Here is a 56,995-nt window from a genome sequence, read left to right as displayed (position 1 = left end):
AAGCAGGAGATCTTCCTCGACCCGCAGACCTACGAGTACCGGGGAGAGATCAGCCGTGTTGCCCCCCTAGGTGACTACCGCCCTGAGGGCCTCAATCCACGGATGCAGCACAAGGTGGCTAACAGCAACTTGATCAGCGAGGCCCGTGTCGCCTCGGGCGTTGTGAACAAGCCGGGCGAACGCCCCTGACGGGAAACGACACTTCGGGCGACCTGGCATCTGCCCGCAGTGTCGACTTCTGGCTGACCTTGACCAACGGCATGGTGGGCAGACCTGCAATGTCACTGCGGGGCCCCGGTGCGGCCGCCTGCCGTCCGGCACGGGTGCTTCGTTCAGTTTCCGGCGACAGGCGTCGCGGTGACCGGCGGAACGGTTACAGAGGCGCCAACTCCACCCTGCCTGTGAACCGGCCACCCACTTGATTGGCGAGCCAATGGACGCGGGCGGTCTGGTCGCCGTACCGGACGTGGACGTGGACGGTGTGATCCTGCGACGGCTCGTCCTGGTAGAGGTCCCGGGAATTCACCGTCAGCGTGAGATACGCGTACTTCTGCGAGATCTCCTCCAGTCCCGCTTCAGGAACCGCAGGCCAGGCGTCCAGATCCCACCGAACAGCCGCGAGATCCGGCCCCAGAGCGACGATGAAGGGCTCGGCGCGGTCCAGCGGACGGCTCCAGTCGAATACTCGGATCGGCAGACAGTTCGTAGGGTCGTCGCCGGTCTTCGACGAGCCGTGCTCCTCGCCGGCCAACGCCCTCCATTCGAGGTCGGGCACTACATGACGTACTTGCGCCAGGACATCCGACGACCTGATGACGGCTTCGAAGTCGACCTCGCCCTGACTGACGTCTGCGATGCCCAACAAAGTACGCACCGCACGTATCGCTTCGGCCAGGTCCGCGGTCGTGAGGACGGCAGCAGCAGTGGAGTTACTCATCTCGGAACCATAGGACGGCAGGGGCGACGATTACCCGGGAGGTAATTGAGGCGGCCGTGTGCCGGTCATTACCGTCCCCGTATGGGCCTTCCGCCGCGGTCGCGCGGGTGAAGGCCCCGGCACCCTCTTCTCCGATCTCCTCTCCGGTCCGCCGAGCGGCATCGCGCTCGAATCGTTCCTGCCGACGAACACCGGGACCCGGGTCCTGCCCGGTTCGCCCACCCCGGTGTTCCCCGATGCCGGGGCACCTCCGGCCCCACCCGGCACACACCTGCGGATCAGCAACACGACAACGAAAGGAAGACCTCATGATGTCGTCCCAGAACGTGGGTACGGTCCCGTCGACGGGTGCCGCCCGTTCCGATGGCCTTCTCCGCCTGGCCCTCGTGGCGGACGTGGTCCTCACCGGTGCGAACGGCATCGGCTACCTCGCGCTGGCCACGGTCCTGGACTCGTTCCTCGGCGTGCCTCCGTCCGTGCAGTACGCGGTGGGCGTGTTCCTCACCGCGTACGCCCTGTGGGTGCTGGTCGTCTCCCGTCAGGAGCGCATCAGCCGCGGCGCGGTCGCCGTCGTCATCGGCCTGAACGTGGCCTGGGCCGTGGCAAGTGTCGTGACCGTGCTCGTGGACGCCCTGACGGCGACGGGCGCCGGCAACGGGTGGATCGTGTTCCAGGGCCTGACGGTGGCGGCCATGGGTGCGCTCCAGTACGTGGGCCTGCGGCGCTTGTGAGAGCACGCCGAACGACCGTGGCGGCCGGACACGGCTTCCGTGCATGCCGACGGCCCGTACGGATACAGCTTCCGTACGGGCCGTCGGCGCGGAAGAGCGGCGGAACCAGCGGCGATCAGTGGTTACGCGGGAAGCCCAGGTCCACGCCCGCCGGGGCGTCCGCCGGGTCCGGCCAGCGGGTGGTGACGACCTTGCCACGGGTGTAGAAGTGCACGCCGTCGTTGCCGTAGATGTGGTGGTCGCCGAAGAGGGAGTCCTTCCAGCCACCGAAGGAGTGGTAGCCCACCGGCACCGGGATCGGCACGTTGACGCCGACCATGCCGGCCTCGATCTCCAGCTGGAAGCGGCGGGCGGCGCCGCCGTCGCGGGTGAAGATCGCGGTGCCGTTACCGAACGGCGAGGCGTTCATGAGGGCGACGCCCTCCTCGTACGTCTCGGTGCGCAGGACGCACAGGACCGGGCCGAAGATCTCGTCCTTGTACGCGTCCGAGTCGGTGGACACGTGGTCGAGGAGGGAGAGACCGATCCAGTGGCCGCCCTCGAAGCCGTCGACGGTGTGGCCGGTGCCGTCGAGGACGACCTCGGCGCCCTGGGCCGCCGCGCCGGTGACGTACGAGGCGACCTTGTCGCGGTGGGCCGCGGTGATCAGCGGACCCATCTCGGACGTCGGGTCGTTGCCGGGGCCGATCTTGATCTTCTCAGCCCGCTCCTTGATCTTGGCGACGAGCTCGTCACCGATGGCACCCACCGCGACGACCGCGGAGATCGCCATGCAGCGCTCACCGGCGGAGCCGTACGCGGCGGAGACCGCGGCGTCGGCGGCGGCGTCGAGGTCCGCGTCCGGCAGGACCAGCATGTGGTTCTTCGCACCGCCGAGCGCCTGGACGCGCTTGCCGTTGGCGGAGGCGGTGGTGTGGATGTAGCGGGCGATCGGGGTCGAGCCGACGAAGGAGACCGCGGCCACGTCCGGGTGGTTCAGCAGCCCGTCGACCGCGACCTTGTCGCCGTGCAGGACGTTCAGCACGCCGTCCGGCAGACCGGCCTCGGCGGCCAGCTCGGCCAGCAGGTTGGCGGCCGACGGGTCCTTCTCGCTGGGCTTGAGGATGAACGTGTTGCCGCACGCGATGGCCAGCGGGAACATCCACATCGGCACCATGGCCGGGAAGTTGAACGGCGTGATGCCCGCGACGACACCGAGCGACTGACGGATCGAGGAGACGTCGACCCGGCTGGAGACCTGGGTGGACAGCTCGCCCTTGAGCTGGGTCGTGATGCCACAGGCCAGCTCGACGATCTCCAGACCGCGGGCGACCTCGCCGAGCGCGTCGGAGTGCACCTTGCCGTGCTCGGCGGTGATCAGCGCGGCGATGTCGTCGCGGTGGGCGTCGAGCAGCGCGCGGTAGCGGAAGAGGACGGCGGTGCGGGCGGCCAGCGAGGACGTGCCCCACGTGGCGTACGCGTCCTTCGCTGCGGCTACCGCGGCGTCGACCTCTTCGAGGGAGGCGAGCGCGACCTGGGTGGTGACGGCGCCGGTGGCCGGGTCGGTGACCGGGCCGTAGTTGCCCGACGTGCCCTCGACGGTCTTGCCACCGATCCAGTGGTTGACGGTCTTCATGACGAAACTCCTTCAGGGCTTCAGAGGTGACGGCGTCGGGCTGCGACGTGCCGGTCGTAGTCTTCCCGGGCTTTGACCGCCGGCGGGCGGGTGGCCGTCTCTGCTACAGGAACATCCCACCACGCCTGCGCCGGAGGGGGGCCCGACACTGTGTCTGCCGTTTCGGTCTCGACGTAGACACAAGTGGGGCGGTCCGCGCTCCGCGCCTCGGTGAGGGCTTCGCGCAGGTCATGGACGGTCTTCGCGCGCAGCACCCGCATTCCGAGGGAGGCCGCGTTGGCGGCGAGATCGACGGGCAGCGGGGGGCCGGTGAAACTCCCGTCGGCGCTCCGGTGCCGGTAGGCCGTGCCGAAACGTTCGCCGCCGACCGTCTCGGAGAGCCCGCCGATGGAGGCGTAGCCGTGGTTCTGCAGGACGACGACCTTGATCGGAAGGTTCTCCTGCACGGCGGTGACGATCTCGGTGGGGTTCATCAGGTACGTGCCGTCGCCGACGAGCGCCCAGACGGGACGGCCGGGGGCGGCCAGCTGTACGCCGATCGCGGCCGGGATCTCGTATCCCATGCAGGAGTAGCCGTACTCCACGTGGTATTGGCGTCGGGAGCGGGTCCGCCACAGCTTGTGCAGGTCGCCGGGGAGTGAACCCGCGGCGTTGATCAGGATGTCCTCGTCGGTGACCAGGGTGTCGAGCAGGCCGAGGACCTGGGCCTGGGTGGGCCGGGCGTGGGGGTCGTCGGCGGCGAACGCGGCGTCGACGCGCTGCTCCCAGCGCTCCTTCGCCTCGGTGCACTCGGTCTCGTACGCCGGGTCGACGCGGTAGTTGCGCTCGTTCAGGTCCCCGGTCAGCGCTTCGAGGGCGGTGCGGGCGTCGGCGACGAGCGGGAGGGCGGCGAGCTTGTGCGCGTCGAAGCCGGTGATGTTGAGGTTGAGGAAGCGGACCGCCGGGTTGGAGAAGAGCGTGGCGGAGGCGGTGGTGAAGTCGGAGTAGCGGGTGCCGATGCCGATGACCAGGTCGGCGCTGCGGGCCAGCTCGTCGGCGGCCGCGGTGCCGGTCGGGCCGATGCCACCGACATCGGCGGGGTGGTCGTGGCGCAGCGAGCCCTTGCCCGCCTGAGTGGAGGCGACCGGGATCCGGGTGGCGGCGGCGAACGCGGCGAGGGTCTCCTCGGCGGCGCTGTGATGGACGCCGCCGCCTGCGACGATCAGCGGCCGGCGGGCGGTGCGCACGGCCCGTACCGCCTGCTCCAGCTCATGGGCGTCGGGCGCGGGCCGGCGTACGTACCAGATGCGCTCGGCGAAGAACTCCTCCGGCCAGTCGTACGCCTCCGCCTGTACGTCCTGCGGCAGCGCGAGTGTGACGGCACCGGTTTCCGCCGGGTCGGCGAGGGTCCGCATGGCCTGGAGGGCGGCCGGGACGAGCGCCTCGGGGCGGGTGATCCGGTCGAAGTAGCGGGAGACGGGGCGCAGACAGTCGTTGACGGAGACATCGCCGGCGGACGGGACTTCGAGCTGTTGCAGGACGGGGTCGGCGGGGCGGGTCGCGAAGGTGTCGCCGGGGAGGAGCAGGACGGGGAGGTGATTGATCGTGGCGAGGGCGGCGCCGGTGACGAGGTTGGTGGCGCCGGGGCCGATGGATGTGGTGACGGCGTGTGCGGAGAGCCGGCCGGACTGGCGGGCGTACCCGACGGCGGCGTGCACCATGGACTGCTCGTTGCGGCCCTGGAGGTAGGGCATGGAGGGCCCGGTCTCCAGCAGCGCCTGGCCGATTCCGGCGACGTTGCCGTGGCCGAAGATGCCCCAGGTGGCGCTGATCAGACGCTGCCGACGGCCGTCGCGCTCGGTGTACTGGCGGGCGAGGAAGGAGACCAGGGCCTGGGCGGTGGTGAGCCTGCGGGTGCTCATCGCGATGCCTCCTGACCGGAGAGTCCGGAGGGGCCGGAGAGTCCGTGGAGCGGGAGCCGGGGGTCGACCGGCTGCGTCGGCCAGGTGTCGCGGATCCAGCCGTGATCGGGGTGGTCGCTGATCAGCCACTCCCGCTGCTCCCCCGGGCCGGCCATCACATTGAGGTAGTACATGGTGTGGCCGGGGGCGGCGATGGACGGGCCGTGCCAGCCGTCGGGGATCAGGACCGCGTCGCCGCTGCGGACCTCGGCGAGGACATCCGTGCCGCCGGGCCTGGACGGGGAGACACGGTGATAGCCGAACCCGGCCGTGCCGCCCCGCTCCTCGATCTCGAAGTAGTAGATCTCTTCGAGGACCGACTCGGCTCCGGGGCGGTGCTCGTCATGTTTGTGCGGCGGATACGAGGACCAGTTGCCGCCGGGGGTGAGGACCTCGACGGCGATCAGCCGGTCGCACTCGAATGTGTCGTCGGCGGCGAAGTTGTTGACCTGGCGCGAGCAGGTCCCGGAGCCGCGCAGCTCCACGGGTACCTCCGGCGCGGGGCCGTAGCGAGCGGGGAGTCGTCGCTCGCACTTCGCTCCTGCCAGGGCGAAGCGGCCTCCTGCGCCGGAGGCGATCTGCGCATGGGCGTCACGTGGTACGTAGGCGAAGTCGGACACCCCGCTGAACACGCTTTCCCGGCCCAGCAGTTCAAAGATCTCACCTGAGGTGTGCACCCTACAGCCACCGGTCAACGGCAGGACGATCCACTCACTCTCCCCGGTGACAAGTGTGTGAACACCACCGGGCCGCAGCTCCACCATACGCAGGCTCGACCGGTCCCAGCCGGCCCGCTTCGGATCGATGTCCAGGGCGTACGGTCCCTCCGCCGCGCTGCCCGCGGGCAGATGCCACCGGTGCCGCGGCCGTTCCCGTACGCGTTCCTCATGGTCCGTCGTCATGCCTTCTCCCTACCCCTCCCTGTCCACTCGCTACAGCAGTGCCACGGCCGTGTCGACGGCACCGGCCACATCCCCGTCGACCGGATAGAGCAGCGATCTCCCCACCACCAGCCCCTGAACGGTGGGAAGTCGCAGCGCGCCACGCCATTTCTCGTACGCGCCCTCCTGGTCGCCGCCCACCTCTCCGCCCAGCAGCACGGCAGGCAGCGTCGATGTCTCCATCACGCGCGCCATGTGGTCGGGGTTCTCGGTGACGGGGACCTTGAGCCAGGTGTACGCGGAGGTGCCCGCGAGCCCCGAGGCGATGGCGATCGACGTGGTCACCGCGGCCGCGCCGAGGTCGTTGCGGACCTTGCCGTCGACCCGGCGGCAGAGGAACGGCTCGACGAAGACCGGCAGCCGGTGCGCGGCCATGGCGTCGATGGTGCGGGCGGTGGCGTGCATGGTGTCGAGGGAGCCGGGGTCGTCGTAGTCGATGCGGAGCAGCAGCTTGCCCGCGTCGAAGCCGAGCCGGGCGAGGTCGTCGGGGCGGTGGCCGGTGAAGCGGTCGTCGAGTTCGAAGGAGGCGCCCGCGAGTCCGCCGCGGTTCATCGAGCCGATGACGACCTTGTCCTCCAACGCGCCGAGGAGCAGCAGGTCGTCGAGGATGTCGGCGGTGCCGAGGACACCGTCGACGCCGGGGCGGGACAGGGCGAGGCAGAGCCGTTCCAGGAGCTCGAACCGGTTGGCCATGGCCAGTTCGTGCCCGCCGACGGCGAAGGAGCCGCGGGCCGGATGGTCCGCCGCGATGATCATCAGGCGCCCGCTGTCACCGACGAGGGGCCGTCTGCGGCGGCGGGCGGCGGCCTCGGCGACGGCTTCGGGGTGGCGCACGCGCAGCCGTACGAGGTCGGCGACGGAGGAGGCCGCGGGTGTCATGAGGCCGCCCCGGGCCCGGGTTCGGGTTCGGGTTCGGGTTCGGGTTCGGGTTCGCCGGTGGTGACGGCGCCGCGGACGAGTGCCTCTTCCACCTCGTGGGGGAAGGGCATGGCGGGCGAACAGGCGAGCCGGGAGGCGACGATGGCGCCGGCCGCGTTGGCGTACCGCATGATGCGCTCGGTCTCCCAGCCGGCGAGCAGCCCGTGGCAGAGCGCCCCGCCGAAGGCGTCTCCGGCGCCGAGACCGTTGACGACGTCCACGGGCAGGGGCGGGACGTCGGCGACGGTGCCGTCCCGGTGGACGGCGAGGACACCCTTGGGGCCCTGCTTGACGACGGCGAGCTCGACCCCGGCGGCGAGCAGGGCGCGGGCGGCCGCATACGGCTCGCGTTCGCCGGTGGCGATCCGGCACTCGTCGAGATTGCCGACGGCGACGGTGGCATGGGCGAGGGCCTCGCGGTAGCGCGCGGTGGCCGTGGGGGCGACGAGGTGGTCCGCGCCGGGGTGATCGGGCTCGTCGGTCCAGAACATCGGGCGCCAGTCCAGGTCGAAGACCGTGCAGCGACCCGGCGCAAGGCCTCGCTCGCTGCCGGACTCCGCCCGCGTCTCGCTCCTGGCGCGCAACGCCGCCAGCGTCGCCGTGCGGCTGGGTTCCGCGCACAGTCCGGTGCCGGTCATCCAGAAGACCCGGGCCGCCCGGATCGCGTCCAGGTCGAGTTCCGCTTCGTGGATCTCCAGGTCGGGCGCCTTGGGCAGGCGGTAGAAGTAGAGCGGGAAGTCGTCCGGCGGAAAGATCTCGCAGAAGGTCACCGGCGTCGGATACGCGTCGACAGACGTCACCCATCGGTCGTCCACCCCGAACTCCCGCAACTGCTGGTGGAGATAGTCCCCGAACGCGTCCCGGCCGGTGCGTGTCACCACCGCCGTCCGCCGGCCGAGCCGGGCGGCCGCAACAGCCACATTGGCCGGTGAGCCGCCGAGGAACTTCCCGAACGTGTCGACCTGAGCCAGCGGCCGCCCGGTCTCCAGGGGGTAGAGGTCCACCCCGATCCGCCCCATGGTGATCACGTCGTACATCTCAGGCATACGCATCCCTTCGACCGGCGACCGGAGCGGCTGCCCCCAGGTCTAGCCCTCTCTCCGGAACCTTGTCAACATTTTGTCCGGACATACGGACGTAGTCTTGACACTGGTCTTCCGGCGCCGAATTCTTGGCCGCATGACCTCCTCCGCTTCCGCTCCGGCCCGCATCCGTATCGGCTCGGCACCCGACTCCTGGGGGGTCTGGTTCCCCGACGATCCCCGCCAAGTGCCGTGGCAGCGCTTCCTCGACGAGGTGTCCGAGGCGGGTTACGAGTGGATCGAGCTGGGTCCGTACGGCTATCTCCCGACCGACCCGGCCCGCCTCGCCGAGGAGACCGGTCGCCGCGGACTCACCGTCTCCGCGGGCACCGTTTTCACCGGATTGCACCACGGCCCGGACGTCTGGGAACGGACCTGGGCGCATGTCGCCGACATCGCGGCACTCACCCGGGCGATGGGCGCCGGGCATCTGGTGGTCATTCCGTCGTTCTGGCGCGACGACAAGACCGGCGAGATCCTTGAGGACCGCACCCTCACCGCGGAACAGTGGCGCCACCTCACCACGCAGACGGAGCGGCTGGGCCGCGAGGTGCGGGACCGCTTCGGACTGCGGATCGTCGTCCACCCGCATGCCGACACCCATATCGACAGCGAGGAGAACGTCAACCGATTCCTCGACGCCACCGATCCCGGCCTGGTCTCGCTCTGTCTCGACACCGGCCACTACGCCTACTGCGGCGGGGACAGCGTCAAGCTGATCGAGACCTACGGCGATCGGATCGGCTATCTGCACCTCAAGCAGGTCGACCCGGACGTCCTGGCCGAAGTCGTGGCGGACGAGGTGCCGTTCGGGCCGGCCGTGGCACGGGGCGTCATGTGCGAACCGCCGAACGGCGTGCCCGCCCTGGGTCCCGTGCTGGATGCGGCCCGCCGGCTGGACGTCGATCTGTTCGCGATCGTCGAGCAGGACATGTATCCGTGCCCGCCCGACAAGCCCCTGCCGATCGCCCGCCGTACCCGCGCCTTCCTCCGCTCCTGCGGCACACCGGCGCAGACACCCGCGCCCGAGCGGGACACACCGAACCGGGCACGGATGTGACGTCCTGACGGTGTGCGGTGTTGTGCTCGGAGAGAAGCGGGTGCGGTCCCTTCCGCACCCCGTGACCGCACGAGGAGCAACTCACCGTGATCCGAAAGACATCTCTCTCCGTGAGGACGGCAGGGGCCTCGGTCCTGGCCGCACTCGCCCTGGCCGCCGCCCTCACCACCGCCCCCGGCGCCTCTGCCGCCGGGCACGACCCGGAGCAGCCGCTCCCCTCGCCCGGCGCGGCCTGCGTGTTCTACGACGGCAATCAGCTGACCTTCTTCGGCGAGCAGGGCGAACGGGTCTCCGAGGTGCAGTGCCTTCTGGCCAACCGCCGCTATCTGCCGTGGAGTGCCGTCGACGGCACCTTCGGGACGACAACCCTCGCCGCTGTTCAGCGCTTCCAGGCGGACCACCCGCCACTCGTCCCGGACGGCCTGGTCGGTCCGCAGACCTGGTTCGCGCTCTGGCACGCGTAGCCGGCTCCGGCCCGAATGCACGCCTTCTGTCACAGATATCACCCCCGCGTCACACATGTCTGCGTGACGCGGGTCTTCCGTCACAGGCGTTCGACAGCCCCTCCCCGTTCATCACTCCGCGTCGTTCACCGGACACAGGCTGAGTGATCGTCAGCGTCCGTGCCGCAGCTCCCGCGACAGCCCCCCGGCTGCCGCTGCGGCGCAGAGAGGTGTCACTTATGACGGACAGAAGGCTCTGGTCCTACAAGGACATTGCCGCGCACATCAAGGTGCAGCCGGAGACCGTTCGCTCGTACCGCAAGCACGGTCTCCTTCCCGCACCCGACCATGTGGAGAGCGGTAAGCCCTACTGGTACGCGGACACTGTCCGCGCCTGGGTGGCTGCCCGCCCGAGCAACCGGGGCCGCGAGGGCTGACGCCCCCTCCCCCCTCCTCCGTCCGCTCCAGGCCCCGTACGGCGACCGGCTCCGACCGGGCGCCACACGGGGCCTCCGTCTGCGCCTGGCTCCCGTTGCGCTGGTTCCCGTTGCGCCTGGTCCTCGTCGTGCCCGCCCCGGCCGACCGGGCTACTTCGTGGGGTCGATGATCGTCACTCCTGCTCCTGGCGCCTCCCTGGAGCCACTGGTCGGCGGCCGAGCCTTCCGGGCCCCCTCGGCCCCCTCGGCCGCCCCGGCCGCCCCGGCCACTGCACCGCCGAATGGCCGATAGTGCGCGAACCGACACCGGCCCCATCTCGCATTTATACCCCCTAGGGGTATAGAGTTACTGCGTGTTGGGGCGCACCGGCCTTCCCGGGGTTCCCTGGCGCCACACTGAAGCTGTACGCGTCGAAGAGGAGAACACCATGACCGCCGAGACCCAGCTCCCCCAGGCCACCGGCTCCTGCTGCTCGCCCGGCGGCTCCTGCCACGACAGTGCGGGCACCGAAGCGACGGCGGGTGCAGTCACCACCGTCTACCGGGTGACGGGCATGACCTGCGGGCACTGCGAAGGCGCCGTCTCCGAGGAGATCTCCGGCATCGAGGGCGTCACCTCGGTGAAAGCCGTGGCCTCCACCGGAGAGGTGACCGTCGTCTCCGAGGCGCCGCTGTCCGAGGACGCCGTCCGCGCCGCGGTCGACGAGGCGGGTTACGAGCTCGCCGGCCAGGCCTGAACGCCGTCCGGGCCCACCCGGACACCCCACAGATCCGCACCACCAGCATCATCTGCACCACCCCTTGCGCCGCCGGGCCGGACCGACCAGCAGATACTGGTGGGGCACGGCCCGGTCGGCATTTCAGGAGTTCGGACATGCACAGCGCAACAGAGGCCGAAGCCCCGGCAGTCGCGAGTTCGGAAGCGGAACTCACGATCGGCGGGATGACCTGCGCCTCGTGCGCGGCCCGCGTCGAGAAGAAGCTCAACCGGATGGACGGCGTCACCGCGTCCGTGAACTACGCGACAGAGAAGGCGCGCGTCGCGTTCGGTGCCGGGACCCGGCTGGCTGACCTGATCGCCACGGTCGAGAAGACCGGCTACACCGCACAGCCGGTACAACGGCCCGAGCCGACGCCGCCCCCGCTGCCCGCCGAAACGCTCTCGCCGCCCGGGGCCACCGGCCCCGCCGAGGTCGAGCGGACCGAAGAGACCCGACAGACCCGGGAAACCGGGGATGCGGCGGACACCGGCACCGTGCCGGAGGAGACCGAAGCCGAGCGCAGCGCGGCCGACGCCCTCGCCGCCCTGCGGCAGCGGCTGATCGTCTCGGCCGTCCTCGCCGCCCCCGTCGTGCTCCTGGCCATGGTCCCGTCCCTCCAGTTCGACAACTGGCAGTGGCTCTCCCTCACCCTCGCCGCCCCCGTGGTCGTCTGGGGCGGACTGCCCTTCCACCGCGCCACCTGGACCAACCTCCGGCACGGCGCGGCCACCATGGACACCCTCGTCTCCGTCGGCACGCTCGCCGCGTTCGGCTGGTCACTCTGGGCGCTGTTCTTCGGGGACGCGGGCATGACCGGGATGCGGCACGGCTTCGACTTCTCGGTCTCACGCGCAGTGGGGTCTCCCCTGCTCGAGCGGAGCCGAGAGCTCGGGGAAGGCTCCTCCACCATCTATCTGGAAGTGGCCGCCGGGGTCATCACCTTCATCCTGCTGGGCCGCTATCTGGAGGCGAGGTCCAAGCGGAAGGCCGGTTCCGCGCTGCGTGCGCTGATGCACCTGGGCGCGAAGGACGTCTCCGTCCTCACGGACGGCACCGAAGTACGCGTCCCCGTCGCCCGGCTCACCGTCGGCGACCACTTCGTGGTCCGTCCCGGCGAGAAGATCGCCACCGACGGCACCGTCACCGAGGGCACCTCCGCCGTGGACCAGTCGATGCTCACCGGCGAGTCCGTTCCGGTCGATGTGAACGTCGGCGACTCCGTCACCGGCGCCACCGTCAATGTCTCGGGCCGCCTCGTCGTGCGCGCCACCCGGGTCGGCGCCGACACCCAGCTGTCCCGGATGGCCAGGCTCGTCGAGGACGCCCAGAACGGAAAGGCCGAGGTGCAGCGCCTCGCCGACCGGATCTCCGCGGTCTTCGTCCCGGTCGTCCTGCTGCTCGCGCTGATCACCCTGGTCGTCTGGCTGCTGTTCACGGACGACGTGACCGCCTCGTTCACCGCCGCCGTCGCCGTACTGATCATCGCCTGCCCCTGCGCGCTCGGCCTCGCCACTCCCACCGCGCTCATGGTGGGGACCGGGCGCGGCGCGCAGCTCGGCATCCTGATCAAGGGCCCGGAGGTCCTGGAGACCACCCGGCGTATCGACACGATCGTCCTGGACAAGACCGGCACGGTCACCACCGGCCGGATGACTCTCCAGGACGTCCACCCGACGCCCGGCACCGACGCGACGCAGCTGCTGCGGCTGGCCGGCGCCCTGGAGCACGCCTCCGAGCACCCGATCGCACAGGCCGTCGCCACCGGCGCCGCCGAACGCACCGGGGCCACGCTCCCCGCCGTCCAGTCCTTCGTCAACGTCCCGGGGCTCGGGGTACGCGGCACCGTCGACGGGCACCAGGTGCTCGTCGGACGCCCGCAGCTGCTCACCGACGCCGGGATCGCCGTCCCCGAGGCGCTGTCCGGCTCTCTCACGGACGCGGCGGCCCAGGGACGTACGTCCATCACGGTCGCCTGGGACGGCGAGGCGCGTGGCGTTCTCGGGGTCGCCGACGCGATCAAGGACTCCAGTGCGACAGCCGTCGCCGAGCTGCGCGCCCTCGGCCTCAGGCCGGTGCTGCTGACCGGCGACAACCGGGCCGTGGCGGACGCCGTCGCCCGTGCCGTCGGCATCGACGAGGTCTACGCCGAGGTGCTCCCCGAGGAGAAGGTGCACGTCATCGAGCGGCTCCGGGCGGAGGGACGTTCGGTCGCGATGGTCGGGGACGGTGTCAACGACGCGGCGGCCCTCGCCACCGCCGACCTCGGGCTGGCCATGGGCACCGGCACGGACGCCGCGATCGAGGCGAGCGATCTCACCCTCGTTCGTGGAGATCTCAAGGTGGCCGCCGATGCCATCCGGCTCTCCCGGCGCACCCTGACCACCATCAAGGGCAACCTTTTCTGGGCATTTGGCTACAACGTTGCCGCCCTACCCCTTGCGGCATTTGGCCTGCTCAACCCTATGATTGCCGGAGCGGCGATGGCCTTCTCATCGGTCTTCGTCGTGACGAACAGCCTGCGGTTGCGCGCCTTCACGTGATTTCCACAAAGAGATATAGATCACATCGGTTTGAGGGTAACCATCCGATGGGTTCGCGAGTCTAAGAGTGCGATGCCAAGGATGTCTTGGGGGACGTCCGACGAAGCGTCTTGGGGGATGCTTCAGGCAAGCGTTGGCCGGGGCACGTGCACCGGGGAGCTTTGAGCGGCCCTCCCGAAGGTACGTACCCCGGCAGACCGCGAGACGTGCAACCGCAGTGACGTAGTGCAGCAGCACCGAGGAATACCCAGGAGCTTCGGCTCCCGCAGACGCCCGGCCGGATCCCGTGGGGGGAATCCGCTCCGGGATATGGGAAGCGCCTCGCTGTCGGCCCGTGGGGGGATCGATGGCGGGGCGCTTCTCGCTGCGTGCGGGGGCGGGCCGGGTACGCGAATCGCCCCGGACACCGCGCTCTGTGCGAAAGCGCGGTACGCGGGGCGAAGGCAGCCCGGCCGCAGCGGCCGGGGTGGTGCAGGGGGTGCTACGGGATTCAGCGGCCCTCGACCGGGACGAAGTCGCGCAGGACCTCGCCGGTGTAGATCTGGCGCGGGCGGCCGATGCGGGATCCCGGCTCCTTGATCATCTCGTGCCACTGGGCGATCCAGCCGGGGAGCCGGCCGAGCGCGAAGAGCACGGTGAACATCTCGCTCGGGAAGCCCATGGCCCGGTAGATCAGACCCGTGTAGAAGTCCACGTTGGGGTAGAGGTTGCGCGAGACGAAGTACTCGTCGGAGAGCGCGTGCTCCTCCAGCTTCAGCGCGATGTCGAGCAGCTCGTCGGACTTGCCGAGCGCCGACAGCACGTCGTGGGCCGCAGCCTTGATGATCTTGGCGCGCGGGTCGAAGGACTTGTAGACCCGGTGGCCGAAGCCCATCAGCCGGACGCCGTCCTCCTTGTTCTTCACCTTGCGGATGAAGGAGTCGACATCGCCGCCGTTGGCCTGGATGCCCTCGAGCATCTCCAGCACCGACTGGTTGGCGCCACCGTGCAGCGGGCCCCACAGCGCCGAGATACCGGCGGAGATCGAGGCGAACATGTTCGCCTGCGAGGAACCGACCAGACGCACGGTGGAGGTCGAACAGTTCTGCTCGTGGTCCGCGTGCAGGATGAACAGCTTGTCGAGCGCGGAGACGACGACCGGGTCCAGCTCGTACTCCTGGGCCGGGACCGAGAAGGTCATGCGCAGGAAGTTCTCGACGTACCCGAGGTCGTTACGCGGGTAGACGAAGGGGTGACCGATCGACTTCTTGTACGCGTACGCGGCGATCGTCGGCAGCTTGGCCAGCAGGCGGATCGTCGAGAGGTGGCGCTGCTCCTCGTCGAACGGGTTGTGGCTGTCCTGGTAGAACGTGGACAGCGCGCTGACGACCGAGGACAGCATGGCCATCGGGTGGGCGTCGCGCGGGAAGCCGTCGAAGAACCGCTTGACGTCCTCGTGCAGCAGCGTGTGCTGGGTGATCTCGTTCTTGAAGGTCGACAGCTCGTCGACCTTGGGAAGCTCACCGTTGATGAGCGTGTACGCGACTTCCAGGAACGTCGAGCGCTCGGCGAGCTGCTCGATGGGAAAGCCGCGGTACCGCAGGATGCCCTTCTCGCCGTCGAGGTAGGTGATGGCGGATTTATATGCGGCGGTGTTGCCGTATCCGCTGTCCAGCGTCACCAGGCCGGTATTTGCCCGGAGCTTCCCGATGTCGAAGCCCTTGTCGCCGACGGTGCTGTCGATCACCGGGTAGGTGTACTCGTCATCGCCGTACCGCAGTACTACAGAGTTGTCGCTCACGTCATCCCTCACCGACGTAGTGCCTCTTCTTCGAGGTTCCCTGACTGTCTCCACCCTCCCCCATTTGGCTCAGGAGAGTGCACTCGGGGTCGTCCATTGGACCTACTGGCGGCACTCAGTGCCGCCAAGTTACTCATCCTGCCCCCTTGACTCCGGTTCCGGAAGGGCTCCGTGATGTTTGCCACCGATTTGATCGATCATTTTTTCCGCTGATCCTCCGCCCGACCCTCCGCGCAACCGGTAATCCAGCGCCGTACAGCGTCTGCCTGCGGAAACCGTGCGGACCGCCTGGCCGATCGCCTGCCGGGAGCCGACCAGCACGACGAGCTTCTTGGCCCTCGTCACGGCCGTGTACAGCAGGTTCCGCTGGAGCATCATCCAGGCGCTCTTGGTGACGGGGATGACGACGGCCGGGTACTCGCTGCCCTGGGAGCGGTGGATCGTCATGGCGTACGCGTGGGCCAGCTCGTCCAGCTCGTCGAAGTCGTACGGGATCTCCTCGTCCTCGTCGGTGAGGACCGTCAGCTGCTGTTCATCGAGGTCGAGCGAGGTGACGACGCCGACCGTGCCGTTGAAGACGCCGTTCTCCCCCTTGTCGTAGTTGTTTCGGATCTGGGTGACCTTGTCACCGACCCGGAAGACCCGGCCGCCCATCCGTTTCTCGGGCAGGTCGGGACGGGCCGGGGTGATGGCCTGCTGAAGGAGTCCGTTGAGCGTGCCCGCGCCGGCCGGACCGCGGTGCATGGGGGCGAGGACCTGGACGTCACGCCTCGGGTCGAGGCCGAATTTGGCCGGAATACGACGGGCGGCGACGTCCACCGCGAGGACGCCCGCATCCTCCGTCTCGTCCTCGACGAAGAGGAAGAAGTCGCTCAGGCCCTGGGTGAGCGGCGGCGTCCCGGAGTTGATCCGGTGGGCGTTGGTGACGACACCGGACTGCTGGGCCTGGCGGAAGATCGTCGTCAGCCGGACCGCGGGGACGGGTCCGCCCTCGGCGAGCAGATCGCGCAGCACCTCCCCCGCGCCGACCGAGGGCAGCTGGTCGACATCCCCGACAAGCAGCAGATGGGCACCGGGTGCCACGGCTTTGAGCAGCTTGTTGGCGAGCAGCAGATCGAGCATCGACGCCTCGTCGACGACGACGAGATCGGCGTCCAGCGGACGGTCCCGGTCGTAGGCCGCGTCCCCGCCCGGCCTCAGCTCCAGCAGCCGGTGCACGGTGGACGCCTCGGCGCCGGTCAGCTCGGACAGCCGTTTGGCGGCCCGCCCGGTGGGTGCGGCCAGAACGACCTTTGCGCGCTTGGCACGGGCCAGCTCGACGATGGAGCGGACCGTGAACGACTTGCCGCAGCCGGGTCCGCCGGTCAGCACGGCGACCTTCCGGCTGAGCGCGAGCCGCACGGCCGCCTCCTGCTCGGGGGCGAGCGTCGCCCCGGTACGACCGGCGAGCCACGTCAACGCCTTGTCCCAGTCCACGTCCTGGAAGGCCGGCAGCCGGTCCTCGGGTGTCCGCAGCAGCCTCTGCACCTGCGCGGCGAGAGCGACCTCGGCGCGGTGGAACGGTACGAGGTAGATCGCGGTGATCGGCTCGCCTCCCTCGGGCGACGGCACCTTCTCCCGTACGACGCCCTCCGGATCCTCGGCCAGTTCGGCGAGGCACTCAATGACCAGCCCCGTATCGACCTGGAGCAGCTTGACCGCATCGGCGATCAGCCGCTCCTCCGGGAGGAAGCAGTGCCCCTGGTCGGTGGATTGCGACAGCGCGTACTGCAGTCCGGCCTTCACCCGCTCCGGGCTGTCGTGCGGTATGCCGACGGCCTGGGCGATCTTGTCGGCGGTGAGGAACCCGATGCCCCAGACGTCGACGGCCAGCCGGTAGGGCTGGTTCTTCACGACGGAGATCGACGCGTCCTCGTACTTCTTGTAGATACGGACGGCGATGGAGGTGGAGACACCCACACCCTGGAGGAAGACCATCACCTCCTTGATCGCCTTCTGCTCCTCCCAGGCGGCGGCGATCATCTTCGTCCGCTTCGGCCCGAGCCCGGGGACCTCGACGAGCCGCTTCGGCTGCTGCTCGATGATGTCGAGCGTGTCGACGCCGAAGTGGGTGGTGATCCGGTCGGCCATCACCGGGCCGATGCCCTTGATCAGTCCGGAGCCGAGATAGCGGCGAATGCCCTGGATGGTGGCGGGCAGCACAGTCGTGTAGTTCTCCACCGTGAACTGCTTGCCGTACTGGGAGTGCGAGCTCCAGCGCCCCTCCATCCGCAGCGACTCGCCGACCTGCGCCCCGAGCAGCGAGCCGACCACGGTGAGCAGATCACCCGCGCCCCGACCGGTGTCGACGCGGGCGACGGTGTACCCGTTCTCCTCGTTGGCGTAGGTGATGCGCTCCAGCACACCTTCGAGGACGGCCATGTTGGACATGCCTCGACGGTACCCGGCAGGTACGACATCCCTCGCCTGACCCACGACACCCCGTAACACTCGGTGTTACCGTAATGGCATGGCAACCGAGCGCTTTTCGATCAGCATGCCGGCCGAAGTTCGGGACCGGATCAGAGAACACGCCGCAGACGCCGGACTCGACGTCTCCACGTTTCTCACGATCGCCGCACAAGCGCAGATGGACCAGCAGGACCGCGTCAAGAAGATCTTCAAGTCGTTCGAGGAGGCCCGCGCGGAGGCCGAGGAACAGGCGGGCACCGGCACCTGGGCAGGCGACGAGATCGAACTGACCAGAGAGGAACGGGCGGAGGTCGACGCGATCCTCGGCCGCCCCTCGCACGATGAGGCCGCCGCGTGAATGTCGTCGTCTACGACACAGGAATGCTGATGGCACTGGTGAGCCAGGACCGTCGGGCACACATCCTGCACAAGGGCTTCGTCGCGGCCGGCGGACACCAGCCGGTCGTCCCTGGTCCGGCCCTCTCGCAGGCCTGGCGAACGAGCCCGAAAACCGCCTACGCCTGGAAGCGCCTTCTCGCCGACGTCGTCGTATATCCAGCAGTCAGGGCCCGCTGCCCCGCGGACCTGATGCCCCGCTGCCTCCCCTGTGCGGGGGGAATGGCCATCGCAGGCTGGAAAACGATCGGCGACATGATCGGCGCGGCCGCACTGCCCCCCAAGAAACGACCCGACCCGGTGGATGCCCTGGCCGTCCTCATCGCGGCCGTCCACGGAGGAGGCAGCGTGCTCACCTCCGACACCGACGACATCGAGGCGTACGCCGCCACACTGCCCGAAGCCGATGTCTCGGCCGTAGCCGTCTGACTCGCGGGTCCGGGCAGGGACACTGACTCGTGCGCGGCCTGGAAATGGCCATCCGTAAGCTCCCGTACTGTCACATGTTCTCTGAGCTGCGTGAACAGGTTTGGCGACAGTCCGGGAGCTCGCCAAGCGGCTTACCGACTCACGGGTTGTTGATGTCCGGTTCTCGGTGTCCCGGCATGTCGTTGTCCGGAACGTGCCCACTCGCGTTCAGTCGCGCCCCTCGGCTCTCCGCGACCCGCTTGACCTCCTGCAGCGACTCGCTCAGCCGGCTGGCGAGGAAGTGGAGCTCCACCTCTGTGACCCGTCGGTCCGCCAGCAGGTCGGCGGCGTGGCCGAGCAGGTCGCCCGCCATGCCGAGTTGGACGCTCTCGACGCCGTCCGCCATCCGTGACACATAGCCGGCGCCGTCCCCCAGGAGGTAACACGGCTTGCCCTCCGACTCCGTCCAGGGCAGCAACCTGAACGTGTGGTGTTCGCACGGCTCCCCGTTCACGCGGCGGCCTCGGCTCCGCGGAGGGGCCGGGGCCCGACGTCCACACCGTGCACGGCGAGCCACAGCGTGCGCCGCCGACGCCGCGCCTCGGTCATCTGCCGCTCGTGCGCTACGAGATACGGACGGACCAGCGGGCTGTCCTCCCCACGCGGCGGACGCTCACCGGTACGGCGGGCGGTGGGGCCGGCCACGTACACGCAGGAGTACGGATGGACGGTGTCGGGGACCGGGCGCACCAGCCGCACCAGCGACTCGGTGAACCGGCGGACGAGATCCTTCATGTCGGCGTGCTCTCCCTCTGATTACCCACGAACGGATGCGTTCTGTAGCGAACTCATCACAGAGTGAGGCCGGGCGTGGCTACGCTCCAGGGGTTCGGGCTTGACAGCCCGCCGGTCAGAAAGGGGAGTTGGGGCCGCATGGCGATGAACCGCAAGCCGCGTACGCCGAGAGAGAAGTACGGGGAGGAGCTGAGGCTACGGCGGACAGCGGCGGGGCTGACTCAGGAGGCCCTGGGTGATCAGGTGGTGTGCTCGCCGACGCTGATCAGTCATTACGAGGCGGGGCGGCGACTGCCGAAGCCGGATGACGCGCACCGCCTCGACATCGCGTTGAAGACTGACGGCTTCTTCGTCCGCTGGTTGGGAGACTTGGATTCGAAGTTCGCCCGGTACTTCGCGGTGGCCGCCGAGTTGGAGCGCGAGGCTACGGAGATCCGCCAGTACGCCGCGTCTCTCATCCCTGGCCTACTCCAGACGGAGGGATATGCCCGTGCCGTGTTCCAGGCATATCTCCCCAACTACCGTGCGGAAGAACTTGACGAGTTCGTTGTCAACCGCATGGAGCGCGGTCGGCTACTCAGTAAGTCGTCGACTCCAATTGCCTGGACACTGCTCGACGAGTCGGCACTCAGGCGCTGCGTCGGCGGGCCGCGCGTCATGGCGGAACAGCTGCGCAAAGTGGCGGACATGGCCGAGTCCGGTCGTCTGCGTCTGCACGTGCTGACTTTCGCATCGGGAGCACACGCACTCCTGGAGAGCATGGTCTACCTGCTGAACTTCGCGGATGCCGCTCCGGTCGCGTACGTCGAGGGTCTTCAAACTGGACATCTGATGGATGATCCGGCGCTGGTTGACGCCTGCCAGACGGCCTACACTCTCGCCTTGGGCGACGCGGCCCCGCATCAGGAGTCAGTGACCCTCGTTAGAGCCATCGCGGAGGAGCACGAACATGCACAGCACCGAGCCCACCATCACTGACGCCAGGGCGCTGACCGGGTGGCGCAAGTCCAGCTACAGCGGCGGCGGCAACGGAGAGTGCCTTGAGGTCGCCGACGGCTACGCCGCCATCCCCGTTCGCGACAGCAAGACCCCGAACGGCCCCGCGCTCGTCTTCTCCGCCGACGGCTGGTCGTCGTTCGTCGCGGCGGTCAAGGGCGACCGCATCGCGGTCTGACGCGTTTCGTGCCTCGCAACCGATCGACCACGGCGAACGGATGCGGGGCATTGTCACGCACCTCCGAGAAACTCCTCACGCAGGGCCGGATCGCGTAGCAGCCCCAGCACGTCATCCTCGCCGTCGAAAAGACTCTCGGCGACCGGGAGGGCGGACTGGTGGAACATCGCGGCCAGTACCCGTTCTCCTCGTTCGCGTACGTGATCCGCTCCGGGCCCCCTTCCGATGAAGGCGACCCGGGCGACGGCCTTGGTGCCCAGGAAGCTTCTTGAGACGTGGGCGCCGCTCCTCTCAGATACGACTGCCGGAGGCGGTGTCCGACGACAGCCGTTGGGCGAGATAGATCGGTATGACGGAGAGCAGGACCAGGACGGCGGCGACGACGTTGACGACGGGTGCCTGTTGGGGCCGGGCCATGTTGGAGAAGATCCAGACGGGGAGGGTCTGGACGCCGGGCCCTGCAGTGAAGGTCGTCACGACGATCTCGTCGAAGGAGAGTGCGAAGGCGAGGAGCCCGCCCGCGACGAGCGCGGAGCGCACCAGCGGGAAGGTGACGTCGACGAACGTACGGAAGGTGTGCGCCCCGAGGTCCATGGCGGCCTCCTCGTACGATCCCGGCATCCGGCGCAGCCGGGCGATCACGTTGTTGAAGACGACCACGATGCAGAAGGTGGCGTGTCCGACGATGACGGTGAACAGGCCGAGGCCCACGCCGAGCGGTTCGAGGATCGTGCGGAAGGCGGTGTTGAGCGCGACGCCGGTGACGATGCCGGGCAGCGCGATCGGCAGGACGACCACGAAGGAGATGGCCTCGCGTCCGAAGAACTTGTAGCGCTGGCAGGCGAAGGCGACGAGCGTGCCGAGGACCAGGGCGATCGCGGTCGCGCCGAGCCCGGCCCTGAGTGAGGTCCACAGCGCGCTGCGGGCGCCGGAGCTGTGCCAGGCATCGACCCACCAGTCGAAGGTGAGTCCGGGCGGCGGCCAGCCCGAACTACGGTCCGGGTTGAGGGAGTTGACGAGGACCAGGAACAGCGGGACGTAAATCACCGCGAAGCCGAGCCCGGCGGCGATGCGCACGGTGATGCGCGCGGGGCGGGAGAGATTCATCGTAGGGACCTTCGCTGTGCGTGATGCGATGCGGACCGTCAGAGGCTGCTGAGGGCTCCGGTGCGGCGCACCGCGAGCAGATAGAGCACGATGATGACCACCGGCACTGTGCCGAGCGCGGCGGCCAGCGGCAGGTCCAGAGTGATGTTGGAGTAGACGAGATTGCCGATGAGCTGGGTCTTGCCGCCGACGATCTGCACGGCGATGTAATCGCCGAGGCTGAGCGAGAAGGTGAAGACCGAGCCGGCCGCGACGGACGGAAGGACCATCGGCAGCACCACGGCGCGGAAGGTTCTGCCGGTGCGGGCGCCGAGGTCGGCGGAGGCGTCCAGGAGGTTGGCCGGGAGCTGTTCGAGCCCGGCGTGGATCGGCAGGACCATGTACGGCAGCCACAGGTACGTCAGCACGAGGACGGTCGCGGTCAGACCGTAACCGGGCCCTTTGATGCCGAGCGGCCCCAACAGCCAGTCGAGCAGACCGCCTTGGGCGAGGATGAGTCGCCAGGCGTACGCCTTGACGAGGTAGCTGGCCCACAGCGGAGTGAGGATCGCCACGACGAGGAGCGGCCGCCACCTGGGCTGCGCGATGCGGGCTGTGTAGAAAGCGACGGGGAAGGCGATCAGGACACACAGCACGGTGACCGCGAGGGCGACGCCGACGCTGCGCAGGGCGACCTGCCGGTAGACGTCGGTGGTGAACAGCGCGGTGAAGTTGTCCGTGTTCCAGATCTTCACCACGTTCGAGGTGAAGGCGTCCGTGGTCCAGAACGCGGACAGGAACAGCACGGTGAGCGAGCCGAGGTAGGCCAGGACGAGCCAGGCCAGCGGCGCGGAGAGCAGCAGGGACAGCTGCAGCCGGGGGCGTCGGTGCAGGATCCCGGCGAGCCGCCGGACGGGTCCGGCGGCATGCGCGGTGTCGGTCATCGGCGGGTAACCCTCAGCCCTTGATCTCGGTCCAGGCCTGGACCCACTTGGCGTAGGGCACGCACTTGGTGTCCGTGCGTCCGTCCACGCACTGCGGGATGGGTGTGGTCCAGAAGTGGACCTGCTTCCAGTACGACTCATCGGCCGCGTGATACGTGGTGCAGTGGTTCTTGTCGGCGGTCTCCGCACACGCCTTGGCGTTGGAGGGGGCCTCGCCGAAGTACTCGGCGACCTGTGCGTTCACCTTCGGGGAGACGATCCAGTCCATCCACTTGTAGGCGCAGTTCGGGTGCTTCGCCTTCGCGGAGATCATCCAGGTGTCGGACCAGCCGGTGGCGCCCTCCTTGGGAAGGACGGCCTCGACCGGGACCTTCTCGGCCTGGGCGGTGTTCAGGATGACCTGCCAGGTGGTGCCGACCACGGAGTCACCGCTCTTGAAGGCGGAGACCTCCTTGAGGTAGTCGCTCCAGTACTCGCCGACGTTCGCGTTCTGCTCCTTGAGCAGGGCGACCGCGGCGTCGAACTGCTTCTGGTCCAGGGCGTACGGGTCCTTGATGCCGAGGGACGGCTTGCTCTTCATCAGGTACAGGGCGGCGTCCGCGATGTAGATGGGCGAGTCGTACGCCGTGACCTTCCCCTTGTACGCCGAGGACTTGTCGAAGACCGCGGACCAGGAGTCGGGTGCCGGGGAGACGTTCTTCGTGTTGTACATCAGGAGATTGGCGCCACGGCCGTGCGGGATGCCGTAGGGGACACCCTTGACCGAGTTCCACTGCTGGTCCTTGAGCCCGGAGAAGACATCCTTGTAGTTGGGTACCAGCCCGGTGTTGACGGGTGCGGCGTCGCCGGACGCGATCAGGCGCAGCGACGCATCGCCGGAGGCCGAGACCGCGTCGTACTGGCCGGTCTTCATCAGGCTGACCATCTCGTCGGAGGTGCCCGCGGTCTTGGTGTTGACCTGACAGCCGGTCTGCTTCTCGAAGTCGGTGACCCAGTCGACCTTCGGGTCGTTCGAGCCGTCCTCGGCGTACCCGGCCCAGGCGATCAGGTTCACCTGCCCCTCCGTCTTGCCGAGGGACTTCTGCGCGGCGAGCTTCGGCGGGGTGAAGCCGCTGCCGCCGGGCGATGTCCCGGCGGTGTCCGAAGAACCGCAGGCGGTGGCAAGGAGCAGGGCGCCGAGCGCGGCCGCTGCTCGGGACGTTCGGTTCAGACGCACAGGGATCTCCACGGACGGGGGTGGAAGGGCGGGGAAGGGTGTGTGCGGGTGTGTACGGTCACCGGACTTCAGGGGCCCGGAGGTTGTGTTGCGCGTGTCCGCGCGGTCACCGGGTCCCAGGGACCCTGAAGTTGTGCCGTTGGTGCCACTGGAGCGTGACCCGGGAGCCGCGGAAGGCGGCGACGTCCTCGGACGAGGTCTCCAGGTTCTGCTGGAGGGCGGTGAGCCGGCCACCCGCGTCGAGGTCCACCAGGAAGCGGGTGGCGTCCCCCAGGTAGACGACCTCCGCGACGGTGCCGGTGGCGCGGGAGTGCCGCGGCTCGTCGGCGAGTGCTGATTCCTTGAGTACGCGGATCTTCTCCGGCCGGATGCTGTACGTCGCCCGGTCGCCCACGACCTGCTCCGCGGCGTCGTCGGTCAGCAGGTTCGACGTACCGACGAAGCCGGCGACGAACGGCGTGGCGGGACGTTCGTATATCTCGGCCGGAGTGCCGACCTGCTCGACGCGCCCCTGGTTGAAGACCGCGATCCGGTCGCTCATCGTCAGCGCCTCCTCCTGGTCGTGGGTGACGAAGACGAAGGTGATGCCGACCTCGCGCTGGATCGCCTTGAGCTCGACCTGCATCTGCTCGCGCAGCTTGAGGTCGAGGGCGCCCAGCGGCTCGTCGAGCAGCAGCACCTTCGGCCGGCCGACCAGGGCGCGGGCCAGGGCCACGCGCTGGCACTGGCCTCCGGAGAGCTGGGACGGGCGGCGCGTGCCGAAGTCCGCGAGACGTACGCTCGCCAGAGCCTCCCTGGCCTGCTTCAGACGCTCGGGCTTGGGCACTTTGCGGACCTTGAGGCTGTAGGCGACGTTCTGCTCCACGGTCATGTGCGGGAATAGCGCGTAGTCCTGGAAGACGGTGTGCACGTCGCGCTCGAAGGGCGCCAGACGGGTGACATCGGAGCCCGCGAGCTCGACGGTTCCGCTGGTGGGGGCCTCGAACCCGGCGATCATCCGGAGCACCGTGGTCTTGCCGGAGCCGGACGGTCCCAGCATCGAGAAGAACTCGCCGTCCGCGATCTCCAGTTCGACTCCGGCCACGGCCTCTGTCCTGCCGAACGTCTTGCGCAGGTTCTGCAGCCGAATGGCCATTCCCTCCATGGGCGGGAACCTTTCTGGTGCTGTCGGGAGTTGGCCGTAAACATATGAAGTCATAGTTCTAATTTCAAGGCCCCGCTAAGGTAAAGGCTGTGCCAACTGGCAAGGTGGTGATCGTGAACCGAGACAAACCCGGCGCCCGCAGAGTCGTCTTCACGCCCGTCGACACCCTGGCCCGCGTGGACGCCGTCGTGCGGCGGCTCGGTGACGCCATCGACCTCGGACTGCTCGCCGACGGCGAGCAACTCCCCGGCGAGACCGACCTTGCGGCCCAGCTCGGCGTCTCCACCGTGACCCTGCGGGAAGCCCTGATGGCCTTGCGGCAGCAGGGGCTGGTCACCACCCGCAGAGGGCGTGGCGGAGGCAGCTTCGTCACCGTGCCCGACGGCCCCGCGGAGGACCGGCTCCTGGCCCGTCTCGCCGAGTGGAGCACCGAGGAACTCCGCGATCTCGCCGACCACTGGGCGGCCGTGTCCGGGACCGCCGCCCGGCTCGCGACCCAGCGCACCGAGCCCGATGATCTGCAGCAACTGCGCAGGTCTCTAGGAGAGTTGGTGGACACCAAGGACTCCGGGGCGCGCAGTCGCATCGTCGGGCGCTTCCATGTCGAGCTGGCCGCGGCCGCCCAGTCCGCCCGGCTGACCAGGGAAGAGGTCACTCTCCAGACCGAACTGGGGGCACTGCTGCGCCTCCCGCTCGGCGAGGACGAGCACCTCAAGGACTCCGTGGATCGTCACCGCGCCGTAATCTCGGCCGTGCATGATGGGGCGGATGACCGTGCCAGGGCCCTGGCCGAACAATGCGTGCAGGCCTCCATGGCGCGCCTGATCGAACTCCGCCTCGGCTCTGCCGACGGTGCGCGCGGTCCACGTCCGAAGGAGGCCCCCGATGGGCAACAGTCCCCGCCTCGCAAGCGAGGCCGGACCGGTCCTACGTGACGAGATGGCCGCCGCCTATGCGGCCGCCCGTGTCCGTGACGCGCTTGAAGGAGTCTTCGACGCCGTGGCCAGGACTGCTGCGGACACCGAGGCGGTGCTCGCCCCGGACGTCGCGGGCGGCCGCCGTCCGGTCTCGGCCGATCTGGCCGCGCTCCGCCCCGGCCTGCATGCCCGCCTCGCCCAGTACGAACTGGTCTCGGGGCTCGGCTTCGTCGCGGCGCCAGGACTGCTCGACGACGTACCGGCGTGGCTCGAGTGGTGGCAGACCGCCGTGGACGGGTCCGTGCATCCGCTCTTGCTCGACCTGGACCCGGAGCACTCGCCGTACTCCGACTACACCCACTGGGACTGGTACACCCTGCCCCGCGACACCGGGCAGCGGGCCGTCGCCGGGCCGTACGTCGACTACCTCTGCTCCGACGAATACAGCCTCACCCTCTCCGCACCGGTGACGGTCGGAGGACACTTCATGGGAGTTACGGCTGCCGACGTCTACCTGCGGCGCTTCGAAGCGGTCGTCATGCCCCTGCTCCAACGCCTGCCGGAACCCGCCCGCCTGGTGAACGCCCGCGGCCGGGTCGCCGCCTCCACCGACCCTCACCACCTGGTCGGCTCACTCGCCAAGGACCCGATCTTCGCGACGGTACTAACCGGCCGGACCACCGGCATCGAACACGGCGGACTCCAACTACGGCCCTGTGATGGCGTTCCGCTCATCCTGGTGACAGCGAATCCCACCGCGCCACGCTCCGCGTAAGCGCAGGCCGGGCTGGAGCCGCTGGCACCAATGCTCGAGGACGCCCGGCTCGCCCGCTACCAGTCCCTGTACGCCGCCCAGGCGGAGCCCCACGGCCTGCCCGCCGGGGAGCGACCGTCATTCCGCCGGGTGGTCCGGAGATGCTCGGTGCCTACTCCCTCGGGCTCCCAGGCCGCTGTGAATGGGCCAACCACGCTTTCATTACATTGCGCTTTTTATTCATTACGCGTGGCGAAGCGAAATAGAGGGCTCTTTGGTTAGTGCAGACAATACACCCATGTCCGTTTTGGGATGATTTAACGCTTCTGTCGTGTGACGTGGGCGATATGGTGCGCGTCACTATGATACGACTTAGTAGGGCAAAGAGGCCGTTCTGTGGCCCGTTTGCGGCCATTTCGGACACTGTTGCCGGTTCCCTGTACGTATCCCGATAGTAATAAGGGTCATTGACCGGAACTTGAACCCCGTTTAAGAATTCTTGGCATCCCGACGGAAGAGGTAATTTCCGATGCAGATCTCCGCGATGTCCAAGAAGTTCGCTCACATGACCCAGACCAAGAAGGTCTCGCTGGGCATGGCCGCCGCCGGCGCCGCAGTCGTCGCCGGTTCTCTCGTCGGCGCTCCGGCCGCCTCGGCCGCCACCCCTGCCCAGTCCGGCGGCAGTGTCAGCACCTGGATCAACCAGTCACTGGAGATCATGCGGGCGCAGGGCATCCCGGGCTCCTACAACGGCATCTACAAGAACCTGATGCGCGAGTCCTCCGGCAACCCCAACGCCATCAACAACTGGGACTCGAATGCCGCCAAGGGCATCCCGTCCAAGGGTCTGCTCCAGGTCATAGACCCGACCTTCAAGGCGTACCACGTCCCCGGCACCTCGTGGAACATCTACGACCCGGTCGCCAACATCACCGCCGCCTGCAACTACGCGGCCGACCGCTACGGCTCGATCGACAACGTCAACTCGGCCTACTGATCAGCTTGCGATGAAGCCGGTCTCGACGGCCACCGAGTCGGCCCGGTCCGGTCCGACCGGCCACAGCAGTCGTACGAGATGGGCCTGGTAAGGCGAAATGGGGTCCGGTCAGAAGACCGGACCCCCCTCGTTTTCCCCCTCCATCAGGGCTTCCCGATCCCCCCGGATCCCTCCCCGGAAGCGCCCGACGCAACATACGACCCGGCAGGGTGCAGAAGGGTTGCACCCCTTTGCGATGTCTTTACCCACCGCTTCGAATCCGCTCTCAGCAGGCGTGCTCGACGTACCGCGCCGCGACCTCCGCGAGGACTTCGGCGCCGTCGCGCGCCCACAGGTCCTCGTTGAAGATCTCCACCTCGATCGGTCCGTCGAAGCCGGTGGCCTCGACCATCTCGCGGAATGCGCGGAAGTCGACGCTCCCGTCGCCGAGTTGGCCCCGTCCGACGAGTACGCCCGCCGGGAGCGGGGTGATCCAGTCCGCCAGCTGGAACGAGTGGATACGGCCGCCCTCCCCCGCCCTCGCGATCTGTGCGGCCGCCTGGTCGTCCCACCAGATGTGGTACGTGTCGACGACCACGCCGACCTGCTCCGCCGGGAATCGCTCCGCGATGTCCAGGGCCTGGGACAGGGTGGAGACGACGCAGCGGTCCGAGGCGAACATCGGGTGCAGCGGTTCGATCGCCAGGCGTACGCCGCGTTCCCGCGCGTACGGGCCCAGCTCGGCAAGCGCTTCCGTGATGCGTTCGCGGGCGCCGTGGAGATCGCGGCTGCCGGGCGGGAGGCCTCCGGAGACCAGGACCAGGGTGTCGGTGGACAGGGCCGCCGCCTCGTCGATCGCGGCGCGGTTGTCGTCCAGGGCGCGGGCCCGTTCGGCCGGGTCGAGCGCGGTGAAGAAGCCGCCCCGGCAGAGGCTGGTGACGGTCAGGCCCGCGTCCTTCAGGAGCTGCGCGGTGCGCTCGACTCCGTACTCCTGGACAGGGCCCCGCCACAGGCCGACCTTGTCGATGCCCGCCTTGACACAGCCCTCGGTGAGCTCGGGCAGCGACCACTGCTTGATGGTCTCCTGGTTGATGCTCAGGCGCGACAGGTCCGTCACCGGACACCTCCGTTGACCGTGAGCAGGGCGCGCATCCGGGATTCGGCCAGCTCCGGGTCGGGGAACAGGCCCAGCCGGTCGGCGAGTTGGTACGCCTTCGCCAGGTGGGGCAGTGAGCGGGCGGACTGTAGGCCGCCGGCCATCGTGAAGTGGTCCTGGTGGCCGGCCAGCCAGGCGAGGAATACCACGCCCGTCTTGTAGAAGCGGGTGGGAGCCTGGAAGAGGTGCCGGGACAGCTCGACCGTGGGGTCGAGGAGTGCGCGGAAGCCCTTCACGTCCCCGGTGTCCAGGACGCGTACGGCGTGGGCGGCCAGCGGGCCGAGCGGGTCGAAGATGCCGAGCAGGGCGTGGCTGAAGCCCCGGTCGTCGCCCGCGATCAGCTCCGGGTAGTTGAAGTCGTCGCCGGTGTAGCAGCGGACCCCGCCGGGAAGTCGGCGGCGTACGTCGATCTCGCGCTCGGCGTCGAGGAGCGAGATCTTGATGCCGTCGACCTTGTCGGGGTGTTCGGCGATGACCTTCAGGAAGGTGTCGGTGGCGGCGTCGAGGTCCGATGAGCCCCAGTAGCCCTCCAGCGCGGGGTCGAACATCGGGCCGAGCCAGTGCAGGACGACCGGCTCCGAGGCCTGGCGCAGCAGATGTGCGTACGTCTCCAGGTAGTCCTCGGGGCTGCTCGCCGCGACGGCGAGGGCACGGGACGCCATCAGAACGGCCCGGGCACCGCTCTCCTCGACGAGGGTGAGCTGCTCCTCGTACGCGGCCTTCACCTCGGCGAGCGTGGCGGGCCCTGCGGGGAGCTGGTCGGTGCCGACGCCGCACGCGATCCGGCCGCCGACCGCCTTCGACTCGGCGGCGGAGCGGCGGATGAGCTCGGCGGCGCCGGCCCAGTCCAGGCCCATGCCGCGCTGGGCGGTGTCCATGGCTTCGGCGACGCCGAGGCCGTGCGACCACAGGTGGCGGCGGAAGGCGAGGGTGGCGTCCCAGTCGACGGCCGCGGGGTCGTCGGGGCTGATGTCGGCGTACGGGTCGGCGACGACATGGGCGGCGGAGAAGACCGTACGGGAGGCGAGCGGAGCCCCGGCCGGTGCGAGGTCGAGCGGGGTGGTGCGGGGTTCGTACGGGCCCTGCGGGAGATGGATCGTCACAGCGTCAGCTCCGGTACGTCCAGGCGTCGGCCCTCGGCGGAGGACTTGAGCCCGAGCTCGGCGAGCTGGACACCGCGGGCGCCGGCCATCAGGTCCCAGGTGTACGGCTCGTCGAGCACGATGTGGCGCAGAAAGAGTTCCCACTGGGCCTTGAAACCGTTGTCGAAGGCGGCGTTGTCGGGGACTTCCTGCCACTGGTCGCGGAACGACTCGGTGACCGGGAGGTCGGGGTTCCAGACCGGCTTGGGGGTGGCCGAGCGGTGCTGGATGCGGCAGTTGCGCAGCCCGGCAACGGCGGAGCCGTGCGTTCCGTCGACCTGGAACTCGACGAGTTCGTCGCGGTTGACGCGGACGGTCCAGGAGGAGTTGATCTGGGCGACGGCGCCACCGGCCAGCTCGAAGATGCCGTAGGCGGCGTCGTCGGCGGTGGCGGCGTACGGTTTGCCCTGCTCGTCCCAGCGCTGCGGGATGTGCGTCCGGACGTGCGCCTGAACGGTCTTGACCTGGCCGAACAACTCGTGGAGCACGTACTCCCAGTGCGGGAACATGTCGACGACGATGCCGCCGCCGTCCTCGGCACGGTAGTTCCAGGAGGGGCGCTGGGCCTCCTGCCAGTCGCCCTCGAAGACCCAGTAGCCGAACTCGCCGCGCACGGAGAGGATCTCGCCGAAGAAGCCGCCGTCGATGAGGCGCTTCAGCTTCAGCAGGCCCGGCAGGAAGATCTTGTCCTGGACGACGCCGTGCTTGATCCCGGCGTCCTTGGCGAGGCGGGCGAGTTCCAAGGCGCCCTCGACGTCCGTCGCGGTGGGCTTCTCGGTGTAGATGTGCTTGCCCGCGGCGATCGCCTTCTTGATCGCTTCGACGCGGGCCGAGGTGACCTGGGCGTCGAAGTAGATGTCGATGCGCTCGTCCGCGAGGACCGCGTCGAGGTCGGTCGACCACTCGGTCAGACCGTGCCGGTCGGCGAGTTCCTCCAGCGCGTGGGCGCGGCGGCCGACGAGGACGGGTTCGGGCCACAGCACCTCGCCGTCGCCGAGGTCGAGGCCGCCCTGCTCGCGGATCGCGAGGATCGAGCGCACCAGGTGCTGCCGGTATCCCATGCGACCCGTGACGCCGTTCATGGCGATGCGCACTGTCCTGCGTGTCACGAGGTTTCCTCCATACAGCCGTAGCAAGCGCTTTCTATGCGGTATGACGCTAGCCTGCCGACAGCGGCCCGGACAAGAGGGCTCCGTCCAAAACCCTCGGAGGAAGCGATGACAGTCACCCTCGCGGACGTGGCGGCTCGCGCCCGGGTGTCGCCCGCCACCGTGTCGCGTGTGCTCAACGGCAACTACCCGGTGGCGACGTCCACCCGGGAGCGGGTGCTGCGCGCGGTGGACGACCTGGACTACGTACTCAACGGACCGGCCAGCTCGCTCGCCGCCGCCACGTCCGACCTGGTCGGCATCCTGGTCAACGACATCGCCGACCCGTTCTTCGGGATCATGGCCGGGGCGGCGCAGACCGAGATCGGCGGGCCGGGCCACGGCTCCGGGCGGGCCGGGGGCGAGAAGCTCGCCGTCGTCTGCAACACCGGCGGCTCCCCCGCACGCGAACTCACCTACCTCACCCTGCTCCAGCGTCAGCGCGCCGCGGCCGTCATTCTCACCGGCGGCGCGGTGGAGGACCCGGCGCACCAGGCGGCGATGGCGGCGAAGCTGGCGAAACTCGCGGACGCCGGGACCAGGGTGGTGCTGTGCGGGCGGCCCCCGCTGCCCGAGGGCGAAGCGGTCGTGGCCGCGCTCGCCTTCGACAACCGGGGCGGCGGCCGGCGTCTCACCGAGCATCTGCTGACGCTCGGCCACCGGCGGATCGGCTATGTCGCGGGCCCGGTGGAGCGGACGACGACGCGCCACCGGCTGGAAGGGCACCGCGACGCGATGGCGGCGGCGGGCCTGTACGGGGACGACACAACCATGGAAGGGCGTCTCGCGAACGCCCGGGACGAGGATCGTCTCACTGTGCACGGCCCGTACGACCGCCGGTCCGGTTACGACGCGACGCTCGAACTCCTGCGCCGCGAACCGGAGATGACGGCGATCGTCGCCGCCAACGACACCGTGGCCCTGGGCGCGAGCGCGGCGATCCGGGACCGCGGTCTACGTATCCCCGAGGACATCTCCGTGGCCGGTTTCGACGACCTGCCGTTCTCGGTGGACGCGGTCCCGGCCCTGACGACCGTACGGCTGCCGCTGTTCGATGCGGGGGCGCGGGCCGGCCGGCTGGCGATGGGCAGGGAGACGCCGCCGCCCGGAGGCATCGCGACGATCGCGGCGGAGCTGATGGTGCGGGGGTCGACGGCGCCGCCGCGGAGGTGACGCGGCCGGGTTCCGCTCCCCGGTCCCGGGTACCCGTACCGCGTGCCGTGGGCCGATGATGTGCGGGCCGCTGTCCGGTCCGTACGGCGCAGGGGCAGGTACCGACGGAAGGAACACGCACGTGAAGCTCGCTTTCTCGACCCTCGGAGTACCGGGGATGCCGATCGCCGACGTCGTCCGGCTCGCCGTCGACCACGGCTACCAGGGGGTGGAGCTGCGCGCCCACCCCGAGGAGCCGGTGCACCCGGGGCTCTCCTCGGCCGAACGTGCCGACGTGGCCGAGGAGTTCAAGAAGGGCGGCGTCAAGATCCTGACCGTCGCCGGGTACGTCCGGGTCGCCGCCGAGGGGGAGGACCAGCCGGTACTGGACGAGCTCGCCGGGCTGGTGGAGCTGGCGCGGGATCTCGGCGCCTCCCACGTCCGGGTCTTCCCCGGTGGCGGTGGGCTCGACCCGGAGGTGGCCGATGCGAACGCCGCACGCCGGCTGGGCGCCGCCGCCCCGTACGCCGCCGACCTGGGCGTACGGATCCTGCTGGAAACCCATGACTCGCACCGGGCCGGTGCCGATGTGGCCCGGATCGTCGGGACGGTCGGGCACCGGCAGGTCGGTGCGCTGTGGGACATCATGCACACCTGGCTGGCGGGCGAGGAGCCGGCCGCGAGCCATGCGGTGCTCGCCCCGCACCTGGGATACGTACAGGTCAAAGACATCGCATCGGCGCAGGACACCGAACCGTTGGCGCTCGGGGCCGGGGTACTGCCGCTGGGTGCCTGCCTGGACACGCTGGACGCGGACAGCTGGGTCTGCTGGGAGTACGAGAAGCGCTGGCACCCGGACGCGCCCGAACTGCCCGGGCTGCTGAGCGCGGGACGCGAGCATCTGCTGCGGCTGGGTGCGCCCAAGCAGTAGGGGCCGGCCGGGTTCAGGCGCGCGCGGGCTGCGGTTCCGGCGTCTCCGCCGCCGCCCGCGCCCGCCGCGCCCCCGCCAGTGACGTGAGCGCCACCCCGCCCACCAGCAGCGCCGCGGCGCACCACCGCAGCGGGCTCACCGACTCGCCGAGGAACAGCGCGGCCGAGGACATCCCGAAGACCGGGACGAGCAGGGTGAACGGGGCCACGGACGACGCCGGATGGTGGCGCAGCAGGAAACCCCACGCCCCGAAGCCGAAGACCGTGGTGATCCAGGCAACGTAGACGATGATGCCGACGCCGCTCCAGTCCAGTGCGGCCAGCGCGTCGGCGTCGCGGTCCCAGCCCTCGAAGAGGAGGGAGAGACCGAGCAGCGGTAGGACGGGCACGGTCGAGACCCACACCATGAAGTTGAGGGAGTCGGGCGGGGCGGCCTTGCGGGTCAGGACGTTCGACACGCCCCAGCAGGCCGCCGCCACGATCACCAGCACGAACGCGAGCACGGGGCCGCTCGCGCCCTCGTCCACCGCCGCGACCCCGATTCCGGCCAGCGCGATCCCCATTCCCAACACCCTTGTTCCACCTGGTCGTTCGCCGAGCGCCAAGGCCGCGAAGAGGGCCGTGAAGACCGCCTGGACCTGGAGCACCAGGGAGGAGAGACCGGCGGGCATTCCGCGGTCCATGCCGATGAACAGCAGACCGAACTTCGCCACGCCCAGGACCAGCCCGACGCCCACGATCCACTTCCACGCGACCTTGGGCCGCCCGACGAAGAAGACCGCGGGCAGCGCCGCGACCAGGAAGCGCAGGGCGGAGAAGAGCAGCGGCGGGAAGTGCCCGAGGCCGACCTCGATGACGACGAAATTGACACCCCAGACGGCAGCCACCAGGGCGGCCAGGGCGATGTGAACGGGACGCATGGAGCGAGGATCGCCCGCCGGGACCATGTAGCACCAGCGCGGATTTCTTCATGATGAAATTGAGCGTTGCTAATGAATCAGGAAGGTCCGGGAGGTTCCGGTGCTCGATCTGTCCCGGCTGCGCGCCCTGCACGCCATCTCCGTCCACGGCTCCGTCGCGGGCGCCGCCGCCGCGCTCGGCTACACCCCGTCGGCGGTCTCCCAGCAGATCACGAAGCTGGAACGGGAGACCCGTACGACGCTGCTGGAGCGGCGCGGGCGCGGCGTCGCGCTCACCGAGGAGGCACTCCATCTCGCCGCCACCGCCCAGCAGTTGCTGGCGATCGTGGAGCGCGCCGAGACGACGCTGGAGGAGCGCCGGGGGCTGCCGACGGGACGGCTGTCGATCGGCGCCTTCGCCTCCGCGGCGCGCGGTCTGCTGCCCGGCGTGCTGGCCGAGCTGGACCGGGACCACCCCGCCCTGGACGTGCGGCTGACCGAGGTCGACCCTCATCTGTCGGTCGATCTGGTGGCCAAGGGCGTGATCGATCTCGCCGTCGCGCACGACTGGGACATCGCACCGTTGCCCGCCCCCGAGGGCATCGCGCAGGCGGTGATCGGTGACGACCGGTGCGATCTGCTGATGCCGAAGGGGCATCGCCTCGCCGGGCGGGACGCGGTGCGGCGCGAGGAGCTGGCGAAGGAGCGGTGGATCTGCCAGCCGCCGGGGACGGTCTGTCACGACTGGCTCGTACGGACGCTGCGGGCGGCGGGCTACGAGCCGGACATCCGGCACCAGGCAGAGGAGAACCACACCCAACTGGCGCTGCTCGCCGCCGGTCTCGGGGTCGCGATGATCCCGCGGCTGGGGCGGGGACCGCTGCCGGCGGGGGTGGTGGCGGTGCCGCTGGACCCCGTACCGGTGCGGCGGCTGTACGCGCTGTGGCGCACGGAGGCCGCCCGGCGGCCCGCGATCACGGTGGCGGTGAAATCGCTTCAGGCGCGGGGTGCGGGGGCGGGGTTGGCGTAGGTCCCGTCCTGGCGGTCTTCGTGGGCCCGGAGCGCCTGGCACGGCACCTCGCCGCGTTGTCGGAGTCACCCTCTCCGAGCCGATTATCGGACCACCCCCTTGACTGGAAGTTACTTTCTAGATATTCGTGCCCCTTGGAAGTTACTTTCACCGCCCCCTCTCCCCTGAGCACGGCCGAAGGAGCTCACGTGCACCACCGCACCTCCAGACGCACCCTCCTCACCGCCACCGCCGTGACCGCCGCAGCGGTTGCGACCGGCGCGGTCTCCGCCCCCGGGGCATTCGCTGCCTCCGCAGCCTCCTCCGCCTCCACCACCGAGCGCCTCAAGCAGCTCATCTCCCGGATGAGCCTGGAGGAGAAGGTCGGTCAGCTCTTCGTGATGCGGGTGTACGGGCACTCCGCCACCGAGCCCGACCAGGCCGACATCAACGCGAACATGGCCGAGATCGGGGTCCGTACCGCCGCCGAGATGATCGCCAAGTACCACGTCGGCGGCATCATCTACTTCGCCTGGGCGCACAACACCCGCGACCCGCACCAGATCGCCGACCTCTCCAACGGCATCCAGCGCGCCGGTCTCGCCGGTCCCACGCCCCTGCCCCTGCTGATCTCCACCGATCAGGAGCACGGCATCGTCTGCCGCGTCGGCGAGCCCGCCACGCTGATGCCGGGTGCGATGGCGCTCGGTGCGGGCGGTTCGCGTTCCGACGCGCGCAGGGCCGGGCAGATCGCGGGCGCCGAGCTCGCCGCGATCGGCATCAACCAGAACTACGCCCCGGACTCCGACGTCAACGTCAACCCGGCCAACCCGGTGATCGGCGTACGGTCCTTCGGCGCCGATCCGCAGGCCGTGGCCGGGATGGTCGCCGCGCAGGTGAAGGGGTATCAGAGCGCCGGGATCGCGTCGACGGCCAAGCACTTCCCGGGCCACGGCGACACCAACACCGACAGCCACTCCGGTCTGCCCTACATCCACCACTCCCGCGACCAGTGGGACGAGCTGGACGCGCCGCCGTTCCGCGCGGCAATCGCCGCGGGCATCGATGCGATCATGACCGCGCACATCGTCGTCCCCGCGCTCGACGCCGCCGAGGACCCGGCGACCCTGTCCCGGCCCATCCTCACCGGCATCCTGCGCGAGGAGCTCGGTTACGACGGTGTCGTGGTCACCGACTCGCTCGGCATGGAGGGGGTGCGCACGAAGTACGGCGACGACCGCGTGCCCGTCCTCGCCCTGCAGGCGGGTGTGGACCAGCTGCTGAACCCGCCGAGCCTCGACGTCTCCTGGAACGCCGTTCTGGCGGCCGTGAAGAGCGGCGAGATCAGCGAGGCCAGGATCGAGGAATCGATCCTGCGCATCCTGCGTCTGAAGGCGAAGCTGGGGCTGTTCGACGACCCGTTCGTCAGCCACCAGGGCGTGGACCGTGCCGTCGGCACCCGGTCGCACCTCGCCGCCGCCGACCGGATCGCCGAGCACACCACCACACTGCTGGCCAACACCGGTGCGGTGCTGCCGCTGTCCCGCCGCTCCCACAAGAACCTCCTCGTGGTCGGCGCCGATCCCGCCTCCCCGTCCGGCACCACCGGACCGCCGACCAGCACCCTCGCCGGCGCCTTCACCGAACTGGGGTATGCGGCGACCGCGCTGTCCACCGGCACCGCGCCCACCCAGGCGAAGATCGCCGAGGCGGTGGCGGCCGCGCAGGGCAAGGACGCGGTGATCGTGGGGACGTACAACGTCTCGGCGACCAGCTCCCAGCGCACCCTGGTCAGCGCCCTCGTGGCGACCGGCGTCCCGGTGATCACGATCGCGATCCGGAACCCGTACGACATCGCCCGGCTGCCCGCCCACGCGGCGAGCCTGGCCGCGTACTCCTGGACGGATGTCGAACTGCGCGCCGCGGCCCGGGTGATCGCGGGCCGCGCCGAACCGGAGGGCCGACTGCCGGTGCCGGTGCAACGGGCGGACGATCCGACGCAGGTGCTGTACCCGGTCGGCTACGGCCTGACGTACTGACCGGACGGGCTACGCGCGCGTGCCGGGTCCGAACCGCATGGTTCGGACCCGGCACGCATCACACCGTGCCGGCCTTTTACGGCCGCAGCGCGGGGCCCTGCCTGCGCTCGCTCGTCACATCCCGCTTGTCGAGCCGCGCGTCGTACGGCGCGAGCGGCTTCGCCTTGGCCGGGTCCGACTGCACGGCGGCCGGGGCAACACCCGCCCAGCGCAGGATGTCGGCGGTCGCCTGCGCCTTCTCGTCGTCGGTGAGACCGGCCACCTTGGAACCATGGTTGCCGCCGGCCACCGTGTAGACGTAGCTGTCATGGGCGCCGCTGCCGAGGCGGAAGGGCTCCGCACCCCACGGGTCGTTCTCCCCGTACACCCACATCATCCGGGTGGCGTTGTGCTTCACCCAGGTGTCGACGTCCCGCATCGCCGACGGCTGGAACGTCATCGGGATGGAGCTCGGCACGAAGGTGCGCGGGGGCTGGTATCCGTAGCGGCTGAGATTGCCGAGCCACGGCTGCTTGATGTCAGGCGAACCGAGCTGGGTGCCCGCCTGGTAGTAGTACGGCGTGTACGTGTTCAGGCCCTGGTCCGCGTAGGCGGAGAAGCCCGAGATGTTGTCGATCGAGTCCCAGATCGCCTGGTCGGGTGCGGTCTTGGCGTCGGCGGGGATGGTGTCGCAGTCGGCGAGCAGGCTGTACTGCCAGTACGCCCAGACGTAGTCCATGACGACGGCTTCGTACGCCTTGTCGAGCGATCCGACGGTGTTGAAGGTGTAGCCGTTCGTGTCGGCGTACTCCTTGTACTTCTTCTCCAGAGGCTCGCGGCGGATCAGCGCCTCGCGCTGCACACCCTCGAGCCGGTCGCGGCACTCCTTCGTGCCGACGTTCTCGAAGAACCGGTCGTACGCCGAGTCCTCCTGGTTGACCACGTCGTTCGGCGCGACGTACGCGACGACGCCGTCCATGTCTTTCGGGTAGAAGCGCTCGAAGTACGTGGCGGTCATGCCGCCCTTGGAACCACCGGTGCTCAGCCAGTTCTCGGAGTAGATCTGCTTCAGCGCGGTGAAGACGCGGTGCTGGTCGCTGGCTGCCTGCCAGATGTCGAGCTTCGACCAGTCGGCGGGGGCGGGGCGGGACGGGGTGAAGAAGCGGTACTCCAGCGAGACCTGGTTGCCGTCGATGATCCGGGTCGGCTCGGAGCGGCTGGGGTTCGTGGAGACGTTGTACCCGCTGGTGTAGAAGACCGTCGGGCGCGACGTGTCCTTGTGCAGCAGGGTGATGCGCTGCTGGAACGTGCCCTCGGACGGGTGCCGGTGGTCGATCGGCTGGGTGTAGTTGAGAACGAAGTAGCGGTAGCCCGCGTACGGCTTCTCCTCGATCAGACTCATCCCGGGTATCGCCAGGATGCGGTCCTTGATGTCCGCGGTCGCATCGGCGGACCGGTCGGACCCGGCGGACCGGATCGCGGTCGCGTCCGCGGCACTGGCCGCACCGACCGAGGCACCCGTCGCGCTCACCGTGCCTATGAGCACCGCGAGCGAAAGGAAACCTCTGAGCGCCTTGCGCATGCACCCTCCCGGGGAATTCACCTGGATTCACAAGATTCATCGCGAATCTAGCGGTGCAACACCCGGCTGAACAGCCCCTCTTGTCACATCGTCAGAAATATCAGCAGAGTATCCAGCCCGTGGCGCCCGATTTTCCGGCAACCGAACCCGCGACCCGGACACATCGGTGCAGCGCGTGGACGGTCACCCGGCCGGTCTGCTTGGTATACCTGCCGCTGTCGGTGACGGGCCGGCCGCCGCGTGCCTGGATCATGACGGACATCTCGCGGCGCGGGCCCGACTTCTTCGCGACCGTGATCGCGCAGGCGTAGGAGCGGCTCCTGAAGATGCGCACCTCGCCCGTGGAGAACGTCAATGTCTTCGCGAGCCGTCCGCCGCAGGGCGATGCGGCGTCGGCGCTGCCGGCCCCGGGACCGCCGAGCACCAGCCCGACGGCGGTCACCAGTGCCAGTACGAACACCTGGACCAGCGCCCGCCGTCCGATGCCGCCGTCTCCGGCGGTTCTCCCATTCCTGTTTCCCAGCAGTTTCGTCACCCCATCGAACACTCTCGCGCCCGCCCGGCTCGTACGCGTACATGCGTACGACGCGAAGGGCCATCCGAAGGTTGCATGCGGCCCGCTCCACATCCCGCGCAACCGAACCTCCACACCATGGATCCAATAGGGCAGAGTCATACGAAAGGTAGGAACTGTCGTGATCCGACTCCGCAATGAGCCCAGCCCGCGCGGCCGCCGCACCGCCAGCCGCACCCTTCTCGTGACCGCTCTCCTCGCCGCCGCCTCCGTGGTCCCGGCCGCCGCTGCCGCGTCGCAGGCCCCGGCGCCCGCGACGCAGACGCGCAACACCCACTCCACCCCCGCCCATCAGCAGGTCGCCCACTTCTACGGCGCTTATATCGACGCGGTCACGGCCGAGGGAGGCGGCAAGCTCGCCACCGCCCTCCGGTCCTTCTACCTGACGCCCGGGCTCCGCTCACAGCTGCGCACCTGGGAGGCGCGCAACCACGCGGACGGGGTGCTCCGCGCCCAGAACGCACCGCTCGCCCTCAAGGTCACCGCGGGCGACAGCGGCGCCGGTCACACCTGGTCGAAGGTGCGGCTGACCTGGAGCGGCGGCAAGCACCCCACGTACACCTATCTGACCGTTCAGTCGGACCTGCAGACCGGCAGGATCTCCGGCATCCGCTGAGACCCGCGGTTCAGAGTGCCCGGCAGTAGGCTTCGCGGCGTCGCGGGGCTGGGGCACGCACCTCGCGGCGTTGTCGTCAATCACCAACGCTCCGCGTTGGCTCAATCCTCCGCCTTGCGAAGCACGCACCCCAGCCCCGCTCCTTCACCCGCGCTGCCTACTGCCGGGCACTCTCAGACTCCCGCCGGCTCGTCCTCCCCGATGAAGGTGCGCCACAGCACGGCGTAATGCCCTTCCCCGGCGAGGAGTTCGTCATGCGTGCCGTCCTCGACGACCCGGCCGTGGTCCATCACCACGACCCGGTCGGCGCGGGCGGCCGTGGTCAGCCGGTGGGCGACGATGAGGGTGGTGCGGCGGCCGGAAATGGGGCCTCCCCTGCTCGAACGAAGTTGAGAGCTTGGGGAACGGTCGGTCGCCTGGTTGACCAGGGCCTCGCTGGCGAGGTCCAGGGAGGCGGTCGCCTCGTCGAGCAGCAGGATGTCGGGGTCGACGAGTTCGGCGCGGGCGAGGGCGATCAGCTGGCGCTGGCCGGCCGAGAGGTTGCGGCCCCGCTCGGCGACCTCGTGCAGATAGCCGCCGTCCAGCGTGGCGATCATGTCGTGGGCGCCGACCGCACGGGCCGCCGCCTCCACCTGTGCGTCGGTGGCGTCCGGCCGCCCGTACGCAATGGCGTCTCGGACCGTACCCGCGAAGAGGTACGCCTCCTGCGGTACGACTCCGAGCCGGTGCCGGTATGCGGTGAGGTCGAGGCGGCGCAGATCGGTGCCGTCCGCCGTGACCCGCCCGCCCGTCGGGTCGTAGAACCGGGCGACGAGCTTGACCAGGGTGGACTTCCCGGCGCCGGTCTCCCCGACGAAGGCGACGGTCTGTCCGGCCGGGATCCGCAGGGTGATGCCGGTGAGTGCCTCTTCCTCGTCGTCGCCGGAGCCGTACGCGAAGGTCACGTCCTCGAACGCGATCTCGCCGCGCAGCGACAGCACGTCCAGCGGCTCCTCGGAGTCGGCGGTGGAGGTCGGCTCCCGGAGGAGTTCCTGGATGCGGCCGAGGGAGACCGTGGCCTGCTGGTAGCCGTCGAAGACCTGCGAGAGCTGCTGCACGGGCGCGAAGAACAGGTCGATGTAGAGGAGATACGCCACGAGGGCGCCGGTGGTGAGCGTGCCGTTGTCGACGCGGCCCGCGCCGACGATCAGTACGGCGGCCGCGGCCACCGACGACAGCAGCTGCACGAACGGGAAGTAGACCGAGATCAGCCACTGGCCGCGCACCCGGGCCTCGCGGTAGTGGTCGCTGCGGTCGGCGAACCGTTCCGCGCCGTCCTTCTCGCGGCGGAACGCCTGCACGATCCGGAGCCCGGAGACGGACTCCTGAAGGTCGGCGTTGACGACGCTGATCCGCTCCCGGGCCAGCTCGTACGCCTTGACGCTCTTGCGGCGGAAGAAGAACGTACCGATGACCAGCACCGGCAGGGTCGCGAAGACGACGAGCGCCAGCTGGACGTCGAGGACGAGCAGCACGCCCATGATGCCGAAGAACGTGACGGCGGAGACGAAGGCCGTGACCAGACCGGTCTGCAGGAACGTGGACAGCGCGTCCACGTCCGTCGTCATCCGGGTCATGATGCGGCCGGTGAGCTCCCGCTCGTAATAGTCGAGACCGAGCCGCTGGAGCTGCGCGAAGATCTTCAGCCGGAGCGAGTAGAGCACCCGCTCTCCGGTGCGGCCCGTCATCCGGGTCTCGCCGATCTGCGCCGCCCACTGCACCAGCACGACGAGCAGGGCCAGCGCGGACGCCGCCCAGACCGCACCGGTCGCCATCTGCGTGACGCCCTGGTCGATGCCGTGCCGGATCAGTACGGGCAGGAGCAGGCTCATGCCCGCGTCGACGGCGACGAGCGCCAGGCTGACCGCCAGCGGAAGCCCGAAGCCGTGCAGCAGCCGGCGCAGCCCGTACGACTCCTCGCGCCGGACGGCGCGTGCCTCGTCGATCTCGGGGGTGTCGGTGGCCGGGGGAAGCGCCTCGACCTGGGCGAGCAGCTCGGGCGTGGCGGGCATGCCGGCCGCGCCGGTGTCGCGGGGCTCCTCCTTGCGGACCCAGAGTCCGGGGCTGATGCCGCGCTCGGCGTCGAAATCGGCTTCCAGATCCTCCTGGAGCGCCCGGTCGTCCTCGACGGCCGTGTCGGCCTTCACCGGCTGGTGGCCCGGGGAGGTGCCGCCCAGCTCGTCCGGGTCGGTGAGCAGACGCCGGTAGAGGGCGGAGCGGCGCTCCAGCTCCTCGTGCGTGCCGATGTCGGCGAGTCGGCCCTTTTCGAGTACGGCGATGCGGTCGGCGAGGCCGAGGGTGGAGCGGCGGTGGGCGATGAGGAGGGTCGTCCGCCCCTCCATGACCTGGGCGAGGGCCTCGTGGATCTCGTGCTCGACGCGGGCGTCGACGGCGGATGTGGCGTCGTCGAGGAGGAGCAGCCGGGGGTCGGTGAGGATGGCGCGGGCGAGCGCGACGCGCTGGCGCTGGCCGCCGGAGAGGGTGAGCCCGTGCTCGCCGACCTTGGTGTCGTAGCCGTGCGGCAGATCGGCGATGAACCGGTCCGCCCGGGCGGCGCGGGCGGCCTTGTCGATCTGTTCCTGGGTGGCGTCCGGGTGCCCGTACGCGATGTTGGCGCGGACCGTGTCGGAGAAGAGGAAGCTGTCCTCCGGTACGAGGCCGATGGCGGCCCGCAGCGAGTCCTGGGTGAGCTCCCGGACGTCGTGGCCGCCGACCAGGACGGCGCCGTGCGCCACGTCGTAGAAACGGGGCAGGAGGAGGGAGACGGTGGACTTCCCGCTGCCGGAGGCGCCGACGACGGCGACGGTCTCGCCGGGTTCGATGGTGAGCGAGAACCCGTCGAGGACCGGCCGCTCGGGGTCGTACCCGAACCGCACGTCGTCGAACTCGACGCTCGCCGGGGCGTCGGCGGGGAGCTCCACCGTGCCGTCCTTCATGGTCGGCTCGGTGTCGATCAGCTCGATGACACGCTCCACACCGGCGCGGGCCTGCTGACCGACGGTGAGGACCATGGCGAGCATCCGGACCGGCCCGACGAGCTGAGCGAGGTAGGTCGAGAACGCGACGAACGTACCGAGAGTGATCTCGCCGCGGGTGGCGAGCCAGCCGCCGAGCGCCAGCATCGCGACCTGGCCGAGCGCGGGGACGGCCTGGAGGGCGGGGGTGTACCTGGAGTTCAGCCGGATCGTGCGCAGCCGCCCGGCGAACAGCTTCCGCCCGACCTCGCGCAGCTTCCCGGTCTCCTGCTCCTCCTGCCCGAACCCCTTGACGACCCGGACCCCGGAGACGGCCCCGTCGACGACTCCGGCGACGGCGGCGGCCTGCCCCTGGGCGTACCAGGTGGCGGGGAAGAGCCGGGAGCGGGAGCGGCGGGCGATGAACCAGAGCGCGGGGGCGACGGCGATAGCGACCAGGGTCAGCAGCGGCGAGAGCCACGCCATGATCACCAGGGAGATGAGGAACAGGAGCACGTTCCCGATCGTCATCGGGAGCATGAACAGCAGCCCCTGGATCAGCTGCAGGTCACTGGTGGCGCGCCCGACGACCTGCCCGGTGGACAGCTCGTCCTGCCGCTTCCCGTCGAGCCGGGTGAGCGTCCGGTACATGTCGGTGCGCAGATCGTGCTGTACGTCGAGGGCGAGCCGGCCGCCGTAGTAGCGGCGGATGTACGTCGATATGTACACCAGCACGGCGGTGGCGATCAGAAGGCCGGTCCAGACGCCGAGGGAACGGGTGTGGTTGCCGACGACGTCGTCGATGATCACCTTGGTGATCAGCGGGACGACTGCCAGCACGGCCATCCCGGCGAGCGACGAGCCAAGTGCCAGCAGCACATTGCGCCGGTAACGCCATGCGTAACCGCCCAGCCGCCGCGCCCAGCCCTGCTGTGCTGCGTCCGTGTCCCCGTCCGTCACCGGTGCCTCCCGTTCGACCTGCTCTACCGGAAGGCACCAACGCGATCAGCTGCGGATTTCATCCCGCCGTTACAAAGATGGTCCCATCGGAGTAGGACCGGCGTACGCCGTCCGACGGAGCGCACCCGGGGGTGGGGGCGCGCCCCGGGGCGCCCTACGACGTGGGCGTCGCCGTCAGCATCGGCACGGCGGGGGCCTCCGGCACCGCCGGGACCGCCTCCTGCGGCGTGGCCGGCGGGGCGACGGTCGTCCTGGTCGCGGTGGCCGGATTCAGGTCCTTGTGGATGGCGCGGGCGACGGCCTGGATGGTGTTGATGCCATCGGTCATCGTCTTGTTGTCCTGCGTGAGCACGGTGATGCCGTAGTCGTGCCCCTTCCCGGTGAACGCGCCGATGCTGTGCACCCGCCAGCCGTGCGTGGCACGCGGCAGCCAGCCGTTCTTGACCTGGACGGTCACCCCGGACGGGGCTCCGGCGGGCGTTCCCCAGCGCTGCGAGGAGATGACCTTGCGCATCAGGCCGAGTTCGTACGCACGCGCGTTGTCGCTGAGTACGGAGTTCTTGGCGGTCAGCAGCGTCAGCAGCCGCAGCTCGTCCTGCGCGGTGATCTGGGTCAGCCCCCAGTAGCCACCGGAGCCGGGCTCGGTGTGCGTCATGCCCGCGGCCTTCAGGAACGCCTTCACCTTGGTCACGCCGAGCTGCTTCCACAGGCTGGTGGTCGCGTTGTTGTCGGACTTGGTGATCATGGCGGTGGTGAGGTTGATCTCGCGCTGGGTGAGATAGCGGTTGTGCTTCTTGTTGTCCCAGAGCAGCGTCGCGAGGACGGTCGCCTTCACGACGCTCGCGGAGTCGTACGTGCTCGTGGACCGCATCGTGCACGACGTCTTCGTGGTCCGGTCGTAGAGCGCGATCGCCGTGGTCGACTTGCGCCCCACGAGCGCGGCGGTGATGTCCTTCGACAGCTTGGCGGCGAGTCCCGCCTTGCCGGAGGTACAGCTCACGGTCGGCGTCGCGGCGGCGGCGGGCGTGGCGGCGAGGGTCACGGGCGCGAGCATGCCCGCGGCAAGCGTGACGGCGAGCGCGGTGCGCGCGCGGCGGGATGTACGAGGCTGGTCCGTCATGAGACGTGTCCCCCTGAGTGATCTGTACGGTGTGCCCCCTGCACACCTGTCAGGGATGACTCACGACTCGTCGAAAAGTTGTACGGCGGGCCCGGACCGGTGTTCCCGGCCCCGAAGACGCGGGTAGAGATGGCTTCCGTGAGCGGATCGGGGAGGAATCATGCCGAACGGTCAACCGAGCGACGCCTACCGCTGTGGGCAGTTGTACGCGGCGCTGGAAGCGCTGCAGACCCTCGCCGACGTCGACTTCCGCTCGCTGTCGCGCCCGGAGTCGAGACAGAAGGCCGCCAAGAGACCCCGTCCCGAAATGCAGCCGCGCCTGTGGGAGTCCGGCAGGTACCTGGACAAGGCACGGATGAAGGACCGCGGCCCGGCAGCCGGCGCCGTCTTCCGGTCGATCCCGAGCCTGATGCCCGCGACCAGGCACTTGCCTGACACCCTGTCCGATGACCAGCAGAAGGAGTTCGAGCAGGGTCGGCAGGCGCAGGTGGAAGCGATCAGCAAGGAGTCCGCCGATCGCTGAACCACCTGCGCACCATCGCGCCTACAGATGCGTCGCCTCGAACATCCTCAGCAGTGCCGGAAGCACGACCACCGAAGGGCCGGGCTCCGCAAAGGACTTCGCCAGGTCGTCGGCGAGCGTCTCCGGGGTCGTACGGACCGCCGGTACGCCGAACGACTCGGCGAGGGCGACGAAGTCCGGGCGGGACAGTTCCGTCGCCGTGGCCTCACCGAACGCACCCGTCATGTACTCCCGCAGGATGCCGTAGCCGCCGTCGTCGACGATCAGCCAGGTGACCGGCAGGTCGTACTGACGGGCCGTGGCCAGTTCCGCGATGGAGTACATCGCGCCGCCGTCGCCGGAGACCGCCAGGACCGGCTTCGTACGGTCGGCCGCCGCCGCGCCGAGTGCTGCCGGGAAGCCGTAGCCGAGGCCGCCCGCGCCCTGCGCCGAGTGCATCGTGTTCGGGTGGCGGGCGTCGAAGGCTGACCAGGCCCAGTAGGCGAGGATCGTCATGTCCCAGAAGCTGGGGGACGTGTCGGGCAGCGCCTCGCGGACCGAGGCGATGAGCTGCTGCTCCAGCGTGAGGTCCTGGCCTGCGATCCGGGTCCGTACCGCTTCGAGGACCGTTCGCACACGGTCCGCCGCCGACTTGTCCTCGCGGTCGACCGCTTCGAGGAGGTCGGCGAGGGCCTCGCGGGCGTCGGCGTGGATACCGAGTGCGGGGTGGTTGGACTCCAGCTTCCCGGCGTCCGCCTCGATCTGGATGACCCGGCCGCGCGGGCTGAACGTGTGGTAGTTCGAGGAGAGTTCACCCAGTCCGGAGCCGACGACCAGCAGGACGTCCGCCGCTTCGAGGAAGTCCGTCGTGTGGCGGTCCTCCAGCCAGGACTGGAGCGAGAGGGGGTGCTCCCAGGGGAACGCGCCCTTGCCGCCGAACGTGGTGACGACCGGGGCGTCGATCTTCTCCGCGAGGGCGAGCAGCTTGCCGGACGCGTCGGAGCGTACGACTCCGCCGCCCGCGATGATCGCCGGACGCTCGGCGTTCGACAGCAGGTGCGCTGCCACGGCGGTCAGTTCGGGACGCGGGTGCAGGGGGCGCGGGGTGGCGTCCATCGCCGTGACGGCGGGCAGGGTGGTCTCGGCCAGGAGTACGTCCTGCGGAATCTCGATCCAGACCGGGCCGTGCGGGGCCGTCAGCGCGGACTCCCACGCGGCGGCGATCGCGGACGGGATCTGCGACGCCGTACGAACCGTGTGGACCGACTTCACGATGTCGCGGAACGACGCCTTCTGGTCCCGGAGTTCGTGCAGGTAGCCGTGGCGGCCGCCGCCCAGACCCGCGGTCGGGATCTGGCTGGAGATGGCCAGCACGGGGGCGGACGCGGCCGCCGCCTCCTGGAGCGCGGCGAGGGAGGTGAGCGCGCCCGGCCCGGTGGAGAGCAGCAGCGGCGCCACTTCCCCGGTGATCCGGCCGTACGCGTCGGCGGCGAAGCCCGCGTTGTTCTCGACGCGCAGCCCGACGTACGAGAGGGAGGAGCGGCGCAGCGCGTCGAACATGCCCAGCGCGTGCTGACCGGGCAGCCCGAAGACGGTGGTCGCGCCGAGGCCCTGGAGGGTCTCGACGACGAGGTCACCTCCGTTGCGTCCGGCCGGAGGGTTCAGTGCGGCCGCGATCTGCTCGGGGGTGAGCTGCGGACGCTCGTCGTGGTGGTCGTGGGTCACTGGCCCTGAGTCCCCTTGGCCGCCGCGATCTGACGGGACATGATCGTCGTCAGCTCGTAGGCGGTGTGGGATGCGGCGACGGAGGTGATCTCCGCGTGGTCGTACGCGGGGGCGACCTCGACCAGGTCGGCGGAGACCAGGTTGCAGGAGGACAGGCCGCGGACGATCTCGAGGAGCTCGCGGGAGGTGAGGCCGCCCGCCTCGGGGGTGCCGGTGCCGGGCGCGTGCGCCGGGTCCAGGACGTCGATGTCGATGGAGATGTACAGCGGGCGGTCGCCGATGCGCTGGCGCAGCTGGTCGGCGATCTCGTCGACGCCGCGGCGCATGACGTCGGCGGAGGTGACGATGCCGAAGCCCATCTTGGCGTCGTCGTCGAGGTCCTGCTTGCCGTACAGCGGGCCGCGGGTACCGACGTGGGAGAGCGCTGACGTGTCGAGGATGCCCTCCTCGACGGCCCGGCGGAAGGGGGTGCCGTGGGTGTACTCGGCGCCGAAGTAGGTGTCCCACGTGTCGAGGTGGGCGTCGAAGTGGAGCAGGGCGACCGGGCCGTGCTTCTTCGCGACGGAGCGCAGCAGCGGGAGCGCGATGGTGTGGTCGCCGCCGAGCGTCATCATGCGGGCGCCGGTGGAGAGGAGGTCGTCGGCCGCGGCCTCGATCGTCTCAACGGCCTCGTTGATGTTGAACGGGTTGGCGGCGATGTCACCGGCGTCGGCGACCTGCGCGAGCGCGAACGGCGAGGCGTCCTGTGCCGGGTTGTACGGGCGCAGCAGGCGCGACGCCTCACGGATCGCGTTGCCGCCGAAGCGGGCGCCGGGGCGGTAGGAGACACCTGTGTCGAAAGGCACGCCGACGACGGCGACGTCGGCGGTGCCGACCTCGTCGAGCCGGGGCAGCCGCGCGAACGTCGCGGGACCGGCGTACCGCGGGACGCGGGAGGAGTCGACGGGGCCGCGCGGCGTTTCGTTGCTGCTCATGTGGAGTGCCTTCCTGAGAGGGTGATGCACGCTTTGTGGGCGTTCGTACGGTATTCGAGTGTGCGGGATGCGGCGGCACGCGGGGTGCCTTCCGCAACAATTCCACCCTCAATCGCCGGACGGGCTTGAATTGCCTGCCCGGCGATTGAGGACGGCGAGGGCAAAATCAAGCCCGTCGAGGGGGCCCCTCCCATGCCCTTAAGGCTATGGGGGAGATTGAGGACAAGCAGTCAGACGGTCACCGGGTCCGCGGCCGGCGTCTCGTCGGAGTCGGCACCCCTGCCCGCCAGGCGCTCGCGCCAAGCGGTGAGCACCGCCGCGTCCGTCGGCTTCGTGGCCAGGGACACGATCACATACGCCGCGAGCGAGGACAGCAGCCCGTAGCAGACCGGCTCGTTGGCGAGGATTCCGTACGACGCCATCAGACCGATCACCGCGAGGCCACCGACGGACACCGCGGCCAGCGCACCGGCGGCCGTGCCGCGACGCCACAGCAGACCACCGAGGATCGGCACGAGCAGCCCGCCGACGAGCAGGTTGTACGCGACGGTCAGGGCCTCGACGACGTTGTTGAGGGCGATGGCGATGGCGATGACGGCCACACCCATGATGAGGATGAAGGCCCGGTTGCCCTTCACCTCGTCGTGCTCCTCGCCGCCGCTCCCGGTCACCGCGCCCCGCAGCCTCGACCAGATGTCGTTGTTGGCAACGGTGGCGCAGGCGATCAGCGCACCGGACGACGTCGACATCACCGCGGCGAGTGCGGCGGCCAGCACCAGTCCGCGTACACCCACCGGCAGTTCGTCCTTGACGATGGTCGCGAAGGCCGCGTCCGCGCTGGGCAGCTTCGGGTACATGACCTTGGCGGCGGTACCGATGACGGCTCCGGCGATCGCGTACACCAGGCAGTACGTACCGGCGACGGTGCCGCCCCAGCGTGCGGTGCGGTCGGTGCGCGCGGTGAACACGCGCTGCCAGATGTCCTGGCCGATCAGCATGCCGAAGGTGTAGATCAGCACGTAGGTGAAGATCGTCTCGCCGCCGATGCCCAGCGGGTCGAAGTACTCGGTGGGCAGCTTCGCCTTCATCTCGCTGAAGCCGCCGGCCTTGATGACGGCGATCGGCAGGAGCAGCAGCAGGACGCCGATCGTCTTGACGACGAACTGCACCATGTCCGTGAGCGTGATCGACCACATGCCGCCGAGCGTCGAGTACGCGACGACGATGGCGCCGCCGAGGATGATCGCGACGGTGCGGTTCATGTCGAAGAGGACGTCGAAGATGGTGGCGTACGCGATGGTCGAGGTGACCGCGAGCATCAGCGTGTACGCCCACATGACGACACCGGAGATGAGTCCGGCCCGGCCGCCGTAGCGCAGGTCGAGCATCTCGGAGACGGTGTAGACCTTCAGCCGGGCGATGCGCGCCGAGAAAAAGATGGACAAGGCGAGCAGCCCGAGGCCGATGGTGAAGACCATCCAGGCGCCGGAGAGTCCGTACTGGTAGCCGAGGCCGACGCCGCCGATGGTGGAGGCACCACCGAGGACGATCGCGGCCATGGTCCCGGAGTACATCCAGGGGCCGAGGCGGCGGCCCGCCACCAGGAATTCGCTCTTGGACTTGGCGCGGCGCATGCCCCACCAGCCCATCGCGAGCATGCCGGCCAGATAGACGATGATCACTGCGTAGTCGACAGCCATGGGCTTACCTCCGTCTCCGTGAAATGTTGCGCGTATGTGTTTTGTGAAGACGGTAGGTGGCCCACAGGCGGCGCTGAAGTGTACGTTTCATCCATTCTCGCCGTAGCCAATGGATGGACCATCCATGCCGGACACTCCCACCGGACCCACAGCCACCACCGGGTCCGCTCCCCCCACCCCGCCCATCCCGCTCGCCGAGCTGCTCGCCCGCGAGGAGCTCCGGCTGCGCCGAATCGCAGGACCCGACCACGCGGACCTGTGGTGGGTGCACACCTCGGAGATGGCCGACCCGTACCCGTACCTGCTCGGCGGTGAGCTGCTGCTGAGCGCCGGGGTCCTGCTCAAGGACCCGGACACCTATGTCGCCCGGCTGGTGGAGGCGGGGGCGGCGGCGCTCGGTTTCGGGGTCACACCGGTGCACGACTCCGTGCCGCAGGCGCTGATCGAGGCGTGCGACCGGCACGGGCTGCCTCTGGTGGAGGTGCCGCCCGAGACCCCGTTCACCGCGATCGCCCGAGCGGTGTGGCGCCTGATGGCCGAGGCCCGGCACCGGGAGCTGCGCCGCGTGACGCGCGCCCAGCAGGCCCTGGCCACGGCGGCGGCCCGGCCGGATCCGGTCCCCGCGGTGCTGCACCAGCTCGCCGCCCAGTTGTCGGGGTGGGCGGTCCTGCTCTCCACGGCCGGCGAGGAGCTGCACGCGGCGGGCCGCCGCCCGCCCCCCGAGGTGCGGGCGGCGCTGACCCGGCTGACCCGCGTGGTCTCCCCCGCCGAGCTTCCCGCCTCCCCCGCCCCCACATCCGCGACCGACACCGTCGGCGACACGCATCTCTTCGCGTACGCGCTCGGCGGCGGGCAGGGGCTCGTCCTGGCGCTGTCGACGGGGCGGCGCGAGGCGGGCGACCACACGGTCACCGGGATCGCGGTCGTCCTTCTCTCCCTGCTGGCCGCCCCGCACCAGGGCGCCGACGCCGCGGGCCGGTCCGCGGCGCTGGTCCGGCTGCTGCTGGGCGCGGACCCGGTGACCGTCGCCCCGCTGCTCGGCGGCGCCGAACTCTGGACGGTGGTGCATGCCCGGCGCAGCGGTGGCAGCCCCGTCGACCCGCTCACCGCCGGGGCACTGGGTGCCGCGCTGGGGTCGGCGCTGGTCGACGCGGGCCGGGGCGGCGACGCGGTCAAGGTCCTGGTCCCGGGTGGCGAGCGGGTCACCCCGCAGCCCGGCTGGACACTCGGCACCTCCGCCCCCGTCTCCATCACCGCGCTGGACCTCGCCGACGGCCAGGCGGCCCGCGCCCTGGGCCGGGCCGTGGCCACCCGCACCCCACTGGCCCACCACGACAACGGCACCGGAGGCGGTCTGGCCGCCCTGATCCCTCCGGACCAGGCCGAGGCCCACGCCCGCGCCCTGCTCGCCCCGCTCGCCGAACCGCTGATCGAGACCCTGCGCTGCTGGCTCAGCCTGCACGGCAGCTGGGACCGCACGGCGACCGCCCTCCAGATCCACCGCAACACGGTCCGCCAGCGCATCGCCCGCTGCGCGACGCTGCTGGACGCGAACCTGGACGATATGGACGTACGCACGGAACTGTGGTTCGCGCTGCGGCAGCGGTGAGCGCATTCATCAGTGAAGGGCGGCACGTTTCAAGCCTGATGAGCGGGCCCTGTTCGCGTTCGCCTCATGCAACAGCATCACTGACAACCCGAAGGCACACGCTCCACGTCCCCCACGGATGAGGGTTTCCGCTCAAAAGCGGCCCGGGTCGCAGTAGACCCCGCACATGCTGCCGGGCATACCTGCGGGCTCGAGCGATCCGCGTCAGAACCCCGTCGTCGATGCTGTCCAGCGGTCGGCAGGCATAGAGCCGAAGCCGCGGACCCGAACACGGTCCCCCGGTGAGCGAACAGCGCTTCCCCCGTAAAAAGTCGTCCCCCCAACACCAGGGCCGCCGCGAGCTGACAACGGCCCTGGATGGCTATGGTCATCAGCCGCCTGTTGCAGGGGACTTCCTCGCCGATGCCGGAATCTCCTTGCCTTCTCGAATGGCCTTCCAGAGCGTGGATGCCTGAGGCTCAGCCGAGACGACGCGATACGGGTCGATCTTGTCGTACTCGACGGGCAGCATGATCGTCTCCATGGAGTCCGGGTTGACCCCCTTCAGGCTCCGTCCGAACTTCGCGAGCGCCGTCAGCGACGCCAGGTCGGAATCCGTGGTCAGCGACTCGGACGCAGCGTTGGCGATCTTGAGCGACTTCACAGGACTGCCGAGCAGGTCCTGTCGTTGTATCTCACCGAGCATGGCAAGCATGAACACCTGCTGATTGCCGATACGACCGAGGTCGCTGCCGTCACCTACGCCATGGCGGGTGCGTACGAAGTCCAGCGCCTGGGCACCGTTGAGCTTCTGCGGGCCGGACGGAAGATTGAGACCGTTCGCGCCGTTCTTGATCGGCTCCTTGAGCGTGATGTGGACGCCGCCAATCGCGTTGACCAAGCCATTGAAGCCCGAGAAGTCGATCTCGATGAAGTGGCTCATCCGCACCCCGGACATCTGCTCAACGGTCTTGACCACACAGGCAGGTCCGGCGAGCGGATAGATGGAGTTGAACATCACGCGCTTCCTGGACGACTGCGCAGAGCCGTCTCGCGCCTGGCAGGAAGGGCGGGTGACGAGGGTGTCGCGCGGGATGCTGACCGCAGTCGCCTTCTTGCGGCCCTCGGGTATGTGGACGATCAGCGTCGTGTCAGAGAGACCGCCACTTGACCCGCCGGCCAATCCCTTATTCGCCCCGGACCGGGAGTCGGAGCCGAGAACCAGCAGGTTGGTGCCACTGGCAGGCAGTTGTTCCGGGCGGTCATCACCAAGAGCTTTGTGAAGATCCACACCGCCGCCCAGGTTCGAATCGAGCTTGTGGTACAAGTACCACCCGGTTCCTCCCGCCACCACAAGAACCACGAGCAGCGTCCAGACGATACCTCTGCGGATGCGTTGACCACGCCCGCGCTGCTTTCCAGCCGCGCGGGACGCGCCCTCCGTGGGCCTGCGTCGATGGGGCGTCACTGTGTTTGCGGACACACTCAAGTCCTCCTCAGCGTGACGGCCGCTGCCGCAGATATGGACGCTGGTCGCGCTTCAGCGGCAGCGCGTCACCACACGGCGAACTGTGGTGATCACGTGAAGGTATCAGCAGCATGGATGTTTGCCAGCTCGTATGAACAACCCGCATTCGGGATGCTGTTGGCGGGTTTCGGCCCGTCAGCTAGTGGACGGACCTGGCGGCCTGGAAGGAACGGACTCATCGTGTCGACATGAGAACCAAAAGCCTCGACCTTTAGCGCTGGGGCCCGATGCGGTCCAGCCCGGGAAGCATCTGGAACACCGCAATGATCGGGTCGAAGAAGCTGCCGGCACCGCCCGCGCGGTGGGGAAGTCGCTACGGATCCTCAAGAGCGAGACCAAGGCGATGAAGGAGGACGGCGCGCCACCGGCCGCCACACCCGAGCCCGCACCGGCCGAACCGGTGTCGCCCCGGACAATCCATGCCGCCCCCGGCGATGCGACCTCGGCCCGCCCGGTCTCGGAGGGCGGCACCACGACCCGCTGAACTTCCGCCCGGCGGGCGTATCAGGGGCTGGCCCTGTCGAAGCCGTATCGCAGTGGCTCACACCGTATGCCAGGGTCGCGGCGGCATCGCCACCGACTACGGAGTGAACATCGGCTGACCCCCGCCTACCAGACGGACTGCTCGCGGTGATCAACGGCCGGCCCGGTCCGGAGAGTCTGGAACCAGTGCCCGACTGGTCCGTCCGTGCTCTGCACGCCCGGATACAACAATGAGGCGGCGACTGCCAAGCGGCGTGGATCAGTCATCGCCGACCTCAGGTGCAAGCGCTGCTGCATATGATCGGCCAGTGAACACCCCCGTCGTACTCAAGGCTCCCGCGACGCCGACCGCTCCAGCTCTCGTCCTTCGCCCCTGGTCCGCAGAAGACGTTGCTGCACTGGTTGAGGTCTACCAGGATCCCGACCTGCGTCGTTGGGCGAGCCCTCCGATAGACAGCGAGGCCGACGGACTGCGATGGGTGCAGACACAGGAGCGGGGATGGGCAGCGGGCGATCAATTCGGCTTCGCCGTCCTTGAAGCGGCCTCTGACGCGGCGCCGCCGCGGTTGGTGGGCAACGTAGTGCTCAAGGAAGTGGCATCAGGCAAGCCCTCCGCCGAGGTCGGCTACTGGACGGCAGCATGGGCTCGCGGGCAAGGCGTGGCCCCCCGCGCCCTGGAGATTCTCACCGCCTGGTCTCTCGATACCTTCCGGGCCGATGGCCTGGAAAGCCTCGAACTCCTCCATCAGGTGGACAACCTGGCATCTTGCCGTGTTGCGGAGAAGAGCGGCTACGAGTTCGACCGGATCCTGCCGTCGGCGCCGCCCTCCTACCCTCTCGATGGCCATCTGCACATACGGCGCGCGGCTGCGTGACCCGGTCTCGTCCCGTCCTGGCGACAGCCTCCCCCTGTCTCGGCAAGCCGGGCACACCCTCGGCCGGCGTGGACGGATAGCCATACGGGCGACTATCAGGGCGCGTTGGCCGCGAGCAGTGGGAGCGAAGAAGCCGTCTGGCTTTCAACACATCTGCGACAGAGCCGCTGACCGGACGCTCCCGCCTCATGTGCTGCAGACGAAGAAGAGCCGCACATGATCGTGTTGCGAGCTCCGCAGGAGGAAGCAGGTCAGGTGAGATCGGAGACGATCTGCGTTGTGGCTTCGGCGATCAGGGAGTCCTTGGGCGAGGTGTTGTATCCGGGTCGGTCGGTCATGACGGCCACCACGAGCGGGGCGGTGTGGGGCGGCCAGATGATGGCGATGTCGTTGGCCCTGCCGTAGTTGCCGGTTCCGGTCTTGTCAGCCACCGGCCATCCCTGGGGAAGCCCGGCCCGGATGCGTTTGGCGCCGACACTGGCGGCGTTGCGTCGGAGCCAGTCTTTGAGCAGGGCGCGTTTGTCGGTGGTCAGTGCGTCACCAAGCACGAGCTTGTGGTAGTCGGCGGCGATCGCCCGGGGAGTGGTGGTGTCGCGTGGGTCTTGTGGGCGGTCTCTGTTCAGCTCGGGCTCGTAGTGGTCCATGCGGCTGATGGTGTCTCCGAGTCCGCGCACATAGGCGGTCAACTGCGCCGGACCGCCGATGTCACGCATCAGCAGATTGCCGGCCGTGCCGTCGCTATAGCGGATGGCGGCATCACACAGCTGCCTGATGGTCATTCCGGTCGCGATGTGATCCTTGGTGATCGGCGAGATGGAGTTGACGTCGGCCTTGGTATAAGTGACGCGCTTGTCCAGGTGACTGAGTGGGTATCGGTGCAGAACCGCCGCCGCGGCGAGTGTTTTGAAGGTGGAGCAGAACGCGAAACGCTCGTCCGCACGGTAGGCCACCGTGGCGCCGGTACCGGTTGCCAGGGCGTACACGCCCAGACGGGCACCGTGCTTGCGTTCGAGCGCCGCGAACTGCGAACTGTCCGGGGGGCCGGCAGAGCGGCGACCCGGCGCCGGGGACGGCCCGGAGGTTGAGCGATCACCTGCGTCGCACCCCGCCAGTGGCAGGAGAGCTGCGGCTACCAGCAAAGCACGGCGGGACGGGCCGGACTGCTCAGAGGACATTCTGTGGTGCCTGCTTTCACTAGGTTCTGTCTAACGAGAGATCACCTGATGGGTTCGGGGAGCCGGAGGACCAGTGCCGCGATGAGTCTCTGGAGTAGGCCTTACCGCTCGGCTGCGGCGGCAGGTCGCGCAGAGCGACGAGGGCTTTGAAGGTCGAGGCGTGCGCGAATCGTTCGTCCGCGCGGTAGGTCACTTCCCGGCCGGTTTCGGCGTCCAGCACGGATACCCCCAGTCGGGCGCCGAAGCGCTGCTCAAGCTGGTTGAACGAGTTGGCTGCTGGGGCTGCGGAGGCGACAGTGTGGGATTCCGCCGGGCCGCTGGTGCTGTTCGTGGCGCAGCCGGTCAGCAACGTGGCCGGGCGTAATGGGGCGGCAAGCGGGGTGGTACGGAACTTCGGCTGCGAACCACCCTCGATCAGCTGATCGCACCTACATTGATCACGCATGAGCACCGCAAGGAGAGGAAGCGTGCTGAGCATCACCCTGGACAGCCCTGGTGACTGCCGGGTAACTTTCGAGGAGAACTGAGCAAGCGCTTAGCCATCCCGCTGGCCGATGCTCGCCCGAAGCTGATCGAAGCCGACAGAGGAGGCACCCCGTGCGCCGTACGGTATTCAACGAGGACCACGAGGCGTTCCGGGAGACCATCCGCGCCTTCATCGCGGCCGAGGTCGTCCCCGTCTACGACGAGTGGTTCGCCGCAGGCCAGGCGCCGCGCGAGTTTTACCACAAGCTCGGCGAGCTGGGCGTCTTCGGCATCGAGGTGGACGAGGAGCACGGCGGCGCCGGCATCGACTCGCACAAGTACGAGGCCGTCATCTACGAGGAGACCGCCCGCGCCGGTGTCTCCTTCGGCGGCTCGGGTGTGCACACCCTGCTCGGCCTGCCGTACATCAAGATGCTCGCCACCGACGAGCAGAAGAAGCGCTGGCTGCCGAAGTTCACCACCGGCGAGGAGATGTGGGCCCTCGCGATGACCGAGCCGGGCACCGGCTCCGACGTCGCGGGCATGAAGACCACCGCCAAGCTCTCCGAGGACGGCACGCACTACGTCCTCAACGGCGCCAAGACGTTCATCACCGGTGGTGTGCATGCCGACCGCGTGATCGTGTGCGCCCGTACGTCCGCGCCCCGCGAGGACGACCGCCGCTTCGGCATCTCCCTGTTCGCCGTGGACACCAAGTCGGCGGGCTACTCCGTCGGCCGCAAGCTGGACAAGCTCGGCCTGAAGGTCTCCGACACCGCCGAGCTGGCCTTCGTCGACGTCAAGGTCCCCGTCGAGGACCTGCTCGGCGAGGAGAACAAGGGCTTCGGCTACCTCGGCACCAACCTGGCGTCCGAGCGCTGGGGCATAGCCTTCGGCGCGTACGCGCAGGCCGCGGCGGCCGTCCGGTTCGCCAAGAGCTACGTGCAGGACCGCACGGTCTTCGGCAAGACCGTCGCCTCGTTCCAGAACACCAAGTTCGAGCTGGCCGCCTGCCAGGCCGAGGTGGACGCGGCCCAGGCCGTCGCCGACCGCGCGCTGGAGGCCCTCGACGCCGGCGAGTTGACCGCCGCCGAGGCCGCCTCCGCGAAGCTGTTCTGCACCGAGGTCGCGCACCGCGTGATCGACCGCTGCCTCCAGCTGCACGGTGGCTATGGCTTCATGAACGAGTACCCGATCGCCCGCCTGTACGCGGACAACCGCGTCAACCGCATCTA

General features: G+C 69.3%; 51 protein-coding genes and 1 pseudogene (2 of these 52 cut by a window edge). 24 read left to right on the top strand and 28 right to left on the bottom strand.

Annotated features, from left to right (window positions below; translation table 11 throughout):
* Positions 1-189 carry the end of a CU044_5270 family protein gene (locus tag OH809_RS28040; protein ID WP_406515798.1) on the top strand. 867 nt of this gene lie to the left of the window's left edge, so only the last 189 of its 1,056 coding nucleotides appear in the window; its start codon lies beyond the left edge, outside the window; the stop codon is at positions 187-189.
* Between the two features lie 184 nt (positions 190-373).
* Here OH809_RS28040 and OH809_RS28035 read toward each other — a convergent pair whose 3' ends face one another.
* Positions 374-937: a hypothetical protein gene (locus tag OH809_RS28035; RefSeq protein WP_406419569.1), complete on the bottom strand. Its 564-nt coding sequence runs from the start codon at positions 935-937 to the stop codon at positions 374-376.
* A gap of 308 nt (positions 938-1,245) precedes the next feature.
* Between OH809_RS28035 and OH809_RS28030 the strand changes: the two genes are divergently transcribed.
* On the top strand, positions 1,246-1,668 hold the full coding sequence (locus OH809_RS28030; protein ID WP_406419571.1) for a hypothetical protein: 423 nt from the start codon (positions 1,246-1,248) through the stop codon (positions 1,666-1,668).
* A gap of 115 nt (positions 1,669-1,783) precedes the next feature.
* On the opposite strand, the gene mmsA is transcribed toward OH809_RS28030, so the two are convergent.
* Genes mmsA through iolC form a run of 5 tightly spaced genes read right to left on the bottom strand, consistent with a single transcriptional unit; the run spans position 1,784 to position 8,128 of the window.
* Complete coding sequence (mmsA, locus tag OH809_RS28025) at positions 1,784-3,283, bottom strand: CoA-acylating methylmalonate-semialdehyde dehydrogenase (RefSeq protein ID WP_406515797.1); 1,500 nt, start codon at positions 3,281-3,283, stop codon at positions 1,784-1,786.
* 20 nt (positions 3,284-3,303) lie between these two features.
* On the bottom strand, positions 3,304-5,184 hold the full coding sequence (gene iolD, locus OH809_RS28020; RefSeq protein ID WP_406419573.1) for a 3D-(3,5/4)-trihydroxycyclohexane-1,2-dione acylhydrolase (decyclizing): 1,881 nt from the start codon (positions 5,182-5,184) through the stop codon (positions 3,304-3,306).
* Complete coding sequence (iolB, locus tag OH809_RS28015) at positions 5,181-6,125, bottom strand: 5-deoxy-glucuronate isomerase (RefSeq protein ID WP_406515796.1); 945 nt, start codon at positions 6,123-6,125, stop codon at positions 5,181-5,183. The genes iolD and iolB overlap by 4 nt, the downstream gene beginning before the upstream one ends.
* Before the next feature lie 30 nt (positions 6,126-6,155).
* Positions 6,156-7,043, bottom strand: coding sequence for a deoxyribose-phosphate aldolase (locus OH809_RS28010; RefSeq protein ID WP_406515795.1), 888 nt, complete (start codon positions 7,041-7,043; stop codon positions 6,156-6,158).
* Entirely contained in the window at positions 7,040-8,128 is a 1,089-nt protein-coding gene (gene iolC / locus OH809_RS28005) for a 5-dehydro-2-deoxygluconokinase (protein WP_406515794.1), read from the bottom strand. Before iolC ends, OH809_RS28010 begins: the two co-directional genes overlap by 4 nt.
* A 133-nt stretch (positions 8,129-8,261) precedes the next feature.
* Between iolC and OH809_RS28000 the strand changes: the two genes are divergently transcribed.
* The 5 genes from OH809_RS28000 (at position 8,262) to OH809_RS27980 (ending at position 13,405) form a co-directional block, all read left to right on the top strand.
* A complete protein-coding gene (locus OH809_RS28000) occupies positions 8,262-9,224 on the top strand; it encodes a sugar phosphate isomerase/epimerase family protein (protein ID WP_406419581.1) in 963 nt (320 codons plus the stop codon).
* A gap of 86 nt (positions 9,225-9,310) precedes the next feature.
* Positions 9,311-9,688 (top strand): peptidoglycan-binding protein, encoded by a 378-nt coding sequence (locus OH809_RS27995; protein ID WP_406515793.1) that lies wholly within the window; start codon positions 9,311-9,313, stop codon positions 9,686-9,688.
* A 218-nt stretch (positions 9,689-9,906) separates the two neighbouring features.
* Positions 9,907-10,104, top strand: coding sequence for a helix-turn-helix transcriptional regulator (locus OH809_RS27990; RefSeq protein WP_406419585.1), 198 nt, complete (start codon positions 9,907-9,909; stop codon positions 10,102-10,104).
* Between the two features lie 428 nt (positions 10,105-10,532).
* Positions 10,533-10,841, top strand: a complete 309-nt coding sequence (locus OH809_RS27985; protein WP_406515792.1) for a heavy-metal-associated domain-containing protein — start codon at positions 10,533-10,535, stop codon at positions 10,839-10,841.
* Positions 10,842-10,978: 137 nt separating this feature from the next.
* Positions 10,979-13,405, top strand: a complete 2,427-nt coding sequence (locus OH809_RS27980) for a heavy metal translocating P-type ATPase (RefSeq protein WP_406515791.1) — start codon at positions 10,979-10,981, stop codon at positions 13,403-13,405.
* Positions 13,406-13,895: 490 nt separating this feature from the next.
* On the opposite strand, the gene OH809_RS27975 is transcribed toward OH809_RS27980, so the two are convergent.
* Positions 13,896-15,185, bottom strand: coding sequence for a citrate synthase (locus OH809_RS27975; protein WP_406515790.1), 1,290 nt, complete (start codon positions 15,183-15,185; stop codon positions 13,896-13,898).
* Between the two features lie 129 nt (positions 15,186-15,314).
* Positions 15,315-17,615, bottom strand: coding sequence for an ATP-dependent RecD-like DNA helicase (locus OH809_RS27970; protein WP_406515789.1), 2,301 nt, complete (start codon positions 17,613-17,615; stop codon positions 15,315-15,317).
* A 79-nt stretch (positions 17,616-17,694) separates the two neighbouring features.
* Between OH809_RS27970 and OH809_RS27965 the strand changes: the two genes are divergently transcribed.
* Entirely contained in the window at positions 17,695-17,994 is a 300-nt protein-coding gene (locus tag OH809_RS27965) for a hypothetical protein (protein WP_359107039.1), read from the top strand.
* Positions 17,991-18,461 (top strand): hypothetical protein, encoded by a 471-nt coding sequence (locus OH809_RS27960; RefSeq protein ID WP_406419595.1) that lies wholly within the window; start codon positions 17,991-17,993, stop codon positions 18,459-18,461. The genes OH809_RS27965 and OH809_RS27960 overlap by 4 nt, the downstream gene beginning before the upstream one ends.
* A 139-nt stretch (positions 18,462-18,600) precedes the next feature.
* Here the strand turns inward: OH809_RS27960 and OH809_RS27955 are convergent, their stop codons facing one another.
* Both OH809_RS27955 and OH809_RS27950 read right to left on the bottom strand, forming a co-directional pair.
* On the bottom strand, positions 18,601-18,954 hold the full coding sequence (locus tag OH809_RS27955) for a hypothetical protein (protein ID WP_406515788.1): 354 nt from the start codon (positions 18,952-18,954) through the stop codon (positions 18,601-18,603).
* Complete coding sequence (locus tag OH809_RS27950; protein ID WP_406419599.1) at positions 18,951-19,235, bottom strand: hypothetical protein; 285 nt, start codon at positions 19,233-19,235, stop codon at positions 18,951-18,953. Before OH809_RS27950 ends, OH809_RS27955 begins: the two co-directional genes overlap by 4 nt.
* Positions 19,236-19,373: 138 nt before the next feature.
* Between OH809_RS27950 and OH809_RS27945 the strand changes: the two genes are divergently transcribed.
* Together OH809_RS27945 and OH809_RS27940 are read left to right on the top strand one after the other, a co-directional pair.
* Positions 19,374-20,213 (top strand): Scr1 family TA system antitoxin-like transcriptional regulator, encoded by an 840-nt coding sequence (locus tag OH809_RS27945; protein ID WP_406515787.1) that lies wholly within the window; start codon positions 19,374-19,376, stop codon positions 20,211-20,213.
* Complete coding sequence (locus OH809_RS27940; RefSeq protein ID WP_406515786.1) at positions 20,185-20,409, top strand: DUF397 domain-containing protein; 225 nt, start codon at positions 20,185-20,187, stop codon at positions 20,407-20,409. The genes OH809_RS27945 and OH809_RS27940 overlap by 29 nt, the downstream gene beginning before the upstream one ends.
* Before the next feature lie 291 nt (positions 20,410-20,700).
* On the opposite strand, the gene OH809_RS27935 is transcribed toward OH809_RS27940, so the two are convergent.
* The 4 genes from OH809_RS27935 to OH809_RS27920 form a co-directional block, all read right to left on the bottom strand.
* A complete protein-coding gene (locus OH809_RS27935) occupies positions 20,701-21,516 on the bottom strand; it encodes an ABC transporter permease (protein WP_406515785.1) in 816 nt (271 codons plus the stop codon).
* A gap of 38 nt (positions 21,517-21,554) precedes the next feature.
* Positions 21,555-22,439, bottom strand: a complete 885-nt coding sequence (locus OH809_RS27930; protein ID WP_406515784.1) for an ABC transporter permease — start codon at positions 22,437-22,439, stop codon at positions 21,555-21,557.
* Positions 22,440-22,452: 13 nt separating this feature from the next.
* The gene (locus tag OH809_RS27925; RefSeq protein WP_406515783.1) at positions 22,453-23,655 is read right to left on the bottom strand and encodes an ABC transporter substrate-binding protein; all 1,203 of its coding nucleotides are present in this window, start codon (positions 23,653-23,655) and stop codon (positions 22,453-22,455) included.
* Between the two features lie 106 nt (positions 23,656-23,761).
* Entirely contained in the window at positions 23,762-24,799 is a 1,038-nt protein-coding gene (locus tag OH809_RS27920; protein WP_406515782.1) for an ABC transporter ATP-binding protein, read from the bottom strand.
* Between the two features lie 113 nt (positions 24,800-24,912).
* Here OH809_RS27920 and OH809_RS27915 point away from each other — a divergent pair, with 113 nt between their 5' ends.
* From OH809_RS27915 to OH809_RS27905, 3 genes are all read left to right on the top strand, one after another.
* Positions 24,913-25,734, top strand: a complete 822-nt coding sequence (locus OH809_RS27915; RefSeq protein WP_406515781.1) for a FadR/GntR family transcriptional regulator — start codon at positions 24,913-24,915, stop codon at positions 25,732-25,734.
* Between the two features lie 4 nt (positions 25,735-25,738).
* Positions 25,739-26,491, top strand: coding sequence for a cache domain-containing protein (locus OH809_RS27910; protein WP_406516289.1), 753 nt, complete (start codon positions 25,739-25,741; stop codon positions 26,489-26,491).
* 508 nt (positions 26,492-26,999) lie between these two features.
* Positions 27,000-27,467, top strand: coding sequence for a transglycosylase SLT domain-containing protein (locus tag OH809_RS27905; protein ID WP_406419605.1), 468 nt, complete (start codon positions 27,000-27,002; stop codon positions 27,465-27,467).
* 265 nt (positions 27,468-27,732) lie between these two features.
* Here the strand turns inward: OH809_RS27905 and OH809_RS27900 are convergent, their stop codons facing one another.
* From OH809_RS27900 to OH809_RS27890, 3 genes are read right to left on the bottom strand one after another with little or no spacing between them, the layout of a single operon-like run.
* Positions 27,733-28,563: a sugar phosphate isomerase/epimerase family protein gene (locus OH809_RS27900; RefSeq protein WP_406419607.1), complete on the bottom strand. Its 831-nt coding sequence runs from the start codon at positions 28,561-28,563 to the stop codon at positions 27,733-27,735.
* The gene (locus OH809_RS27895; RefSeq protein ID WP_406515780.1) at positions 28,560-29,705 is read right to left on the bottom strand and encodes a dihydrodipicolinate synthase family protein; all 1,146 of its coding nucleotides are present in this window, start codon (positions 29,703-29,705) and stop codon (positions 28,560-28,562) included. Before OH809_RS27895 ends, OH809_RS27900 begins: the two co-directional genes overlap by 4 nt.
* Positions 29,702-30,853 (bottom strand): Gfo/Idh/MocA family protein, encoded by a 1,152-nt coding sequence (locus OH809_RS27890; protein WP_406515779.1) that lies wholly within the window; start codon positions 30,851-30,853, stop codon positions 29,702-29,704. The genes OH809_RS27895 and OH809_RS27890 overlap by 4 nt, the downstream gene beginning before the upstream one ends.
* Positions 30,854-30,961: 108 nt before the next feature.
* Between OH809_RS27890 and OH809_RS27885 the strand changes: the two genes are divergently transcribed.
* Positions 30,962-32,065 (top strand): LacI family DNA-binding transcriptional regulator, encoded by a 1,104-nt coding sequence (locus tag OH809_RS27885; protein WP_406419613.1) that lies wholly within the window; start codon positions 30,962-30,964, stop codon positions 32,063-32,065.
* 121 nt (positions 32,066-32,186) lie between these two features.
* Positions 32,187-32,975 carry a sugar phosphate isomerase/epimerase family protein gene (locus OH809_RS27880; RefSeq protein ID WP_406419615.1) on the top strand — a complete coding sequence of 263 codons (789 nt, stop codon included), beginning with the start codon at positions 32,187-32,189 and terminating at the stop codon, positions 32,973-32,975.
* Positions 32,976-32,988: 13 nt separating this feature from the next.
* Here OH809_RS27880 and OH809_RS27875 read toward each other — a convergent pair whose 3' ends face one another.
* Positions 32,989-33,894 carry an EamA family transporter gene (locus tag OH809_RS27875; RefSeq protein WP_406419617.1) on the bottom strand — a complete coding sequence of 302 codons (906 nt, stop codon included), beginning with the start codon at positions 33,892-33,894 and terminating at the stop codon, positions 32,989-32,991.
* Between the two features lie 100 nt (positions 33,895-33,994).
* Here OH809_RS27875 and OH809_RS27870 point away from each other — a divergent pair, with 100 nt between their 5' ends.
* Entirely contained in the window at positions 33,995-34,903 is a 909-nt protein-coding gene (locus OH809_RS27870) for a LysR family transcriptional regulator (protein ID WP_406419619.1), read from the top strand.
* Positions 34,904-35,091: 188 nt separating this feature from the next.
* Positions 35,092-36,921: a glycoside hydrolase family 3 protein gene (locus OH809_RS27865; protein ID WP_406515778.1), complete on the top strand. Its 1,830-nt coding sequence runs from the start codon at positions 35,092-35,094 to the stop codon at positions 36,919-36,921.
* Positions 36,922-36,997: 76 nt separating this feature from the next.
* Here the strand turns inward: OH809_RS27865 and OH809_RS27860 are convergent, their stop codons facing one another.
* Both OH809_RS27860 and OH809_RS27855 read right to left on the bottom strand, forming a co-directional pair.
* Positions 36,998-38,482, bottom strand: coding sequence for a S28 family serine protease (locus OH809_RS27860; protein ID WP_406419623.1), 1,485 nt, complete (start codon positions 38,480-38,482; stop codon positions 36,998-37,000).
* Positions 38,483-38,582: 100 nt separating this feature from the next.
* Positions 38,583-39,017, bottom strand: a complete 435-nt coding sequence (locus OH809_RS27855; RefSeq protein WP_406515777.1) for a hypothetical protein — start codon at positions 39,015-39,017, stop codon at positions 38,583-38,585.
* 160 nt (positions 39,018-39,177) lie between these two features.
* Between OH809_RS27855 and OH809_RS27850 the strand changes: the two genes are divergently transcribed.
* Complete coding sequence (locus OH809_RS27850) at positions 39,178-39,672, top strand: hypothetical protein (RefSeq protein ID WP_406515776.1); 495 nt, start codon at positions 39,178-39,180, stop codon at positions 39,670-39,672.
* Positions 39,673-39,845: 173 nt separating this feature from the next.
* On the opposite strand, the gene OH809_RS27845 is transcribed toward OH809_RS27850, so the two are convergent.
* On the bottom strand, positions 39,846-43,625 hold the full coding sequence (locus OH809_RS27845; protein ID WP_406515775.1) for an ABC transporter ATP-binding protein: 3,780 nt from the start codon (positions 43,623-43,625) through the stop codon (positions 39,846-39,848).
* Between the two features lie 154 nt (positions 43,626-43,779).
* Positions 43,780-44,745 carry a serine hydrolase gene (locus tag OH809_RS27840; RefSeq protein WP_406515774.1) on the bottom strand — a complete coding sequence of 322 codons (966 nt, stop codon included), beginning with the start codon at positions 44,743-44,745 and terminating at the stop codon, positions 43,780-43,782.
* 160 nt (positions 44,746-44,905) lie between these two features.
* On the opposite strand from OH809_RS27840, the gene OH809_RS27835 reads away from it, so the two are divergent.
* Entirely contained in the window at positions 44,906-45,268 is a 363-nt protein-coding gene (locus OH809_RS27835; RefSeq protein WP_406419633.1) for a hypothetical protein, read from the top strand.
* A gap of 21 nt (positions 45,269-45,289) precedes the next feature.
* On the opposite strand, the gene OH809_RS27830 is transcribed toward OH809_RS27835, so the two are convergent.
* The 3 genes from OH809_RS27830 to OH809_RS27820 all read right to left on the bottom strand — a co-directional run bounded on the left by OH809_RS27830 (position 45,290) and on the right by OH809_RS27820 (position 49,646).
* Entirely contained in the window at positions 45,290-46,972 is a 1,683-nt protein-coding gene (locus tag OH809_RS27830) for a thiamine pyrophosphate-binding protein (protein WP_406515773.1), read from the bottom strand.
* The gene (speB, locus tag OH809_RS27825) at positions 46,969-47,946 is read right to left on the bottom strand and encodes an agmatinase (protein ID WP_406419637.1); all 978 of its coding nucleotides are present in this window, start codon (positions 47,944-47,946) and stop codon (positions 46,969-46,971) included. The genes OH809_RS27830 and speB overlap by 4 nt, the downstream gene beginning before the upstream one ends.
* Positions 47,947-48,176: 230 nt before the next feature.
* Positions 48,177-49,646, bottom strand: a complete 1,470-nt coding sequence (locus tag OH809_RS27820) for a sodium:solute symporter (RefSeq protein ID WP_406515772.1) — start codon at positions 49,644-49,646, stop codon at positions 48,177-48,179.
* Positions 49,647-49,770: 124 nt separating this feature from the next.
* Between OH809_RS27820 and OH809_RS27815 the strand changes: the two genes are divergently transcribed.
* Positions 49,771-51,255: a PucR family transcriptional regulator ligand-binding domain-containing protein gene (locus OH809_RS27815; RefSeq protein WP_406419641.1), complete on the top strand. Its 1,485-nt coding sequence runs from the start codon at positions 49,771-49,773 to the stop codon at positions 51,253-51,255.
* A gap of 370 nt (positions 51,256-51,625) precedes the next feature.
* Here OH809_RS27815 and OH809_RS27810 read toward each other — a convergent pair whose 3' ends face one another.
* The gene (locus tag OH809_RS27810) at positions 51,626-52,717 is read right to left on the bottom strand and encodes an LCP family protein (protein ID WP_406419643.1); all 1,092 of its coding nucleotides are present in this window, start codon (positions 52,715-52,717) and stop codon (positions 51,626-51,628) included.
* A 272-nt stretch (positions 52,718-52,989) separates the two neighbouring features.
* On the opposite strand from OH809_RS27810, the pseudogene OH809_RS27805 reads away from it, so the two are divergent.
* Positions 52,990-53,246: pseudogene (locus OH809_RS27805) on the top strand (twin-arginine translocase TatA/TatE family subunit).
* A 307-nt stretch (positions 53,247-53,553) separates the two neighbouring features.
* Positions 53,554-54,120, top strand: a complete 567-nt coding sequence (locus tag OH809_RS27800; protein WP_406419645.1) for a GNAT family N-acetyltransferase — start codon at positions 53,554-53,556, stop codon at positions 54,118-54,120.
* Positions 54,121-54,371: 251 nt separating this feature from the next.
* On the opposite strand, the gene bla is transcribed toward OH809_RS27800, so the two are convergent.
* Positions 54,372-55,295, bottom strand: coding sequence for a class A beta-lactamase (gene bla, locus OH809_RS27795; protein WP_406419647.1), 924 nt, complete (start codon positions 55,293-55,295; stop codon positions 54,372-54,374).
* Between the two features lie 19 nt (positions 55,296-55,314).
* Entirely contained in the window at positions 55,315-55,773 is a 459-nt protein-coding gene (locus OH809_RS27790; protein ID WP_406419649.1) for a hypothetical protein, read from the bottom strand.
* A 119-nt stretch (positions 55,774-55,892) separates the two neighbouring features.
* Between OH809_RS27790 and OH809_RS27785 the strand changes: the two genes are divergently transcribed.
* Positions 55,893-56,995, top strand: the 5' portion of a protein-coding gene (locus tag OH809_RS27785; protein WP_406515771.1) for an acyl-CoA dehydrogenase family protein. 55 nt of this gene lie beyond the right edge of the window; only the first 1,103 of its 1,158 coding nucleotides appear in the window; its start codon is at positions 55,893-55,895; its stop codon lies off the right edge, out of view.

This window comes from Streptomyces sp. NBC_00873 (assembly GCF_045207415.1).
Lineage (GTDB): Bacteria > Actinomycetota > Actinomycetes > Streptomycetales > Streptomycetaceae > Streptomyces.
This window is presented reverse-complemented; position numbering and strand designations above follow the sequence as displayed.

Bases quoted from the DNA above. Each gene is read 5' to 3' on its own strand.
- OH809_RS28035 (WP_406419569.1), bottom strand. From the start codon at position 937: ATGAGTAACTCCACTGCTGCTGCCGTCCTCACGACCGCGGACCTGGCC.
- OH809_RS28030 (WP_406419571.1), top strand. From the start codon at position 1,246: ATGATGTCGTCCCAGAACGTGGGTACGGTCCCGTCGACGGGTGCCGCC.
- mmsA (WP_406515797.1), bottom strand. From the start codon at position 3,283: ATGAAGACCGTCAACCACTGGATCGGTGGCAAGACCGTCGAGGGCACG.
- iolD (WP_406419573.1), bottom strand. From the start codon at position 5,184: ATGAGCACCCGCAGGCTCACCACCGCCCAGGCCCTGGTCTCCTTCCTC.
- iolB (WP_406515796.1), bottom strand. From the start codon at position 6,125: ATGACGACGGACCATGAGGAACGCGTACGGGAACGGCCGCGGCACCGG.
- OH809_RS28010 (WP_406515795.1), bottom strand. From the start codon at position 7,043: ATGACACCCGCGGCCTCCTCCGTCGCCGACCTCGTACGGCTGCGCGTG.
- iolC (WP_406515794.1), bottom strand. From the start codon at position 8,128: ATGCCTGAGATGTACGACGTGATCACCATGGGGCGGATCGGGGTGGAC.
- OH809_RS28000 (WP_406419581.1), top strand. From the start codon at position 8,262: ATGACCTCCTCCGCTTCCGCTCCGGCCCGCATCCGTATCGGCTCGGCA.
- OH809_RS27990 (WP_406419585.1), top strand. From the start codon at position 9,907: ATGACGGACAGAAGGCTCTGGTCCTACAAGGACATTGCCGCGCACATC.
- OH809_RS27985 (WP_406515792.1), top strand. From the start codon at position 10,533: ATGACCGCCGAGACCCAGCTCCCCCAGGCCACCGGCTCCTGCTGCTCG.
- OH809_RS27980 (WP_406515791.1), top strand. From the start codon at position 10,979: ATGCACAGCGCAACAGAGGCCGAAGCCCCGGCAGTCGCGAGTTCGGAA.
- OH809_RS27970 (WP_406515789.1), bottom strand. From the start codon at position 17,615: ATGTCCAACATGGCCGTCCTCGAAGGTGTGCTGGAGCGCATCACCTAC.
- OH809_RS27965 (WP_359107039.1), top strand. From the start codon at position 17,695: ATGGCAACCGAGCGCTTTTCGATCAGCATGCCGGCCGAAGTTCGGGAC.
- OH809_RS27950 (WP_406419599.1), bottom strand. From the start codon at position 19,235: ATGAAGGATCTCGTCCGCCGGTTCACCGAGTCGCTGGTGCGGCTGGTG.
- OH809_RS27945 (WP_406515787.1), top strand. From the start codon at position 19,374: ATGGCGATGAACCGCAAGCCGCGTACGCCGAGAGAGAAGTACGGGGAG.
- OH809_RS27940 (WP_406515786.1), top strand. From the start codon at position 20,185: ATGCACAGCACCGAGCCCACCATCACTGACGCCAGGGCGCTGACCGGG.
- OH809_RS27935 (WP_406515785.1), bottom strand. From the start codon at position 21,516: ATGAATCTCTCCCGCCCCGCGCGCATCACCGTGCGCATCGCCGCCGGG.
- OH809_RS27930 (WP_406515784.1), bottom strand. From the start codon at position 22,439: ATGACCGACACCGCGCATGCCGCCGGACCCGTCCGGCGGCTCGCCGGG.
- OH809_RS27920 (WP_406515782.1), bottom strand. From the start codon at position 24,799: ATGGAGGGAATGGCCATTCGGCTGCAGAACCTGCGCAAGACGTTCGGC.
- OH809_RS27910 (WP_406516289.1), top strand. From the start codon at position 25,739: ATGGCCGCCGCCTATGCGGCCGCCCGTGTCCGTGACGCGCTTGAAGGA.
- OH809_RS27905 (WP_406419605.1), top strand. From the start codon at position 27,000: ATGCAGATCTCCGCGATGTCCAAGAAGTTCGCTCACATGACCCAGACC.
- OH809_RS27885 (WP_406419613.1), top strand. From the start codon at position 30,962: ATGACAGTCACCCTCGCGGACGTGGCGGCTCGCGCCCGGGTGTCGCCC.
- OH809_RS27875 (WP_406419617.1), bottom strand. From the start codon at position 33,894: ATGCGTCCCGTTCACATCGCCCTGGCCGCCCTGGTGGCTGCCGTCTGG.
- OH809_RS27860 (WP_406419623.1), bottom strand. From the start codon at position 38,482: ATGCGCAAGGCGCTCAGAGGTTTCCTTTCGCTCGCGGTGCTCATAGGC.
- OH809_RS27840 (WP_406515774.1), bottom strand. From the start codon at position 44,745: ATGACGGACCAGCCTCGTACATCCCGCCGCGCGCGCACCGCGCTCGCC.
- OH809_RS27835 (WP_406419633.1), top strand. From the start codon at position 44,906: ATGCCGAACGGTCAACCGAGCGACGCCTACCGCTGTGGGCAGTTGTAC.
- speB (WP_406419637.1), bottom strand. From the start codon at position 47,946: ATGAGCAGCAACGAAACGCCGCGCGGCCCCGTCGACTCCTCCCGCGTC.
- OH809_RS27820 (WP_406515772.1), bottom strand. From the start codon at position 49,646: ATGGCTGTCGACTACGCAGTGATCATCGTCTATCTGGCCGGCATGCTC.
- OH809_RS27815 (WP_406419641.1), top strand. From the start codon at position 49,771: ATGCCGGACACTCCCACCGGACCCACAGCCACCACCGGGTCCGCTCCC.
- bla (WP_406419647.1), bottom strand. From the start codon at position 55,295: ATGTCCTCTGAGCAGTCCGGCCCGTCCCGCCGTGCTTTGCTGGTAGCC.
- OH809_RS27790 (WP_406419649.1), bottom strand. From the start codon at position 55,773: ATGCTCAGCACGCTTCCTCTCCTTGCGGTGCTCATGCGTGATCAATGT.